Raw genomic sequence first — 56,765 nt, 5'->3', positions numbered from 1 at the left:
GTGCATAGACGGCGCTCTTTTCGATGGTCCGACCGCGCTCGCGGCGTGTCGTCTCGACGATCTCGAACGCCGAACGGTCCGACAAAAGGCGGCGCAGCGCTGCCGCATTCAGCCTGTGGCCGCCGCGATAGGAACGGAAGCAGCCAATGAACCGGGCGCCAGCCAGCGCCAGATCGCCCATGGCGTCCATCGTCTTGTGGCGCACGAATTCGTTGGGATAGCGCAAGCCTCCGATGTTGATCACGCGGTTGTCGTCGCCGATCACCAGGGAGTTTTCCAGCGAGGAGCCGAGCGCGTAGCCGGCTGCCCACAGCCGCTCGACGTCCTTCATGAAACCAAAGGTACGGGCCCGCGCGATATCGCGGCGAAAAATGTCGGCGTTCATGTCGGATGCAAACAGCTGACGGCCGATCGCCGGGCTTTCGAAATCGATCTCGATTTCGAAGCGCGTGCCGTCATAGGGCCTGAACTCCGCCCAGGAGGCACCGTTCTCGATGCGAACCGGCTTGACCACCCTGATGTAGCGGCGCTTGACCGGCAGCGTATCGATGCCCGCCTGGTCGATAGCCTCGACGAACGCAATGGCGCTGCCGTCGAGGATCGGAACCTCACGGCCGTCGATCTCGATGACGACATTGTCGATGCCGAGCCCGAAAACCGTGGCCATCAGATGTTCGACTGTGGCGATGTGCTCGCCTGCCGGATCGCCGAGCATGGTGCACAGATCGGTGGCGCCGACCTCGGAAACCAGCGCGCGGAACTCCCGGACTTCGCTTCCATTCGAAAGCTGGAACACGACACCCGTATCAGCGTCTGCCGGCAAGAAATGAACGGTAACGGAATTGCCGCTGTGAACACCGGTGCCGGTCAGCGTCGCACGCGATCTAAGTGTCGTCTGATAGTCGTGCAAAACAAACCCCATAGCCCATACTGCCTACGTCCGCTTCATAAGCCCAAGGGCGCGGCTCTTTGATCGGCAGGCAGGGCCACTTCCCCGAATCCCAGCAAACCGAAATTGATCGCGGCGAAGATAGTGGTCCGGCAGAAAGTCTCCAAATCACGGTTTCTTACTTTCTGTAACCGCGATCCGAACCGGATGCGGTCTCCTAACTTCTTGTTTTACAGCCGCTTTTAACATTAACAGGCAAACAATTTCTTGTCTGCCTGTTAACAACTGTTACGGACCGTTAACAGGTCAGTTGGCCTGGCGGCGCAGGAATGCCGGAATCTCCAGCTGATCGTCTTCCTGGACAGCCCTGCTCTGCGGCGTCAGCCGGCCCTGGTCGTCCAACTGGCCGCGGCGTGGCGCGTAAAGCTGCGGATCCTGGCTGGCAAGGCGGCGCACTTCGGGTGCCGCCTGGCGCAGTTTCGGCTCGCGCGGCTGCGCCGGCTGCAGCCGTGCAGGCTCTTCTTCGCGACGGGTAAGGCCGTTGGTCAGGCGCTTGAGCAGTCCCATCGGTCCGCTGTTCTCGTGGTCGGCCGGACGGCTTTTGGCTTCCACCTCGGCTTTCACCACCGGCGGAAAGTCCTCGACGCGCGGCATGCGCTGGGGCGCTGCCGGCTGAAGCACTTCACGCTGCGGCGCGGGCTGCATCGTTTGCTGAACCATTGGCTGCAGCATCGGCTGCGGCTGGGCCGGCGGCGCCTGGAAGATCTTGCTCTGCGGGCGGAAATCTTCCGCCTGGGAGGCCGGCGCGGAACGCGCCATCGCCGCCGCATTCGCCTCGGCGAGCTGGATTGCCTCGGCGACAGGATCGGCGGCGCGCGGCTCGTAGCCTCCCTGCTGGACAGGCGCCGGACGGCTTTCGGTGACCGGAGCGGCCGGGCGGCTGACCGGCTTTGGCGGAGCCGTGCGGATGGCGATCGGCGCGGCAGCGATTTCTGCCGCCGATTTGTCGATGCCGGTAGCAACCACCGAGACGCGGATGACGCCTTCGAGATCCTCGTCGAAGGTCGCACCCAGGATGATGTTGGCTTCCTGGTCGACCTCCTCGCGAATTCGGGTCGCCGCCTCGTCGACTTCGAACAGGGTCAGGTCGCGGCCGCCGGTGATCGAGATCAACAGCCCCTTGGCACCCTTCATCGAAGTCTCGTCGAGCAGCGGATTGGCGATCGCGGCTTCGGCGGCGGCCATGGCGCGCCCCTCGCCGGAAGCTTCGCCCGTCCCCATCATCGCCTTGCCCATCTCGCGCATGACCGAGCGTACGTCGGCGAAGTCGAGATTGATCAGCCCTTCCTTGACCATCAGGTCGGTGATGCAGGCGACGCCGGAATAGAGCACCTGGTCGGCCATGGCGAAAGCGTCGGCAAAGGTCGTCTTGTCATTGGCCAGCCGGAACAGGTTCTGGTTGGGGATGACGATGAGGGTATCGACGCATTTCTGCAATTCCTCGATGCCCAGATCCGCCGTCTTCATGCGGCGCTGGCCTTCGAAATGGAACGGCTTGGTGACGACGCCGACGGTGAGAATCCCCTTCTCGCGCGCCGCACGTGCAACGACCGGCGCGGCCCCCGTGCCGGTGCCGCCGCCCATGCCGGCAGTGACGAAGCACATATGGGTGTTGGAGAGATGATCGACGATCTCGTCGATGCATTCCTCCGCCGCGGCGCGTCCGACTTCCGGCTGCGACCCCGCACCCAGGCCCTCGGTGACATGCGCGCCGAGCTGGATCAGGCGATCCGCCTTGGACATGGTCAGTGCCTGCGCGTCGGTATTGGCCACCACGAATTCGACGCCGCGCAAGCCGGCGGTGATCATGTTGTTGACGGCATTGCCGCCGCCGCCGCCGACACCGAACACGGTGATACGCGGCTTCAGCTCGGTGATGTCCGGCTTTTGCAGATTGATGGTCATTGTCTCCGTCCTTTGCCTTTCCCGCCGCTTCGCCGCTGCGGCCGCCTATGGGGCTGTCCCCGCCAATTTAAAAACTGTCTCTCAACCACTGACTCATTCGATGCAGTTTTCCGCCTGTCCCGGTCATCCTGAGACCAGAAATTCCTTTCGCCGGATGGCTCTCGAAATTCGCCATCTGCGGGTAGATCAGAAGCCCGACCGGCGTCGAGAAAGCCGGCCCCTTGGCCGCCTCCGGCAAGCCCGCTACACCGAGCGGACGGCCGATGCGCACATTGCGTCCGAGAATGCGGCGCGCCGCCTCGGGCAGGCCGGAAAGCTGGCTGGCGCCGCCGGTCAGCACGACGCGCTTGCCGGCGGCGTTGCCGTAGCCGGACCTGTTCAGCCGGTCGCGCAACAGTTCGAGCGTCTCGTCGATGCGCGCCCGGATGATACGCGTCATCACCGAACGCGGGATCTGAAGCGGCACCTCACCGTCCTCGCCGATCGGCTGTATCGAGACCAAGTCGCGGTCGTCGGCACTGCCGGGCAATGCCGAGCCATGCATCACTTTCAGCCTCTCGGCGGCGTCGAGCGAAGTTGACAGGCCCTTGGCCATGTCCAGCGTGACGTGGTTGCCGCCGATGGCGATGGCGTCGCCATGAACGAACTTCCCTTCCGAAAACATCGAGATCGTCGTGGTGCCGCCGCCCATGTCGATGCAGGCTGCGCCCATCTCGAGTTCGTCGTCGACCAGTGCGGCAAGCCCGCTGGCATAGGGCGTCGCCACCATGCGCTCGACCGACAGGTGCGAACGGTTGATGCAAAGCTCCAGATTGCGCAACGGTGCCGCGTCACCCGTCAACACGTGCATGTCGACGCCGAGCTGGTCGCCGACCATGCCGCGCGGATCACGCACGCCGCGCTCGGCGTCCAGCGAAAAACCGACGGGAAGCGAATGGATCACTTCGCGTTCGGCCCGCAGCGCCTGCTTGGCGCCGGCGGCAAGCACGCGCTTGATGTCGGCCTCGTCGGCCTCATGGCCGCCAAGGTTGATGGTTGCCGAGAAGCTTTCGCTTTTCAGCCGGCCGGCCGTCATGTTGACGATCAGCGAATCGACGGTCAGCCCGGCCATGCGCTCGGCGGCATCGACGGCAAGCCGGATGGCGTGTTCGGCCCTGTCGAGATCGATGACGACACCCGATTTCACGCCTTGCGATTTCTGGTGGCCGATGCCGATCACCTGTATGCGATGCGATCGCCCGCGCAGCAGCATGCCGTCCTCGCGCGGCTTGAGCTTGGCCACCACGCAGCAGACCTTGCTCGAGCCGACATCCAGCACCGTCATGATGCCGGACCGGCGCGACGAGGCATCGCTGTTGCCGCCAAGCCAGCTCATATCTTCGTCTCCGGCTTTCGCTTCGGCATTTTCGGCTTTTCATTGAGCGCGGCCTGACGCTGCGTCGCCGCCTCCGGCGTCAACTGGACGACGAGGCGATCGGAAAGGCGCATGTCGACGGCGGCGATATCGCGCGTCAAAAGCCCGTTCTCTCGGTCCATCCTGAGCAGATCGGCGATCGCCTGGTCCTCGCCATCCTCGGGGAGCTTGACCGTGATGCCGTTTTCCAGCTTCAGGTCCCAACGCCGTTCGCCGATGCGGATGTAGCCTTTGATCCGTGCGGCAAGCTCTGGGTATTTCTTGATCCTGGCCAGGAAATCCGGCGCCTTGGCCGGGGCGCCGGTGCCGACGATCAGCGGCAGCAGCGACTGCTTGCCGCCGGAGAATGGCGCGATCACGGCGCCGGAGCGCTCGATGACCGAAAGCTCGCTGCCCTGCTGCCAGAGCGCGAAGGGCTCACGCTCCTCGATGCGCACCTCCAGCGTGTGCGGATAGACCTTGCGCACCGCCGCAACCTCGACCCAGGGCAGCGTGGCGATGCGTTCCCGCGCGGCTTCGGCATCGAAGCCGATCAGCGACGTCCAGCCATCGAGCTGCATCCTGTCGAGAATATCGATCTCGGAGGTTGCGCGGTTGCCGACGACCTTGATCTGGTCGACGGCAAAGCCGGTGCGGGCGGTGATGCCCTGGACGATAGCGTCGACATGCCCGCCGAGATAGGCGCCATAGGCACTGCCCGATACGAGCAGCGCCGCCGACAGCACGGCTGCGGAAAACGGCGGCACCTCGAAGTCGTCCTCGCCCAGACGCGCCAGCATGCGCGCCGGCCGGCGAAGCAGGCGCGGCAGCACGAAATGGTCGAACGACAACGCCACACCGAACAGCGTCGGCCCGGCCGCGCCCTTCCCCTTGCCCTGTCCCCACATCAACGCAGACACGAAGCGTCCTCCACCATCCAACTCAACAAATCGCCGAACGAGTGTCCCGCCTGCGCGGCGATCTCAGGCACCAAGGATGTCGGCGTCATGCCGGGCTGAGTGTTGACCTCGAGCCAGACAATTTCGCCGTTCTCGGAGTGTCGATCATCATAACGGAAGTCCGACCGGGAAACGCCCCGGCAGCCGATGGCTTGGTGAGCCCTGAGCGTCAGTGTCTGTATTTTTTGGTAAATATTCGGTGAAATTTTTGCAGGGCATTCGTGTTTTGATCCGCCCGCGACGTATTTTGAATCATAGTCGTAGAAGGAATGGCCGGTCGGGATGATCTCGCAGACGCCAAGCGCCACATCGCCCATCACCGCGCAGGTCAACTCCCGCCCGTGCACATAGCGCTCCGCCATGACGGTATCGCCATACTTCCAGTCGGACGAACCGATGACCTGCGGCGGATGCGACTGCCCTTCGTGCACGATGACGACACCGAAGCTCGACCCCTCATTGACCGGCTTGACGACGTAGGGCGGCTTCATCGGGTGCTTGTTCTGGATGGCGAAGCGATTGACCACCTTCGATTCGGCGACCGGTATGCCGACAGACTTGGCGATCTTCTTGGCTTGCTCCTTGTTCATGGCAAGCGCGGAGGCGAGCACGCCGGAATGGGTGTAGGGGATGGCAAGATATTCGAGGATGCCCTGGATGGTGCCGTCCTCGCCGAAAGGACCATGCAGCGCATTGAAGACGACATCAGGCTTGAGCTCGGCCAGCACCGACCCAACATCGCGCGAGACGTCGACGCGAGTGACCTGGTAGCCTTCCGTCTCGAGCGCATCAGCACAGGCTTTCCCCGAAGACAAGGACACGGGCCGCTCGGACGAGAATCCACCCAGAAGGACGGCCACGTGCTTGCTTTTCATTTCCCGTCATTCCCTCTCACGGCGGGCCCTTTCACGGCGGGTCTGCATCTCACGCCCCGGAAAGGGCCATACACTCAAACGCTCGGAGCAGCCCCTGCTCTGACGATTTCTGCACCATCGAGTCCCCAAGCCTCCCGGCAGGCAGCCCCTGACGGAAAAACGCTGGTGACGCGTCGAAACGACTCAAATCAGGAAACGCTTCAGGGCAGAGAATCAGAGAGTTGAATCGCTGGCAAGTCCTTACGATTCCGCGAGATTCACTTTCCGCAAAAACGGCTGCGAAAACTGTGTTGTTGAGACCTTACAGCAACTGTCCGAGGAATTCCTGGACCTCGTGCCCTGGCCGAAACTTGCCGATGCGCTTGATTTCCCAATGCAGCCGGATGCCCGACCTTTCGAGCACGCGCGCGCGCACCGTCTCGCCAAGATATTCAAGGTCGTAGCCGGTCGCGGTTCCCGTGTTGATCATGAAGTTGCAATGCATCGGCGACATCTGCGCACCGCCGATCATCAGCCCCCGACAGCCCGCTCTGTCGATCTCCTTCCAGGCCGAGGTGCCCTCCGGATTCTGGAAGGTCGAGCCGCCGGTCTTTTCGCGGATCGGCTGCACGGTCTCGCGATGATGCTGGACGGCGTCCATTGCCGCCTTGATCGCGGCCTTGTCTGCCAAAACGCCTTCGAACACCGCTGATGTGAAGATCAGCCCGGCAGGTGCTGCCGAATGGCGATAGGCGTAGCCCATATCGGCGTTGCTCAGCGTATGCACATTGCCCTTGCGGTCGAGCGCCCGCACCTCGACAACGCGCTCGCGCGTCTCGACGCCATTGGCGCCGGCATTCATGCTCAGCGCACCGCCGATGGCGCCCGGAATGCCGTGGTAGAACTCAAAGCCGCCTATGCCAGCCTGATAGGCGACAGCGGCAAGGCGTTTGTCGGGCGTGGCCGCGCCCGCCTTGATCGTGGTCGGCGCAATCACTTCGGCTTCGCCAAAGCCCTTGGCCGAAAGCCGGATGACGAAGCCCGCAATACCGCCGTCACGGACAAGCAGGTTCGAGCCGATACCGACGGTGGTCAGTGGTATCTCTTCGGGCACTGCTCCCAGGAACGCAGCGAGATCGTCTTCGTCGGCCGGCTGGAACAGCGCGTCGGCCAGCCCGCCGGCGCGGAACCAGGTGATCTTGTCCATCTCGGCATTGGGCGTGATGCGGCCGCGCAGGCCGGCAAGCCGGCCGCCAAGCTTGTCGATCAATGCCTGGCCACGCATCATGAGGCAGTACCGCCGAGTTCCCTGGGCAGCGCGTAGGCCCATTGGGTGATGTTGCCGGCACCGAGGAAGACGATGAAATCGCCTGGTTTGGCCAGGTCGCGGATAACCGGCGCAATCGCCGCGGGGCCTTCGATGTAGCGCGCGTCGCGATGGCCGCCGGAGCGGATGCGCGACACCAATGCCTCGGACGTCACCCCGTCGATCGGCTCTTCGCCTGCCGCATAGACCGGCGCCACCATCACCGTGTCGGCATCATTGAAGCAGACGGAAAACTCGTCGAACAGGTCGTGAAGCCGGGTAAAGCGGTGTGGCTGGGCAATCGCGATGACGCGGCCCTTGGTGGCATCGCGCGCCGCCTTGAGAACCGCCGTGATCTCGACCGGATGGTGGCCGTAATCATCGAACACATCGACGCCGTCCCACGAACCGGTACGGGTGAAGCGCCGCTTGACGCCGGCGAAGGACGACAGGCCCTTCCTGATCGCCTCGGCCGAAAGGCCGAGCTCATGCGCGACGGCGATTGCCGCCGTCGCATTGGCGACGTTGTGACGGCCGGGCATCGGCAGGCGCAGGCCTGATATCGTCGACTGGCCGCCGCTCTTGCGGTCGCGGATCACCACGTCGAATTCCGAGATCGGGCCATCCATGCGGTGATTGATGAAACGCACGTCGGCCTGTGCGTTCTCGCCATAGGTGATGACGCGCCGGTCCTCGATGCGGCTGACCAGCGCCTGCACCTCGGGATGGTCGGTGCACATGACGCCGAAGCCGTAGAACGGCACGTTTTCGACGAACTGGCGAAAGGCCTCGCGCACCTTGTCGAAGGAGCCGTAATGGTCGAGATGTTCGGGATCGATGTTGGTGACGACGGCAATCTCGGCCGGCAGCTTCAGGAACGTGCCGTCGCTCTCATCGGCCTCCACCACCATCCATTCGCCATCGCCCATGCGGGCGTTGGTGCCGTAGGCATTGATGATGCCGCCATTGATCACGGTCGGATCGAGCCCGCCGGCCTCGAGCAGCGTCGCCACCATCGAGGTCGTCGTCGTCTTGCCATGCGTGCCGCCGATGGCCACCGCCTGCCGGAAGCGCATCAGTTCCGCCAGCATCTCGGCGCGACGGACGATGGGAAGCAGTTTCTCGCGTGCCGCCTTCAGCTCGGGATTGGATTTCTTGATCGCCGTCGAGACGACGACCACTTCGGCATCGCCGATATTGTCGGCATGATGACCGACAAAGCACTCGATGCCCTTGTCGCGCAGCCGCTGCACATTGGCGCTGTCGGCCTGGTCGGACCCTTGCACCTGGTAGCCGAGATTATGCAGCACCTCGGCGATGCCGCTCATGCCGATACCGCCGATGCCGATGAAATGCACGAGGCCGATCGTCTGCGGCATCTTCATGCGTGCGTCTCCTTCCTGAATTCCGATACGCTTTTCTTCGACGCAATAGCCTCTGTCAGATCGGCGAGCAACCGTGCCGCGTCCGGTTTTCCGGCCGATTTCGCCGCCGCTGCCATTGTGGTCAGCCGCTCCGGATCGTCCATCAGCGCTCCGACCAGCGCGGCGATGCGCTCGGGCGAAAGCGTCGATTGCGGATGCACTTCGGCGCCGCCTGCCGCGGCCAATGCCGCGGCATTGGCGGCCTGGTCGTGGTCGAGCGCATGCGGATAGGGCACCAGCAGCGCCGGCCGGCCGATCACCGCGATTTCCGATACGGTCGATGCGCCGGACCGCGACATCACCAGATGCGCCGCAGCCATGCGCGCCGCCATGTCGGTGAAGAAGGGCGACACCTCAGCCTCGACGCCAAGGGCGGCATAGGCCGCCTTCACCCGCTCGACATCGTCGGCACGCGCCTGCTGGGTGATATCAAGCCGCTTGCGTTGTGCATCGGAAAGCTGTCGAACCGCCGCCGGCACCGCATCGGAAAAGAACTGTGCGCCCTGACTGCCGCCGAACACCAGGAAGCGGAACCGCTGCTCCCCGGTCGACGCCGCATAGGGCGTCTTTGCCGCCTCCAGCACTTGCGGCCTGACCGGATTGCCGGTCATCACCGTCTTGGCGCCTGCAGCGCTTGAATTTTCTGGCAAAAACCCGCCGGCGATGGCATCGACACGGCCGGCGAGCGCCCGGTTGGCGCGCCCCATCACCGCGTTCTGCTCGTGGATCAGCGTCGGCACCTTGCGCCGCGTCGCCGCATAGAGCGGCGGCAGCGTCGGATAGCCGCCGAAACCGACCACCACGGCTGGCTTGACCCGACCGATCACGGCCGATGCCTGCCGCACGCCGCCCCATATCTTCCAGAAGGCGGCGAGCACGGCGAACGGGTTTTTCGAGCCGATGGTCGCCGACTGGATCGGATGGATGCCCGCCGCCGGGAACTGGCCGGCAAAACGCTCGGCACGATCATCGGCGGCCAGATGCACCGTCCAGCCGCGCCTGATCAGCTCGTGCGCCAGCGCCTCGGCCGGGAAGAGATGCCCGCCCGTGCCGCCGGCCGCCAGAAGGATCGCGCCCCTCGACATTTCACTCCGCCGGCATGGCGCGCCGCGACGGCGCGAAGCCCAATTGCTTGCGCTTTTCCGGCCGCTTGCGCGTCAGCGCCAGCACCATGCCCATCGAGATGGCGATGGCGATCTGCGAGGAGCCGCCATAGGAGATGAACGGCAAGGTCATGCCCTTGGCCGGCATCAGCTGCAGATTGACCGCCATGTTGATGACCGACTGCAGACCGAAGACGGTGACCAGGCCGCCGACCGCATAGCGTGTGAAATCGTCCTGCTCCTTGAGCGCAGTGCCGAGGCCGCGCAGCACGATGAAGGCGAAGATGGTCATGATGAAGAAGCACATGATCAGTCCGAACTCCTCGCCGGCCACCGAGTAGACGAAATCGGCATGGCTGTCGGGTATCACCCGCTTGACGGTGCCCTCGCCCGGCCCGACCCCGAACCAGCCGCCATTGATCAGCGCATCGCGGCCCATATCGACCTGGAACGTGTCGCCCTCGCCGGTCATGAAGCGATCGATGCGGCCGGCGACATGCGGGAACACGGTGTAGGCGGCAAACACGCCGCCGACGCCGACAGCGCCCAGCGCGATGATCCACAGCCATGGCAGCCCGGCCATGAAGAACATCACCCCCCAGGTGCCGAGCACCAGCATGGTCTGGCCGAAATCGGGCTGCGCCACCAGCAGCGAGATGACGAGGGCCAGCAGCAGCATGGCGAACAGATTGCCTGGAATGTCGGGCTGGCGCTTGTGTTCGGCAAACAGCCAGGCGCAGATGACGACGAAGGCAGGCTTCAGGAATTCCGACGGCTGCAGCGACACTCCGGCGAGCGACACCCAGCGACGCGCGCCCTTCACCTCGACGCCGATGTAGAGCACCGCCACCATCAGCACCAGCGTGATGCACAGCATCGCCAGGGCCATGCGCCTGATCTGCCGCGATTCCAGGAAAGAGACGGCCAGCATCACGCCAAGTGCGGGAATGGTGAAGATGATCTGCCTCGTGGCGAAGTGGAAACTGTCCAGGCCGATGCGCTGGGCCACCGCCGGGCTTGCCGCGAAGGACAGCACGATGCCGAGCCCCATCAGCGACAGGAACGCGGCCAGGAACCAGCGATCGATCGTCCACCACCAGGTGGCAACCGGGCTTTTGTCGAGACGGCTTTGCATTATCGTGCCCCTCCGATGAGCTTCACGCCATCAATAGTGCACGCAGCTTGCCTGAAGGCTTCGCCGCGCACTTCGAAATTCTTGAACTGGTCGAAACTGGCGCAGGCCGGCGAAAGCAGCACCACCACCTCGCCATTGCCATCGTCCCTGGCCGCGTCGCTTGCCGCATGCTCGACTGCTGCGGCCAGCGTGCCGGAGATCTCGTAGGGCACCGCCTCGCCGAGCGTCGCCGAGAAGGCTGGTGCGGCCTCGCCGATCAGATAGGCCTTGGCGATGCGCGGAAAGAGGTCGCGCAACGGCTCGATGCCACCCTCTTTCGGCAGCCCGCCGGCGATCCAGTAGATGCGCGGAAAGCTGGACAATGCGGGCGCTGCCGCATCGGCATTGGTCGCCTTGGAATCGTTGATGAACAGCACATGGCCCATGCGGCCGACCTGCTCCATACGGTGCGCCAGCCCGGGAAAGCTCTCCAGCCCCGACTGGATCTCGCCCAGCTCGAGCCCGACCTTGAGGCAGGCGGCGAGAGCGGCTAGCGCATTCTGCGCATTGTGCTGGCCGCGCAGCGAGCCGATGCCTTCGAGAAAGGCGACCCGGCTGTAACGGCCGTGCACCGCCTCCATCAGATCGGTGCCGTCGGCGAAATAGCCGTCGGTCAGCGGCAGGCGCTTCGAAATGCGGATGACGTGCCGGCCTGCCCGCTCCAGCCGGTCGGCGAGCTGGGCGCACCAGGAATCGTCGACGCCGACGATGGCCGTTTCGCTGCCGGCCGCCAGCCGCTCCTTGATCGCGGCGTAGTGCTGCATCGTGCCATGACGGTCGAGATGATCGGGCGTTAGGTTGAGCAGGACGCCGGCGGTCGGATTGATCGAGGGCGCCAGGTCTATCTGGTAGGACGAGCATTCCACGACATAGTGCCGCCCCGGTTCCGGCGGATCGAGGGTCATCACCGCGCGGCCGATATTGCCGCCCATCTGCGTGTCGCGTCCGGCCGATTTCAGGATATGCGCCGTCAGCGCCGTGGTCGTCGATTTGCCGTTGGTGCCGGTTATGGCGATGAAGGGTGCAGCCGGCGCCAGCAAGGTCCGCTGCCGGCAGAACAGCTCGATGTCGCCAATGATCTCGACGCCTGAAGCGCGCGCCAGTTCCACTGTCCAGTGCGGCTTCGGATGCGTCAGCGGCACGCCGGGCGACAGCACGAAGGCCGAGAACTTCGCCCAGTCGGCGCCACGCAGGTCGCCGGTTCCGATACCGACGGCCGCGGCATTGGCGACACTGCCGGGATTGTCGTCCCAGGCGAGCACCTCCGCCCCGCCCTCGATCAACGCGCGCGCAGTGGCGATCCCCGAGCCGCCGAGCCCGAAGAGCGAAACGCGCTTGCCTGCGAAGGACGCGGCGGGGATCAAGCGGCCTCCTATCGGAGCTTGAGGGTCGACAAGCCGACCAGCGCCAGGATTACGGCGATGATCCAGAAGCGGATCACCACCTGGCTTTCGGTCCAGCCGAGCTTTTCGAAATGATGGTGGATCGGCGCCATCAGGAACACCCGCTTGCCGGTCATCTTGAAGTAGCCGACCTGGATGATGACCGACAGGATCTCGACGACGAACAGGCCGCCGACGATGACCAGCACGATTTCGTGCTTGGTGGCAACCGCAACCGTGCCGATCAGCCCGCCAAGCGCCAGCGAGCCGGTATCGCCCATGAAGATCGCCGCCGGCGGTGCGTTGAACCACAGGAAGCCGAGGCCGGCGCCGATCACTGCGCCGAGGACCACCGCCAATTCACCGGTGCCGGGCACGAAATGGATCTGCAGATACTCGGCGAACACCGCATTGCCGGACAGGTAGGCGATGACGCCGAAGGACGCCGCCGCGATCATGATCGGCACGATCGCCAGGCCGTCGAGGCCATCGGTCAGGTTCACCGCGTTGCCGGCGCCGACGATGACGAAGCACGAGAACGGGATGAAGAACCAGCCGAGATTGATGAGGAACTCCTTGGCGAAGGGGAAGGTCAGCGACGACGAGAACGGCGCCTGGCCGTTGTGCATGATCACCCAGGCGGCGATGCCGGCGATGACGAATTCAAGCCCCAGCCGCGCCTTGCCGGAAAAGCCGAGATGCGATTGCTTCGTCACCTTGAGATAATCGTCGTAGAACCCGATCGAGCCGAAACCCAGGGTCACCAGCAGCACCACCCAGACATAGATGCTGGACAGGTTCGCCCACAGCAGCGACGAGCCGATGATGCCGCACAGGATCATCAGCCCGCCCATGGTCGGCGTGCCGGCTTTCTTGAAATGCGTCTGCGGCCCGTCGGCACGGATCGGCTGGCCCTTGCCCTGCCGCAGCCTCAGCGAATTGATGATGGCCGGGCCGAAGATGAAGACGATCAGCGCCGCGGTGATCAGCGCGCCGCCGGTGCGGAAGGTTATGTAGCGGAAGACGTTGAAGACCGAGATCTTGTCCGCGAATTCGACGAGCAGTGTGAACATGCGATTCGGTCCCCGGACCTGGCTCTAGGTCTGTTTGGCGGTTGCGGCTGCCGCCGGAAATTTGCTGAGCAGTGCGTCGACCAGTTTGGAAAACCCGATGCCTTTCGACGATTTGATCATCACCACGTCGCCCGGCTTCAGCGCCGACAGAAGCACCAGTTTCAGATCCTCTGCGCCGGCGCGATACTCTGTCTCGATCTCATCAGGCAAGATGTCAGCCAGCGCCCGCATTTGCGGGCCGGCGAGAAACACCGTGCGCGTCTCGGTGCCGATGATGAGATCGGCAAGGGCAGCGTGCAGCTTCGCCGAATGATCGCCGAGCTCGAGCATGTCGCCGAGCACCGCGATGCGCCTGCCTTCGCCTGACACCGGCGTCGCATTGAGCAGCGCCATCGCTGCGCTCATCGACGCCGGATTGGCGTTGTAGCTCTCGTCGATCAGCGTGATCGGACCTTTCGGGTGGCGCAGCACATGGCGCTTGCCGCGTCCGCGTTCGGCCGAAAGATCGGCCAGCGCCAGCGCCACCCTGGCGATGTCGGCCCCGACCAGGTGCGCGGCGCCCAGCACAGCCAGCACATTCTGCACCATGTGTCGGCCCGGCGCGCCGACCCTGGCGGTGATCTCCTGACCGCCGATCTTGGCGGTGATGACGGAATGATCGGCATGCAGCGCGCATGTCAGCAGCTTGAAGGTTGCACGGGCATTCTCGCCAAAGCCGTAGATGTGCTCGACGCCGGCGGTTCTCGCCATCTTGTCCAGAAGCTTCCAGCGCGGGTCGTCGCGGTTGAGAAGGACGGCGCCGTCCGGTTCCAGTCCTTCGAAAATCTCGGCCTTGGCCTTGGCGATCTCGTCCAGATTGCGGAAGAAGCCGAGATGTGCCGCGGCGATCAGCGTGACGATGGCGACTTGCGGCCGGACCATCCTGGCCAGTGGCCGGACCTCGTCGGGATGGTTCATGCCGATCTCGAACACGGCATAGTCGCAATCCACAGGCATCCGCGCCAGCGTCAGCGGCACGCCCCAGTGGTTGTTGAAAGACTGCGCCGATGCGTGCACCTTGCCGACCACTGACAGCACATGGCGCAGCGCTTCCTTGGTGGTGGTCTTGCCCGCCGAACCGGTCACCGCGATGATCTTGGCATTCGAGCGCGCGCGGGCGGCCAGCCCCAGCTTTTCCAGCGCGGCCAAGACGTCCTGCACGACGATCATCGGCGCCGTCAGCCGCCCGAGCGACGGCAGCTTGCCCTCGGCGACGACCAGCACGCCGGCGCCGGCCTTGATGGCGGCGGTCGCGAAATCATGGCCGTCCATCGCCTCGCCCTTGATCGCGAAGAAAGCATCGCCCGGCTCAAGGCTGCGGCTGTCGATCGAGATGCCGCTGATACCCTCCGGCATCGGACCGAGCGGTCGTCCGCCCATGGCGGCGACGAGATCCTCTGAGGTCCACAGGAAGCTCATGCGGCGTGCTCCTGGAGCGCGGCGCGGACTTCCTCATGGTCGGAAAAATGCAGCGTTTCGGCGCCGACGGTCTGGCCTTCCTCATGCCCCTTGCCGGCCACGATCAGCGTATCGCCGGCATGGAGCATGGCGACTGCCTGGTGGATCGCCTTGCGCCGGTCACCGATCTCGATGGCGCCGGGTGCAGCGGCAAGAATCGTGGCACGGATCGTTTCGGGCACTTCCGAGCGCGGATTGTCGTCGGTGACGATGACGACATCGGCGAGCCGCGTGGCGATCTCGCCCATGATCGGACGCTTGCCACGGTCGCGGTCGCCGCCGCAGCCGAACACGACGATGACGCGGCCGGTGGTGAACGGCCGGACCGAAGCCAACACGTTTTCCAGCGCGTCCGGCTTGTGCGCGTAATCGACATAGACGGGCGCACCGTTGGCAGCGGTGCCAACAAGGTCCAGCCGGCCCGGGGCGCCCTTCAATTTCTCCAACGCCATCAGGGCTTTGGCGGCAGGTGTTCCAGTAGAAATGGCGAGGCCCGCCGAAACCAGGGCATTGGCGATCTGGAAATCGCCGGCCAGCGGCAGATCGATCTCGTAGAGAACGCCATCGACTTCCACCTCGGCACGCTGGCGGTGGCGCTCGTGCTCGACCCGCTTCAGTGTCAGGAACCCGCCGTGGCGGCCGACCGTCAGCACATCAAGTCCCGCGGCCCTTGCCGCCTGGATCGTCGGCTCCGACCAGGGATCGTCGGCAAAGATGACGGCCGGCGCGCCCTTCGGCAGCAGCGCGTCGAACAGGCGCAGCTTGGCGCGATGATAGTCCTCGACTGTCGGATGATAGTCCAAATGATCGCGGCCGAGATTGGTGAACCCGCCGGCTGCGAGTTTCACGCCGTCAAGCCGGCGCTGATCGAGACCATGGCTGGAGGCCTCCATCGATGCGTGGGTGACGCCGGCATCCGCCAGTTCGCGCAGCAGCCTGTGCAGGTCGACCGGGTCGGGGGTGGTCAGCGAGCCGTACTCGTTGCGGCCCGGCGCCACCACGCCGGTCGTGCCGATCGAAGCAGCGGCAAAGCCTGACTGCTCCCAGATCTGCCTGGTGAAAGCCGCAACCGATGTCTTGCCGCTGGTTCCGGTCACCGCGACCATGGTTTGCGGCTGCCTGCCGAAGTAGCGGGCCGCACTCAGCGCCAGCGCAAGGCGCGGATCGTCGACGGCGAAAACCGGAACCGGCAGTCCGGTGACGGCGCCGCTGCCCTTGCCGGTCACGATCGCTGCGGCGCCGCGCTTGGCGGCATCGGCGGAATAGGCCGCGCCATCGGTCTTGGTGCCAGCGAGCGCGAAGAAGACCACGCCCGGTCCTACCTGGCGGGAATCCGAAGAAATCCCGGTAACCTCCGTATCGAAGGACGCTGTCCCCTCGACAGGCAGGATACCGGCTAGGTCTTTCAGCTTCATCGAACCCCGTTCATAGCAACAAAATAGCGCGCAGTTGCCGGCGCGCCCTCAGAATCACTGATAGGAAACCAGCGTTGCGCCATTTTCATGGCTGAAATCTGGCTTCACGCCAAGCATGGAAGCCGAACGTCGGATAATGTTTGCAGCCATGGCGCCAGCATTCGAGGCGGCCGTCGCACCCATGCCGGGTTTTTCCGGCTTCGGTTCGTCGGCGATGGTAAGCACGATGTATTGCGGATCATCCATCGGGAAAGCCGCGACGAAGGCGTTGAAGTTCTTGTCCTTTGAGTAGCGGCCGTTGACAACCTTCTCGGCCGTTCCCGTCTTGCCGCCGACGCGATAACCTGGAACCCTGGCGTTCCTGCCTGAGCCTTTCTCGGCATTGAGTGCATAGAGATAGCGCATGTTCTCGGAGGTCTTGTCGCTGACGACTTTCTTGGCCACCGACATCGCCTGTTCCTGCGCCCGTCTCAGGAATGTCGGCTGGATCAGATAGCCGCCGTTCATCAGCGCGGCACAGCCGACCGCCGTCTGCAGCGGCGTCGTCGACACACCGTGACCAAAGGCGATGGTGATCGAATGGACCTGTTTCCAGACCTTTGGCTCGGTCGGGCGGGCGACCTCAGGCAGTTCCGTCTGCATTCTCTCGAGGATGCCCAGGCGATGCAGGAATTCGCGGTGCCCCTCGATGCCGACCGCTTCGGCTTCCTTGGCCGAACCGATGTTGGACGAATAGATAAACACTTCGGGCACCGACAGCACCCGGGACTTGCCATGAAAATCATGGATGGTCTGGCGGCCGATCCTGATCGGGCGCGTAGCGTCGAAACGGCTTTCCAGCGTCACTTTGCCGGAATCGAGCGCCATGGCGGTGGTAAAGCTCTTCAAGGTCGAGCCCATCTCGTAGAGCCCGGCCGACATGCGGTTCAAGCGGTCCTTGTCGTGCGCATTATAGGGGTTGTTCGGATCGAAGTCCGGAACCGAGGCCATCGCGACCACTTCGCCGGTCTTGACGTTGAGAACGACGGCCCCCGCCGCGATTGCGCGGTATTTTTCCATGCCGGTAGCGACCTCGTCACGCACGATATGCTGGACGCGCAGGTCGATCGAAAGCTGCACCGGCTTCAGATCCTTGGCCACCGCTAGGCCGGACGCCTGAAGATCGCTCAGCCCCTGTTCGTCGATGTATTTCTCCATGCCGGAGATGCCCTGGTTGTCGATGTTGGTGAGGCCGACAATGTAGGACGAGGTTTCGCCGGCCGGGTAGAAGCGGCGCTTTTCGGTGCGGAAGCCGATGCCGGGAATGCCGAGCTGCAGAATCTCCGATTGTTGCTTGGGCGTCAGTTGCCGCTGCAGCCAGACGAAGCCGGCGCCGCTCTTCAGCTTGTGATAGGTCTGCTCGTAGTCGATTTCGGGAAGCACCGTCGCCAGTTTTTCGATCGCCTCGTCGGCGTCGACAATGCGGCGCGGTTCGGCAAACAGCGACGCCGTCTTGATGTCGGTCGCCAGAACTTCGCCGTTGCGGTCGACGATGTCGGGCCGCGACGCCGTCACCCGGCTCTGCGGACCGCCGGACAGGTCGGGGTTCTGGAAACCGAGATAGACCAGCCGCCCGGTGATGGTCAGATAGATGCCCAAAAACACCGCCATCGTCATCACGACGCGGGTCCTGCCCTTGCCGCCGGTCGCCTTGCGGGCGCCTTCGACCACAATCGATCCGTCGTCGCCGGACTTGGCGCGGCGCGTCAGCAGACTGGTGATCACTGGAAGTCTGGCGATCATTGGACGATGCCTCCGGTGACCACGGGGTCGTTGCCCATTGGTTCCTTGCTGGAACTGTCGGCCATGCCGCCCAGCCGCTCGGACGAAAGGTCCTCGATGGTGAGGGGTTTTGCCGGCAGATCGTCCAGCCCGATGATCTGGCGGGCGCTGACCGGCTCGAGCTCGAGTTGCGATTTATAGGTCTCGGCCAGCTTTTGCAGGCGCGACGGTTGGGTAAGCAGGCTCCAGTCCGCCTTGAGGAGATCGATCGTATCCTCCTCGTAGCGGATCTGCGCCTGGATCTTGTGCACCGCCGCCAATTGTTCCTCGGCCTCGCGCTTGGTCTTGAAGGTCAAGGCCGCGGCCGAAACCATGACGGCGATAAGGACTATGTCGCTGGTACGAAACACGTGCTCACCTCTCTCCCGGCCGCTCGGCACCGGGAAGTTTTGGATCAGGAAGTTTTGGAAGCCCGAAAATCGAAAAATCGCCGGCGCGCGCCGGCGCGTCGGTGCGGATCGCCGCGCGCAGCCTTGCCGAGCGCGCCCGCGGATTGGCCGATATCTCGGCCTCACCGGGCGTCACGCCGCTGCCCACCTTTTTGAAGGTGGCGCTGCGCGCCTGCGCCTCGGGCAGGTGCCGCGATCCGGTCGCCGCATCGGCGCGATCGGCGATGAAGCGCTTGACGATGCGGTCTTCCAGGGAATGGAACGTCACCACGGCCAGCCGTCCGCCCGGTTTCAGCACGCGTTCAGCCGCAAACAGCGCTTTGGCCAGTTCGCCGAGTTCGTCATTGACGAAAATGCGCAGCGCCTGGAAGACGCGGGTCGCTGGATGGATCTTGTCCTTCGGCGCGCGGCCGATATGCGTCTCAATGGCGTCTGCAAGGTCGAGCGTGCGCTCGAACGGATGTTTTTCGCGACGGCTTTCAATCATGCGGGCGATGCGGCCGGCATGGCGCTCTTCGCCAAGAAACCCGAAGATGCGGGCAAGATCGCCCACCTTGAAAGAGTTGACGACATCGGCGGCGCTGAGGCCAGCCTGCGCCATGCGCATATCGAGCGGTCCGTCGGCACGAAACGAAAAACCGCGCTCCGCCTGATCGATCTGCATGGAGGAGATGCCAATGTCGAGCACGACGCCGTCAGCGCTTTCGACATGCTCGTCCAATGTCGAGAACGGCGCCTGGACGAGCCGGAGCCTGCCGCCCGATTGTTGCTCGAGAACACGACCGGCAGCAATCGCATCCGGATCGCGGTCGATCGCGACAACCGAGGCGCCCCTCGCCAGAATGGCTTTGGTGTAGCCGCCGGCGCCGAATGTGCCATCGACGACCACCTCGCCCGTCTTGGGCGAAAGCGCCTCCAGCACTTCGGCAAGGAGGACCGGAATGTGACGGGCTGGTCCGCCAACGGCGTGAGGGTCATCGCCGTAGCCCGCCATCATTCCGGCCGCTCCCCAGGCTTCGTCCCCTGCCGAAGCTGCAAAAGCCGGGCGCGTGCTTCCGCCCCATAGGCGGTGAGCCGTCCAGGTTCCCAGATCTGAAAGAAATTGCCGCGGCCGACAAAAGCCACTTCCGCGGCAATGCAGGTATGCTCGCGGATGAAATCGGTCATCGAGATGCGGCCGTCCTGATCGAGCTTGAGAAAGGTTCCATCGCCATGGCAGAAGAACGACATGTCGTCCGAGGTCTGCCGGAAGGGGTCTTCCTGCGCGATGCGCTGCTCGTAGCGGTCGAGCAGGTCGAGCCCGCCGACATCCATCGCCGGACGGTCCAGGCAGCGCAGCGCATAGAGTTCCGAATAACCGCGCTTCTGCACAACCGCACGGAAATGCGCTGGAACGGACACCCGCCCCTTCGCATCGATCCTGTTCACCGCGCTTGACAGAAACCGGTCCATTACGCGTTACGGCCGCTTGCGCCGCCGCACCCCTCTGCATCTTCCCGCCCGCGCCGCCGCAGCGCGGTCCCTGCCCAAAACTCACTTCGTTCCAGATGGCAAAAACAGGCGAACGCGCAGCCGCCGCGGCTGCCCGATTGGCGTACGCTTCACCCTGACGCGGAACGAAGGCTTGAATATCTGAATGGGATATCATGGGGCACTATGGGCGTCAACGGGAACAGGCTTCACAAAACGCGCGCCACAACCGATGAGGGCAGCTTTGACGGCACTCCCGTGTTTATGCTCCATTAAGCCTAACGAAGCGTTTAGAGCCGATTGGCCAAACCGGAGGCGGCTTGCCGAGGAGGGCCACCACGCATAGCGTTGGCCTATCTTTTCTCGGTCAGAAACAGGTTCTTTTCTCGGTCAGAAGGTTGAAAATACATGTCCGAAACAGCCAAGTCGCGCGCGGCCACCCTCGCCCATTTGCGTGGCGTCAAGCTCGCCAAGGGCGACCCGGTCTCGCTGCCGCTGACAATGACGACCACTTTCCATCTGCCCGGCAATCCGGCCGGCGTCAGCCAGTACGGGCGCTACGACAATCCGACATGGGAGGCGGTGGAAGACATGCTCGGCCATCTCGAGGACGCGCCGTCCGTAGCGTTCCCGTCGGGCATGGCGGCGATCGCGGCGGTCTTCTTCGCGCTGCTCAAGGCCGGCGATCGCATCCTGTTGCCGTCCGATGGTTACTACACGCCGCGTCTGCTTGCCGAGCGCTTCCTCAAACCTTTCGACCTCCCGTTCGACACACGACCGACCAAGTCCTTTGTGGACGGCGGTTTTTCCGGCTACCGGCTGGTGTTCGTCGAGACCCCATCCAATCCTGGGCTGGACATTTGCGACCTGGCCGGCGTGGCGCGCCTTGCGCACGAGGCCGGCGCGCTGGTCGTCGCCGACAACACCACGATGACGCCTTACGGTCAGCGCCCGCTCGACCTCGGCGCCGATATCGTCGTTGCTGCTGACACAAAAGCGCCCAATGGCCATTCCGACGCGCTGTTCGGCCATGTCGCCAGCCGTGACGCCGGGATCATCACCGCCATCCGCGAGTGGCGCAAACTGTCGGGCTCGATCCCAGGACCATTCGAAGCCTGGCTGGTCCATCGAGGCCTCGAGACGCTGGAAGTCCGCTTCGAGCGCATGTGCACATCGGCCGAGCTGATCGCCCGACGCCTGACAAATCATCGGGCCGTGAAATCCGTCCGCTTTCCTGGACTGGAGGATGACCCTTCGCACAATCTGGCGACCACCCAGATGCAGCGTTTCGGCTTCCTTGTCGGCCTCGACCTGGGCAGTGAAGCCAGGGCCGAAGCGTTCATCGGCGCCTGCGCCCTGATCCAGCCGGCGACCTCCTTCGGCGGCGTCCACTCTTCGGCCGAGCGGCGCGCCCGCTGGGGTGATGCGGTGCCGCCCGGCTTTGTTCGCCTGTCGGTCGGCTGCGAGCCGGTGGAAGCGCTTTGGCAGGCGATCGAGGCGTCGCTGGACGGCGTCGACGGTTGACCGAACCGATCACGAAGCCAGATCGTCGGCTTCGATATTGCGCCGGCCATGCAGCACACGCAGGATCTCGACTGCATCCTCGCCGACACGGTACAAGGTGAGGTATTCGCCGACGACCAGATGCCGGATGCCGGGCGCAATGTCTTCGCGCGGTGCGCCCGAGAAAGGATAAGTCGTCAGTTGCTGCCAGCGCGCTTCGATCCGGTCGAGCAGCCGGTCCGCTGCAGCCTCGTCGCCTCGCGCGATATGAAGCCAGATCGCGATCAAATCCTCTTCTGCATTTGCAGTTCGGACGATGGGCAGCAAATTCATGCTGCGTTATCGGATTTCAATCGCCTACGTGCTTCGGCCTTGATTTCATCGATCGACGCAAATCGTCCCGGTCCGCTGTCGATCCCCTCCTGCACCAGTTTGCGCAACTCCTCGACCGTGTAGCCGTGCAAGTCACGGCGGTCCTTCCATTGCCTGAGTGCGTCGCGGATCACCTCACTCGCCGAAGCATATTCGCCGGCGGCGACCACATCGTCGACCGCCGCCGCCAATTCCGGCGAGAGCGTAATGCTGCGCTTGTCGACCTGACCCATGATGCGCTCCTGATACTGCCTGTACTAATGCATGTCGCGCAAAAGTGTGCAGCGGTTCTGCGATAACGACATGCATAAACAACAACCTAAAGCGCGTCGCGAGAGGACGGTCGAACGCGACGCGCTTTAGGAAAGTACGATTTAATCGCACCAGTTTCAAGAAACGCTTGCTCCATGCACAGCCCAGTAAAAGCTGATTCAGTCAATGAAGCGCCTGAACCAGCAAGCGCGCCCGAAGACGCAACCTGCTGATATCAGGGAGTTTCCCCCCAAGAATCTGGACGAAAACGTAGAATCTGGACGAAAATTGCCAGCTGGCCTGTAAGCCGGGTTCTGTATGGCCCTCGCCCCTTGCGGCGCGAGAACGTGGCGGCCATTCATCTTGGGCGCATGTTGCCATGTGCCTCACGCAACCTACCCGGGCGGTGAGCCGGAAACAGCCCTCGAGGGTTTCCCCTCGCACCGCCCCTATTCGGTCTTGCTCCCGGTGGGGTTTACCGTGCCGCTCCTGTTGCCAGTCGCGCGGTGGGCTCTTACCCCACCCTTTCACCCTTACCACGACGGATCGTGGCGGTTTGCTTTCTGTGGCACTTTCCCTAGGGTCGCCCCCGCCGGCCATTAACCGGCACCGTGTCTCCATGGAGCCCGGACTTTCCTCACCCGCAGCCTTTCGGCTTCGCGGGTGCGGCCGCCCGGCCAGCTGGCAAGGCGTATAAAGGGATTCACATTCGAAAACGCAAACAAAAAAGCAGGTCCCAGTCTATTACGATCTATTACGCCGGCGCTCCAAGCGCGGCCAGCTGCACTTTGACCTTGCCGCAATAGGCCGCGGAAATCGGGTTCATCCGCTTGGCGCCATGGCCGGCATTGTACTTCAGGATCGTGCCGCAGGTCGTGCCGTCGCCGAGGTTGCGCGCCATGGCGAGGTATTTCATGCCGTATTTGATGTTGGTCTCGGGATCGTGGAGACCCTTGATCGAGCCGCTGTAACCCATCATCCGCGCCGTCGACGGCTTGATCTGCATCAGGCCGATCTCACCGGCGCGGCCGACCTGGTTCGGCTGAAACCTGCTCTCGATCATGATGACGGCCTTGGCGAGCGAGACCGGCACACCATTGCTGGCCGCATGACGCTCGATGATCGTCGAATACTGGCCGCTCTCGCCAGCGGCCGCCGGCTTCGGCGCCGCCGCCCGGCTTTGCCGGCCGATCGACGCCGTCGTCGCCTGGTCGATGCGGGTCCTGTTGCGCTTCACATGCCGCTTGGAGACTGACTTCTTTGCAACGGCTGCCTTCTTTGCAACGACTGCCTTCTTTGCAACGACTGCCTTCTTTGCAGAGACCTTTTCCGCCTTTGCGGATGCTGGCTTTTTCGCTTTCACCACAGCAACTTTTTTCGCCTTTGCGGAGGCTGTTTCTCCGGCATCTTGCCCGGCTTTCGGCGTGGCAGTCTTTTCGGACGCGGTCATGAAACCCTGGTCGGCCCGCTGGCTCAAAGGCGCGCCATTGGCCGCACCGATGGCAAAAGTCATTACGCCGGCAGCAACAGCTGCCGTTAAAACGGTCAATTTCTGCATGGGATCCTGTTCTGTTTGAACCGCGCGAAGAACTTCACGCAGCTACGCCAATCAACGTCGGAACATTTGGGAGGCTGTAGGTCCGACAACTTGCACGGATCGCCTTTGACGGTCGAATTGGCGGCAAAAAAGGCGGGGCAAGTCACTTTAAATGACAGGCTGTAACTTACAGCCAGGAAAAGACTACTTGGACGGAACTGCCCTCACCGAGCCAAGCAGCCGTTCCAGCGTGCGAATTGTCGATCCGTCGGCCACGCCATCCACTTTGCGTTGCCGGAAATGCCTCTGGAAAGCCTCGACCACGATTTCGGTTTGCCGGTCGAAAGCGCCTGATATCTCCACGCCATAACCGTAGAGCGCCAGCATCGACTGCAGCGCCTCGACCTCGGCAGATGCGTCGCCGGCCTTCAGCACCGCGCCGCGCCTGACGGATGCCGCTTCGACAAGATGGCCGACACCGGCCTCGAACAGGGCCTTCCAGGGGAATCTCTCGCCCGGGTCGATCTTGCGTCCTGGCGCCACGTCGGAATGCGCGAGCACCCGTTGAGCCGGGATGGAATGGCGCTGAACAATCCCCTTGCACAGGCCGATCAGGGCATCGATCTGCCGTTTCGGAAAATTCCGGTAGCCCAGCGAATGTCCCGGATTGACGATCTCGATGCCGACCGAACAGGAGTTGATGTCGCTACGTCCGAACCAGGAACTCTTGCCGGCATGCCAGGCACGGTCGCTTTCCCTGACCATCTGGACGATGCGACCGTCCTCATGGACGAGGTAGTGCGACGAAACCTCGCTGGCTGGATCGCACAGCCAGGCTTCGGCGCCGGCGCCGGTCTCCATGCCGGTGTAGTGCAGCACGATCATGTCGACTGTCTCGCGTCGTGGACCGAAATTCGGCGATACCCTGACCTCGGCGCTCGGCTCGTCGGGCAGGAAGCCGCTCATGCGTGCCGCAGGCCCCGTTCGATCATCTCATAGGCCGCGTTGATCGCCGCTATCCTGCTGGTTGCGATCTTGATGAATTCCTGCGGCAGGCCGCGTGCGATCAGCCGGTCGGGATGGTTGTCCGAAACCAGCTTGCGGTAACGCTTCCTGACCTCCTCGAAGGTTTTTCCCCGCTCGATGCCGAGCACGACATAGGGATCGGCCGCACCCAGATCGACGTGCCGGGCCAGAATGCTCTGGTAATGCGCCTCCTCGATCCGGAAGATCTCGGCGATGCGATGCAGGAACTGACCTTCGCGCTCGTGGACCAGCCCGTCGGCCTTGGCGATATGGAACAGCCCGTCGAGAATGTCCTCCAGCATCGCGCAGTTCGAATGGCCGGAGCCGCAAAGCTGCGCCATGCGCGCGGCATAGGTCTCGAAGCCGGCGATGTCGCGCTTGGCCAGATCGTAGAGCCGCGCCACATTGCGCGTCTGCTCCTTCGGCACTTCGAATATCTGCTGGAAGGCGCGCACCTCGTCCTGGGTGACGATGCCGTCGGCCTTGGCCATCTTGGCCGACAGCGCGATCATCGCCACCGAGAAGGCGACGCGCCGGCGCAGGTCGGGGTCGCCGGAGAAAACCGTGCGCACAGCCTCGACCACGTCGGCGACGCCGGACGAGGTTGAGGACGAAACGCGGGTGATGAAGTCGCCGAGGCGATCCCAAATCGACATGGGCACCTATTAGGGCTAACTGGCCGCCGCTATCAAGCCCACCGCTATCAAGCTGAAGACAATGCCGCAGGGCCGGCCCAGCCGATTTCGCGCCCTCCTGAGCAGGCGGCCTCCCTGAGCAGCTGGCGCAACCGTCGATCATGGAAATTAGCAGGCAGCAACGGCCATGGCGCGCGAAACTGCAAGCCTTCGTCACCTCGCCATTTCGGCCCCTTCTGCTGGTGCCAAAAAGTGACAGGCGAAACCGAGCTTGCGGCGGCTGCCCGCAAGAAGACTGTCCTGAAGTCAGAAGGCCGGCAGGATGCCGGCCTTCCGTTCATCACATAAGAATTACTGCGCCGGCGCAGATGGCTGTGCCGGAGCCGGCTCGGCCGGCTTGGTCGCGTCGGGAGCCGGCTGCATCGGCTGTTCGTTCGCCGGCGGATTGGTGCTCTGCGTGGTGGTAGCGTCCCCGCCCGTGCCGCTGTCGCTGCAAGCCGCAACGCCAAGCAGGGCAAGCGCCGAAACCGACGCAAGAATGAGTTTCTTCATGACATCTCTCCTCTAATCACGCCCCCGCTACCGGTGACGATCGAGGACAGAATGCACCAAATGCCCCATGGGTTTCATAACGTTGCATTTCCGTATGTAACATCATCTGCTTTTGCGTTGCCGGCGAAGCCATGGCGAATTAACACCAGACCATGGCGAATTAGCACATTTGAATCAATAAAATGCCCGGGAGAGCTGCCGTGACCGTCAAATGGGATTTCTGGATCGACCGCGGCGGCACCTTCACCGATGTCATCGGCCGGGACCCGCAAGGCGGGCTGCACCCGCGCAAGCTGCTATCCGAAAATCCCGAAGCCTATGCCGACGCCGCCATCCAGGGCATTCGCGATCTGCTCGGGCTAAAATCCGGCGCGCCGATCCCATCCGGCCTGATCGGCGACATCAAGATGGGCACCACCGTTGCCACCAACGCGCTTCTGGAGCGCAAGGGCGACCGTGTGCTGCTGCTCATCACCAGGGGATTTCGCGACGCGCTGAGGATCGCCTATCAGGCGCGGCCCGATATCTTCGCCAAGCAGATCATCCTTCCCGAACAGCTCAACGAGCGCGTCATCGAGGTCGACGAGCGCGTGCGCGCCGACGGCCGCGTTGAAAGGCTGCTCGACATCGCCGCCATGCGCCCGGCCATCGAACAAGCCAGGGCCGACGGCATCGACGCGGTGGCGATCGTGTTCATGCATGCCTGGAAATATCCCGACCACGAAAAGGCGGTTGCAAAAGTCTGCAGGAAACTGGGGTTTTCGCAGATCTCGGTCAGTCATGAGATCTCGCCGCTCATCAAGCTGGTCGGCCGCGGCGACACCACCGTGGTCGACGCCTATCTGTCGCCGATTCTGGCAAGGTATGTGCAGAAGGTGGCGCAAGAGCTGGGCGTCCTCTCCCCCCGCGAGGGGGAGATGGCTGCGCAGCCAGAGAGTGTCATCTCAGAAGGCACCGCCAGAGCGTCGAACCCAGTCGAACCGACCCCTCCCGGCGGCTTCACCGCCACCCTCCCCTCGAGGGGGAGGGAATCCCCTCGCCTGATGTTCATGATGTCATCCGGCGGCCTTACCGCCGCCGATATGTTCCAGGGCAAGGACGCGTTGCTGTCCGGTCCGGCCGGCGGCGTCGTCGGCATGGTCGAGACAGCAAAGCTCGCCGGTTTCGACAAGGTCATCGGCTTCGACATGGGCGGCACCTCAACCGACGTCGCCCATTATGACGGCGACTATGAGCGCGCCTTCGACACCGAGGTTGCCGGCGTGCGCATCCGCGCGCCGATGATGCGCATTCACACCGTCGCCGCCGGCGGCGGCTCCATCCTGCACTACGAGGCCGGCCGTTTTCGCGCCGGGCCGGATTCGGCCGGCGCCAATCCCGGCCCGGGCGCCTACCGACGCGGCGGCCCGCTGGCCGTCACCGACGCCAATGTCATGCTGGGCAAGCTGCAGCCCGGCTTCTTCCCGGCCATTTTTGGACCCGGCCAGGACGAGCCGCTCGACGTGCAAACCGTGCGCGAGAAATTCGCCGCACTCGCCGCCGAAATCGGCGACGGCCGCGCGCCGGAGGCGGTCGCCGAAGGGTTCGTCACCATCGCCGTCGAAAACATGGCCAACGCCATCAAGAAGATTTCCGTGCAGCGCGGCTACGACGTCACCGAGTATCTCCTGAACTGTTTTGGCGGCGCCGGCGGCCAGCACGCCTGCCTCGTTGCCGACGCACTCGGCATGGAGGCGGTGCTGATCCATCCCTTCTCCGGCCTGCTGTCGGCCTATGGCATTGGATTGTCCTCGATTTTTTCGTCGCGCCAGCAGGCGCTGCTGAAACCGCTGGCGGAAGTGTCCAGGCCGGCAATCGACGAGCTCATCGCGATGCTGCGCAAAGCCGTCATCGACGAACTTGCCGCGCAAGGCATTGCCGAGGACGCCGTCGCCTCGAAACCGGTGCTGCAGATCCGCTACGACGGCACCGACACCGCGCTGCCGGTGAATTTCGGGCACGGTTCGATCGCACGGGCCAAGGCGGATTTCGAAGCCGCCCACAAGGCGCAGTTCGGCTTCGTCTATGACGACAAGCCGATGATCGTGGAATCGGTCGGCGTCGAAGGAATCGACAGCGGCGACGCCGGCCGTGAGGAAAGTGATTCAATCCTTGAGGACATCGCCGCAAGCCCTTCGGAAAATCGGCAAATCTTCATCGACAGCACCTGGCAAGACGCCGGCATTTTCCGCCGCGAGGCGCTCAAACCGGGGCACAAACTAGGCGGCCCGGCCCTGGTCATCGAACCGAACCAGACCATCGTCGTCGAGCCGGGCTGGCAGGCCGAAATCACCGCCAGGAACCACGTGCTCCTGCGTCGCATCGAGAAAAAGCGCCGGCTGGCGGCGCTCGGCACCGAGGCCGATCCGGTCATGCTGGAGGTGTTCAACAACCTGTTCATGTCGATCGCCGAACAGATGGGCGTGACGCTGCAAAACACCGCCTATTCGGTCAACATCAAGGAACGGCTGGATTTCTCCTGTGCCGTCTTCGACCGCAATGGCGCGCTGGTCGCCAATGCGCCGCACATGCCGGTGCATCTCGGCTCCATGGACCGTTCGGTGGAAACCATCATCCGGCTCAACTCCGGCGACATTCACCCCGGCGACGTCTTTGCACTGAATGCGCCTTATAATGGCGGCACACATCTGCCCGACATCACCGTGGTGACGCCGGTCTTTGAGGATAGGCGCCCAACCTCCCCCCATGTGGGGGAGATGTCGGCGAAGCCGACAGAGGGGGGCGCTGTCCCGCCAACGCCTCCAATTGGCGAGCCGGCATACCGCGAAGCTGAGCGCTCGACGTTGCCCCCCTCTGCCCTGCCCTCTTTGTCACCACTTGGCATCTCCCCCACAAGGGGGGAGATCGGCCAATCGCCAAAGATCCTCTTCTACGTCGCCTCGCGCGGCCATCATGCCGATATCGGCGGCACCGCACCCGGCTCGATGACGCCGCTCGCCACCACCGTCGACGAGGAAGGCGTGCTGTTCGACAATTTCCGCATCGTCGATCGCGGCCGCTTCCGCGAGAAGGAGCTGGAGACACTGCTCACCGACCACCCCTACCCGGCACGCAACCCGCACCAGAACATCGCCGACCTCAAGGCGCAGATTGCCGCCAATGAAAAGGGCGTGGCCGAGTTGCGCGAGATGGTCGCGCATTTCGGCCTTGGCGTCGTCGAAGCCTATATGGGCCATGTCCAGGACAATGCCGCCGAAAGCGTGCGCCGCGTGCTGGAGCGGCTGCCCGACAGCTCCGTATACGAGTATCCGACCGACACCGGCCAAATCATCAAGGTGAAGATATCGGTCGACCGGCAAAAGCGTGAGGCGACCGTCGACTTCACCGGCACATCGCCGGTCATGAAGAACAACTTCAACGCCCCCGAGCCGGTCGCCCGCGCAGCCGTGCTCTATGCGTTCCGCGTCATGGTCGAGGACATGATCCCGATGAATGCCGGGTGTCTGAGACCGATCAACATCATCATTCCCGAGGGTTGCATGCTGAAGCCGACCTACCCGGCCGCGGTCGTCGCCGGCAATGTCGAGACCTCGCAGCACGTCACCAATGCGCTGTTCGGCGCCATGGGCGCGATGGCCAATGCGCAAGGCACGATGAACAATCTCACCTTCGGCAACAAAAAGTACCAGTATTACGAGACGATCTGCTCCGGCTCGCCGGCAGGCCGGATGAACAGCGGTCGTGGCTTTGCCGGCACCTCCGGCGTCCACACCCACATGACCAATTCGCGCCTGACCGACCCGGAAGTGCTGGAGTTGCGGTTCCCCGTCCTGCTCGAGGATTTCCACATCCGCGAAGGCTCCGGCGGCAAAGGCAAATGGAATGCCGGGGACGGCACCGAACGCACCATCCGCTTCCTCGAAAAGATGGAATGCGCGATCCTGTCCTCACATCGCAACCGCCCGCCGCAAGGCCTGGACGGCGGCGGCGATGGCGAGGTCGGCTCGACCAAGGTCCGTCGCAAGGATGGCCGCATCGAAGTTCTGAAGGCTTGCGACCAGACGCTGCTCGAGGCCGGCGAGGCCGTCATCGTGACGACGCCGACGCCGGGCGGATTTGGCAAGGCCTGAACTCGCCTCAACAGACTGTCACCGGCCTGTCATCCACCTGCGCTACCCGCTTGCGGCAAAGCAAACGGGGAATCGCCTTGCCATGACCGACATTTCCGGAGAACTGGTTTTTCGCCGCGGCAAGCAAGTTGGCAAGGCCGTCTACCAGAACCGCCCGCTGTCGAAGGCCGGCCTCTCAGAACGGCTCTTCGCCTTGCTGTTTTCCGGCCTCGTCTATCCGCAGATCTGGGAAGACCCCGACGTCGACATGGAGGCGATGCAGCTTGGCCAGGGCCACCGCGTCGTCACCATCGCCTCGGGCGGCTGTAACATCCTTGCCTATCTCACCCGCTCACCGGAACGGATAGACGCCGTCGATCTCAACGCCGCCCATATCGCGCTGAACCGCATGAAGCTCGAAGCGGTGCGCCATCTGCCGTCGCAGGGTGACCTGTTCCGTTTCTTCGGCGTTGCCGAGACCCGTCACAATTCGCAAGCCTACGACCGTTTCATCGCGCCGCATCTCGACCCGGTCAGCCGTCATTACTGGGAACATCGCAACTGGCGCCGGCGTCGCCGCATCGCCGTCTTCGACAGCAATTTTTACCAGACCGGGCTGCTCGGCCTGTTCATTGCCATGGGCCATCGCACCGCCAAATTCTTCGGCGTCGATCCGGCCGGCATCATGGAAGCCAAAAGCCTCGTCGACCAGCGCCGCTTCTTCGACGAGGAACTGGCGCCGGTTTTCGAAAAACCGCTGCTGAAATGGGCAACATCGCGAAAAGCCTCGCTGTTCGGCCTCGGCATTCCGCCGGCGCAGTACGATTCGCTGATCACCTCGGGCGACGGCACCATGGCCAGCGTGCTGAAGGCCCGGCTGGAAAAGCTCGCCTGCGATTTTCCGCTGGAGAACAACTATTTCGCCTGGCAGGCTTTTGCCCGCCGCTACCCCAATCCCGGCGAGGCGGCGCTGCCTGCCTATCTCGAAAAACGCAACTACCAAGCGATCCGCAACAATGTCGACCGCGTCGCCATCCACCATGCCAATCTGATCGAGTTCCTTGCCGGCAAGGATGCCGGTTCGGTCGACCGCTTCGTCCTGCTCGACGCGCAGGACTGGATGACCGACGACCAGCTCAATGCGCTGTGGGCCGAGGTCACCCGCACCGCGTCGATCGATGCTCGCGTCATCTTCCGCACTGCGGCCGAACCCAGCCTGTTGCCCGGCCGGGTCTCGAAGTCGCTGCTCGACGAGTGGAGCTATGCGGACGAGGCCTCGCGCGAATTCTCGGCCCGCGACCGTTCGGCCATCTATGGCGGCTTCCACCTCTATGTGAAGCAAGCCGCATGAGCGCGACCGACCTGCCGGCCAGGCACGGCGAGCTGCCGGCCGGGCACGGCGAACCGCCGGCCGGGCACGGCGAACTGATGGACGGCGTCTACCGCTGGCAGCGCCACGTCTACGACCTGACCCGCAAATACTACCTGCTCGGCCGCGACCGGCTGATCGCGGGGCTGAATGTGACCGCCGGCGGCACCGTGCTCGAGCTTGGCTGCGGCACCGGCCGCAACATCGTCCTCGCCGCCCGACTTTATCCCGACGCCCGCTTCTTCGGTCTCGATATTTCAGCCGAGATGCTGGAAACGGCCACCGCTGCCATTGCCCGCGAAGGTCTCTCCGGCCGCGCCAAGCTGGCGCGCGGCGACGCCACTGATTTCGACGCGAAGGCGCTATTTTCCGTCGAAAGCTTTGACCGCATTTTTGTCTCCTATTCGCTGTCGATGATCCCCGGCTGGGAGAAGACGATTTGCGCGGCACTTGCAGCCCTGTCACCCGGCGGTTCGCTGCACGTCGTCGATTTCGGCCAGCAGGAAGCCCTGCCCCGCTGGTTCCGCACGCTGCTGCGCGGCTGGCTGAGAAAATTCCACGTCGAGCCGCGTGAGGCCCTGCGGGACGTCCTGCAATCGGAATCTGCAAGACGCGGCGCAACCCTTCGGTTTAGAACGCTTTATCGCGGTTACGCGTGGCTGGCCGTCACCAAGATCGCCATTTAGTTTTTTGGCTCTTGACTGAGCCCTCTGGACGGTCGCTGCCGACCGACCTGCAGCCGCCAATCTCCAACGTCTGCAATTAGCCGTAAGCCCCCTGCGCCTTCGTCATCCCAGGGCGAGCAAGGAGCGAAGCGACGGCGCAGACCCTGGGATCCATTCCGTGACATCACCCGAAGGATGCAGCGGCTCAGAACGAAAACGGTAGCGATCCTTCGCGCCCCCCTCTGTCCTGCCGGACATCTCCCCCACTTGGGGGGAGATCAGATGTCGCGTCCGGCTTCCCCAATCTTCAACGTTGAAAGAAGGGTGAGGCGCGCGAGCTGCCAATCTCCCTCCTTGTGGGGGAGATGTCCGGCAGGACAGAGGGGGGCGCCTCGCTCCGCGATCGAAGGTTCTGCACCGCAGCAGCGCTCCAAGGTCACGGAATCCCAAGATCGGTCGCATCGCTTCGCTCCTCGCCCGACGAGCGGGCGCGTGTTGATCGTGGAAGGCCTTTGGCGACGGCTGCATAGACGCTGCGGCGAGCGACCGCCACATTCCTCTAATCCAGCGCCTTCACCAGTGCTGCCAGCATGGTCTGCGGCCGGTAGCCGAGCTTGGCCGGCGTCAGGCCGAGCCGCACCACCACTAACTGCTCCGACGGGATGATGGAGACCGTCTGCCCGTCATGGCCTTCCATCCAATAGCTATCCCCAGGCAGGCCCGCAGCGGTGCCGGCGCCCGGGCTCTCCTCGTCGCCCGGACCCTCGATCCACACCTGGCCCCTGCCATAGACTTTCGAGGCGGGTGCGGCTTCCCGCATCCAGGCGACGAAGCCCGCAGGCAGGATCTCCTGGCCGTTCCAGACACCGTCCTGCAGCAGGAACTGGCCGAAGCGCGCCCAGTCGCGGGCGGTGGCGTAGAGATAGGACGAGCCGGCGAAGGTGCCGTGCTCGTCGGTCTCCAGTACCGCGCTCTGCATGCCGAGTGGGTCGAACAGTGCAATCCTTGGCCACGCCAGCGCCTTGTTCTTGTCGCCGATCGCATCCTGCCAAAGCCGCGACAGCATCGCTGCCGTGCCGCTTGAATAGGAAAATACCTTGCCCACCTCGCCGGTCAGCGGCTTGGATCCGGCAAAGCCCGCCATATCAGGCTCGAGATAGAGCATCCGCGTCACGTCGGTGACGTCGCCATAATCCGTTTTCCAGGGTCCGAACAGGCCCTGGTTGGTCATCACCATCTTGCCGTCCTTCACCACCGCGCCGACGATCGCGGCATTGACCGTCTTGGTCATCGACCAGCCAAGCAACGGCGTCTTTTCGGTAAAACCTGCGCCATAACGCTCGGCGATGACGCGGCCGTTTTTGACCACCACCACCGCCCGCATACCGGCGCCGGTCATCGCAGGATCGTCGAGGATTTTCGCGATCTCGGGGTTTTGCGATGCGTCGACCTTGTCGCCCTCCGGCCAGAGCGCGTCGAGCCGCGGCGCCGGTGTCAGCGCCGGCCCGGCGACTGCTTTGGCCCGGGCGATGTCGCCGCCCGGAACCGCGGTGCAGCCAAGCCCGTCTCGAACGACGGCGACGCTCTTGCCGAACACGCCGAATAGCCCGGCCCAAACCGTGCCCTGTTCCTTGTCGACGGACATCCTCATCAGCCGCAGCAGTGGATGGCCCGGCGCCTGCACGTCGACTGCGAGCACCTCATCGGCATCGCGTCCGGCGATGAAGACATTCGAGCAGACGATCTTGGCCGTATAACCCGAGCCGACTCGGATCAGTTCCGGCGGCGCGATGTAAAGCCAGGCGGCGAGTGCTGCGACCGCCAATACGGCCAGCCCGAGCAGCCACTTCACCAGCCTCAGAGCAATCTGCATTTTCCGATTCCCCCGGACGCTCATCTATGCCATCGATTTGCCGTCATTGCTTCGGCAAAATCGCGGTTCTGGTCGAGCGCTGTCAACGGAATATCAACCATGATCAGCGATATACCAGGGATAGGAGAGCGGTCCTGTGGGGCGATCGCTTGGGGGCACGGTCGAGGGACCACCTGCAGCAACAACCCATCAGCGGCCGGCTGAAACCGGTTCAGGAGTAGCGATGCGCCGTTTCGCGGCTTTCATCTTGCTGACGCTGCTGGGCGCCTGCTCGACCGTCGACGATCTTGCGCCTCCCTCATCGAGCGCCCCGAGCGTTGCGGTGCGCGCACCCCGTTTTGACGACTCCGACCCGCATGAGTGGGACAGCGGCGCCCCTTGGAGCTATGCCGTTCACGGCACCGACGTCTCCAAATACCAGACCTCGGTTGATTGGCCGGCGGCCAGGGCCAGCGGCATTTCCTTCGTTTTCATCAAGGCGACGGAAGGCGGCGATCGCTTCGACGCATATTTCAACGAGCATTGGAGCCGCACGAAAGCCGCCGGAATCCCGCGCGCCGCCTATCATTTCTACTATTTCTGCACACCGGCCGCGACGCAGGCGCGCTGGTTCATCCAGAACGTGCCCAGAGACCGCTCGGCAATGCCGCCGGTTCTCGACATGGAATGGAACCCGCAATCGCCGACCTGCAAGCTGCGTCCCAATGCGGCCACGGTGCGCAGCGAGATGAGCACTTTCCTCGAAATCGTCGAAAAGCACTATGGCAAGAAGCCGATCATCTACACCTCGATCGATTTCTTCGATGACAACGGCCTGTCGGCCTTCCGCGGCTATCCCTACTGGCTGCGTTCGGTGGCCGGCCACCCGCGCAAGAGATACGGCAGCCACCCGTTCACCTTCTGGCAGTACACCGGAACCGGTATTGTGCCGGGCATCTCAGGGAAGGCCGATATCAACGTGTTCAACGGCTCGGAAGCCTCCTGGAACAAATGGCTGCGGCAGAACACCCGTTGACAGCGGGCCTGCAGCCTGCTTTTCGACACAGCCAATGAAGGACGCCTGCAACCGCCGGTAATCTTCTCGGGAGGATGGCGATGCGATTGCGCTTGGAAATTCTCGCGGCGCTGTTTCTGGCCGCCACGGCGCCGGCGGTGGCACAGCAATGTGGTGGCGATTTCCAGGCATGGAAGCAGGGCGTTGTGGCCGAGGCGAAGAATGCCGGCGTCGGCACTGCCGGACTCGAGGCGCTGGAAACCGCCGCTCTCGATGGAAAGGTGCTGGCGCGAGATCGCGCTCAAGGCGTCTTTACCCAGACCTTCATCGAGTTTTCGAACCGCATGATATCGGCCTATCGGCTGAAGCAGGGCGCGGTCATCTTAAAGGAATATGCCGACGTTTTTGCCCGCGCCGATCGCGAATTCGGCGTTCAGGCCCCGGTCATTGCCGCCTTCTGGGCGCTGGAAACCGATTTCGGCGCCGTGCAGGGCGATTTCCAAACGCTGAACGCGTTGGTCACGCTCTCTCACGACTGTCGTCGCCCGCAGCTCTTCCGGCCCCAGATCGTGCCATTGTTGACGCTGATCGATCGCGGCGTGGTCCCGGCCGACGTCACCGGCGCCTGGGCGGGCGAAATCGGCCAGACGCAGATGCTGCCTTCCGACTATCTCGGCCGAGGCGTCGACGGCGACGGCGACGAAGTGATCGACCTGCGCGGCAGCGCGCCTGATGTGATCATGACCACGGCCAACAAGATCACGTCGCGCGGCTGGAAACGCGACCAGCCCTGGATCGAGGAAGTCCGCGTGCCCGACGACTTGCCCTGGGACCAGACCGGCCGCACCAACAAGCTGCCGCTGACGCAATGGGCTCAGTGGGGTGTCACCAACCCGAACGGCACGCCGCTTGTCGACAACGGCCTGAAGGCAGGCCTCGCACTGCCTATGGGCCGCAAGGGGCCGGCCTTCCTGGTCTACGGCAATTTCGACGTCTACCTCGAATGGAACCAGTCCTTCACCTATGCACTGACCGCGGCAAATCTCGCCGCGCGGCTGGCGGGTGCGCCGCAATTCGACCCGCGCAATCCCGAACCCGGCCTCAACGGCGACCAGATGAGGGCGTTGCAGACAAAGCTCGAGGCCAGAGGCTATGACGTGGGAACGGTCGACGGCATCCTGGGCACCAACACCCGCGAAGCGATCCGCAAGGAGCAGATGCGGCTAGGCCTGCCGGTCGACGGCTGGCCGACACCGGAGCTTTTGGCGAAGCTGTAGCAGGTTAGTGAATAGCAGTGAGTAGTGAATGGTGAATGGTGAATGGTGGTGAGTGGAACTAGGTACTCACTACTGACTACTGACTACTGACTACTTACTACTTACTACTGACTACTGACTTATTCACTATTCACTATTCACTATTCACTATTCACTATTCACCATTCACCATTCACTAATCCGTAATCGCCTGGCAAGCAGGAAGTCGATAAGCACTCGCAAGGCCGGCGGAACCTGCCGGGAGCTTGTATGATATAGGTAAAAGCCCGGAAATCTCGGCGACCAGGCTTCGAGAAAACGGATAAGCTTGCCGGTTTCGATCCACGGCCGAACCTGGTAATCCAGCATGTAAACCACGCCGATCCCATCCAGGGCTGCCCTGATCATCAGTTCCGTGTCGTTGACCGTCAGACCGCCGTTCACGGCTATTTCGAAAGCGCGCTGGCCTCGCGCGAACTCCCATCGATAGATGTTGCCGCCACCGGGCCACTGGAAATTGATGCATTGGTGATGGTGCAGATCGGCGGGATGACGGGGCATGGGGTGATCCTCGAGATAGCTGGGCGCCGCCACCGCAGCCATCTCCAGTTCGTCGCTGAGTTTCACCGCCACCATGTCCTTATGCAGCCGCTCACCAAGCCTGATTCCGGCATCGAATCGTCCCTCGACAATGTCAGTCAGTGTGTCGTCGACGATGATGGTGAGGGCAATGTCGGGATAGGCCCGGCGGAAATCGCCGAGCATTGGAGCGATGAAACGCATGGCGGCGATGCGTGGAACGTTGATGCGCAACGAGCCTGCCGGTCGATCGCGCGATGCATGTGCGTCGGCGACAGCCCCTTCGAGTTCACTGAATGCCGGAGCGAGGCGGGCAAACAGCGTTTCGCCTGCAGTGGTCGGCGACACGCTGCGTGTCGTGCGGTTGAGCAGCCGGACACCGACACGCTCCTCCAGCCCGCGTATCGTCTGGCTAAGCGCCGGCGGCGAAATCCTGAGCCTGGCCGCGGCGCGGACAAAGCTGCCTTCCTCGACGATCGTCGCGAACGCCTTCAGCTCGGAAAACTCGGTCCCTCGCATTATGTACCTCAGACTTAACAAGGCTGTTCGATAATAGACTATTATCTGAGCAATAGCATGCCCCTAACTTCGACATGGAACCGACGCTCGATTTGGAGCGGCCGTAGCCAGACGAGAAAAGGACAGCAGCTATGTATCATTCGCTTGATGGCAAAACCGCGCTCGTGACCGGCAGTTCGCGCGGCATCGGCCGCGCCATCGCCGAGGGGCTCGCGGCAAACGGCGCGGCCGTGGTCGTCAATTATGTCGGCAACGAGATAGCCGCCCAGGAAGCCGTTGCCGCCATCCGCGAGAATGGCGGCAAGGCCGTCGCCATTCGGGCCGATATCTCCATTGCTTCCGACATTCGCCGGCTGTTCGATGAAACCGAGAAGCAGATGGGCGCGATTGACATCGTCGTCGCCAATGTCGGCGTCGCCGTCATAAAGCCGTTCGTCGAGGCCACCGAAGCCGACTTCGACCAAGTCTTCGGCGCCAATGCCAAAGGCACCTTCTTCACGCTTCAGGAAGCGGCGCGCCGCGTGCGCGACGGTGGCCGCATCATCGCGGTTTCCACCGGTGGAACCAAGATGTTCTTCACCCAGACCGCCCTTTATCTCGGCAGCAAAGGAGCCGTCGAGCAGTTCGTCCGCGTCCTCTCGCGCGAACTCGGACCGCGCTCCGTCACCGTGAATGCGCTTTCGCCGGGCTTTACCGACACCGACCTGCTTCCGCAGCGGGACCGGGCCGTGGCTGCCGGCATGTCGCCCTTCGGCAGGATCGGAGCGCCGCGCGATGTTGCCGATGTCGCGGTTTTCCTGGCCTCCGACGAGGCCCGCTGGCTGACCGGCGAGAACATCCAGGCCGGCGGCGGCGTTGCTTAGTGAGTAGTGAGTAGTGAGTAGTGAGTAGTGAGTAGTGAATGGTGAATGGTGAATGGAATTAGATATTCATTACTGACTACTGACTACTCACTATTCACTATTCACTATTCACCATTCACCATTCACTAATCCGCCATCGTCTCCAGGCTGGCAAACCCCTGCGGCGCGTCACCTTCATCGAACGGCGTCGTCACCTCGACAAAGGTGTCGGGATAGAAGCCGTTGAACCGTGTCCTCAGCGACAGCGAATAGGCGCCGATATGGCCGATCTCGATCCAGTCGCCGGTATCGACCGTCTCCGGCAGCCAGAACGGCCGCGACAGGATGTCGACGGAATCGCAGGTTGCGCCGCAGACCTTGAACGGCACGATGGTCTTCTCCTCGCCGTTGCGCGAGCGGATCGCCGGGTCTGGAATGAAGCGCGCCGGCAGCGTGATCTTGCCGGTCCATGAATCCGACAGCGACGCCCAGATGCCGTCATTGATGTAGAGCCGCTTGCCCTTGCGCAGCAGCACACGCACGATCAGCGACAGGCAGCGCGCCACGATCACCCGGCCCGGCTCCGCCACCAGCGGCATCTGGTCGAACTGGTATTCCTTGAGGTCGCCCGACAGCCGCGACATGATCTGGCCGAGCGACGGCATCTCGATCTGCTTGCGGTTGGGATCATGGCCGTATTCGGCGGGAAAACCACCGCCGACGTCGAGGCCGGCGATGTCGAAGCTGACGCGGTTGCGCACCCAGTCGGCCGAGGCCAGCGCGCGCTCATAGGTGTCGGGATCCTCGATCTGACTGCCGACATGAAAGCATAGCCCGACCTTGTAGCCGGTCCGGTTCAGCCGTTCGGCCAGTTCGACCGCATTGGCCGGTCCTGCGCCAAACTTCTTCGACAGTTCGTAGGCGGCCGATCCTTTCGTCTGGATGCGCACGAACACGGTGATCGCACCCGGATCGATGTCGAGCGCCCGCACCACGCGGGTCAGCTTGGTGATCTCGTCCTCGTGGTCGAGCGAGATGACCCGGATGCCATATTTCTCCAGCGCCAGCTTGATGTCCGACTGTGCCTTGACCGGATGCATGTAGAGCATCTCGGCGTCCAGCGAGACCGCGCGCACGGCGGCGAACTCGCCGGGCGAGGCCACGTCGAAAGCGCCGACGCCGGCCTCGACCAGCGCCTTCAGCACGATCTGCTCGCCGTTGGTCTTGACCGCATAGGCGGTCTTGCCGGGAAACATGCCCATGAACTGCCTGGCGTCCGCCTTCAGCACCTGCGGGCGGAAGCAATAGATCGGATCGTCCGGGCGAAGCGCCAGCGCCGCTTCGCGCGCATTTTCGAATTGCTGCATGGACGAATCCCTTGGCTTAGACTGCGCACAATTAATCCAACCTATGCGGGAATGAAAACAATTCTGTGTCTCGCACCCCTGACGCTGCGGCGCTACGGCAGATGATGGAATGCTAGTCCACTGATCTGGTTTCGGGTGGCCCTTGCCGTCGAACAGAATATGGCCTGAACAGACGCCTGTTTGACTTGGCATTCAGAACCATCCGGGAGGATTCTCCATGGCGATCACAACCACGACGGCAATGCGCGGGCCTATGGTCTTGAAAGACTGGGCGCAGCTTCTGCTGCTCGGTGCGATCTGGGGTGGCTCGTTCTTCTTTGCCCGCATTGCGGTTGTCGAGATTCCGCCGCTGGTGCTGGTGCTGTTTCGCGTCGCCATCGCGGCGCTGGCGCTGCATCTCTATCTCGGCCTGCGCGGTCCGTCCTTCCGAATCGCCTTGCCGCATGCCGACCTGTTCTTTCTGCTGGCGCTCGTCAACAACGTCATACCGTTCTCGCTGATCTTCGCCGGCCAGACCGAGCTTGGCGCCGGTGTCGCCTCGGTGCTCAATTCGACGACGCCGTTCTGGACGTTGATCCTCGCCAACGCGCTGACATCAGACGAAAAGCTCTCCTGGAACAAGCTTGCCGGGATCGCGCTCGGCATCGTCGGCACGGCGGTGATGATCGGTCCCGGCCTGCTTGCCGGGCTGGGCGGTCCGGTCTGGGCGAAATTCGCGCTGGTCGGCGCCTCGCTGTCCTATGCGGTGGCCCTGATGATCGCCCGCCGCTTCAAGGGTGTGCCGTCACCGGTCATCGCCACTGGACAATTGACTGCTTCGACCATCATCATGATCCCGATCGTGCTGCTTGGCCACGGCACTGCCAACCTGTTTTCGGCCTCGCCGCCGGTCTGGGCGGCGGTGTTGGCGCTGGCCCTGCTGTCCACCGCCTTCGCCTACATCCTCTATTTCAACCTCGTCGCCTCGGCCGGCGCCACCAACGCCTCGCTGGTCACGCTCATCGTGCCGGCCAGCGCGATCCTGCTCGGCTTTCTGTTCCTGGGCGAACGGCTCGAATTGTTCGAGCTCGGCGGCATGGCGCTGATCGCGCTTGGCCTCGTCACCATCGACGGCCGCCTGTTCGGCCGACGCTGATGCATGTCACCAAAGCGCGCCCAGGCGCGACACGCTTGAGAGCTTCGTATCCAATCGAACGACGCTCCAATTCGTCGAATCTTCGCATCGACCCGAAATCGATCCCGACTTTCGGCGACGGTAGCGCTGCCATACCCATTCTTGCCCCAGCTCCGTCACATTTTGTACACAGGGCCGAAGCGGGATTTTGCCGAAGAGTTTCAATGCCTAACGGCAAATGGCCTGTCGCAAATTCCACATTGTCGTCGCATTGCAGCATAGTTTCCGCTTGCCTGTGGCAGAAATGCCCCTAGACTCTGGCCATAGCTCTTTAAGAGGAGGCTATGACATGGGGCTTACCAGGCCAATCAACGCATTGATGATTTGTGCTGCATTTGCATTCATCGGGGCGCTGATTATGGGCTTTCTTCCGTAGACCCGCCGAGCAACGGAAGCAGCACAAAATAGTCCAAGTCATTGAAAAGGCCGGGTTTTTTACCCGGCCTTTTTGCATCCCGGATTTGACAGAGACTTACGCCGCGGCGGACCCCGCGGCTTCAGCCTCATGCGAGCGGATGCCGATCATGTGGCAGACGGCGAAGACCAGATCGGCGCGGTTCATGGTGTAGAAATGAAAATCGCCGACGCCGCGCTCGACAAGGTCCAGCACCTGCTCGGCCGCCACCGCGGACGCCACCAGCGCATGCGTCTGCGGGTCCGTCTGCAGCCCGTCGAAGCGCTCGGCCATCCACGCCGGCACCAGCGCACCGCAACGCGCCGAGAAATTGGCGACCTGGGTAAAATTGTGGACCGGCAATATGCCCGGCACGATCGGTATGTAGATGCCCGCCCGCCGCGCCCGCTCGACATAGCGCTCGTAGAGGTCGTTGTCGAAGAAGAACTGGGTGATCGCCCGCGTCGCGCCATTGTCGACCTTGCGCTTCAGCATATCGATATCGGTGGCGAAATCCGGGCTCTCCGGATGCTTTTCCGGATAGGCGGAGACCGAGATGTCGAAATCGCCGACACCTTTCAGCGCCCCCACCAGTTCGGCGCCGTTGGCATAGCCGTCCGGATGCGGACGATAGGCGGCGCCGACGCCCTCGGCCGGATCGCCGCGCAGGGCGACGAAGCGGGTGACACCCATGTCGGCGAATTCCTGGATGACTTCATCGACCTCGTGACGCGCCGCATCGACGCACGTCATGTGCGCCGCCGGCGTCAGCGTCGTTTCGTTGAGGATGCGCTTGACCGTGCGCGCCGTGCGCTCGCGGGTCGAGCCGCCGGCGCCATAGGTGACGGAGACGAATTTCGGCTTGAGCGGCTGCAGGCGGGTGACGGTGTCCCACAGCCTTGCTTCCATCTCGTCGCTCTTCGGCGGGAAGAACTCGAACGAAACCCTGATCTTGTCGCCAATGTCAGGGCGGCGGGAAAAGCGGAACTGGTTCATCAGGCGGTTTCCCCTATCGGAAAGGCATTGGCCGGTTGTGCGTGGTTGGAAGGATCGGCGATCAGCATGCGCTGGTCACGGCCGAGCCACAGTTTTACGGTGAGCCTGGGTTCGTTGCCGGCGCGCGGCTCGAATTCCTGGCTCTCCTCGAGGTCGAGCCCGGCCTCGGAAAACCACTCGGTGATCTGCCGGTCGGCAAAGCCGAGCCGCACATGCGCGTGGGCGTCGCGCAGGAATTCCAGCGAATGCGGAGCGAAATCCACGATCACCAGCCGGCCTGCCGGACGCAGCAGCCTAGCTGCCTCGCGGATCGCGCGGGCAGGATCGTCGAGATAGTGCAGCACCTGGTGGATGGTGACGAGATCGAAGGCGTCGCGCTCGACCGGCGGCGCAAAAATGTCGCCCTGACGCACCTGCGCATTCGAAATGCCGGCCTTGTCGAGATTGGCGCGCGCCACCGTCAGCATCTCGCGCGACATGTCGATGCCGATGCCGCGCCGGTAGAGCGGCGAAAAGATCTCGAGCAGCCGCCCGGTCCCAGTGCCGAGGTCGAGCATCGACTGGAACGGCCGCTTGCCGACGAGCTTGAGCAGCGCTGCCTCCACGGCGCGGTCCGGCACATGCAGCGAGCGGATGTGATCCCAGCTTGCGGCATTTGCGGAGAAATATTCGGCGGCGCGATCCTGCCGCTTGCGCTTGACCGCCGCCAACCGCTCGAGGTCACGCTCGACCTGCGGATCGGCACCCCGGATACCGGAGACCAGCCTGAGCACGAAACCCCGCGCCGCATCCGAATCCGACAGCCGGAAGAAGGCCCAGGAGCCCTCCTGATAGCGGCCGATCAGCCCCGCCTCCAGTAAAAGCTTCAGGTGGCGCGAGACGCGCGGCTGCGACTGGCCGAGGATTTCGGTGAGATCGGAAACGGTGAGGTCGCCGCGCGACAGCAACGCCAGGATGCGCAACCGGCTGGATTCGGCCGCCGCCTTCAATGTATCTACCATGGTGTCGAGCGCGACATGCATGCGAGCATTCTCTTTGAAAAAGATATAAACATATGTTTATGTCGATTTTGGTTGGCTTGCAAGCGCTATGTCGCTCCCGGACAAGAAAATGACGCATGCGGTGCGGATCGCCAACAGCCGGATGCATGATCGGGGTGGAAAACCATGTTCGAAACGCGCAGCGGCGAAAAGCTTCTGGAAACTGATCCCGCCGATATGCCGCCCGACGGCCATGTCGTCTTCATCGGCCGCATCGCCTCGCCCTGGACCACGCGGGAAACTTGCCCCAAGAACATGAAGGCCGCGCGGGAAACGGGGCGGCCGGCGGTTCTGACGATCGAGCTGCCTTATCGCGATGGCCTGCTCGGGCTTGAACGCGCCAGCCACGTCATCATCCTGTCCTGGCTGCACCACGCACCGCGGACCTTGATTGTTCAGAGACCCCGCCATGCGGCTGAACCGAAAGGCGTTTTTTCGCTGCGCTCCCCGGCCCGGCCGAACCCGGTCGGGTTGCATATCGCAAAACTCGTCGCCCTCGACATCGAAACGGGCCGTATCGATCTCGATGCCATCGACGTGCTCGACGGCACGCCGGTGATCGACATCAAGCCTTATTTCGCTTCGACCGATGCCTTTGCCGACGCGACCATCGCCGGACGGGACGAGCAATGAGCGCGCCGACCGGTCGCCGCCGCGCCATCGCCAAGGCGCTGACAGCGCTTTTGCCGCTGGCGCCCTATGCCGACATGGAGAAGATCCGCGCCGACGCCGGCGCGGTGCATATGAAGAGCTTGCCGCCGAGCATTGCCGTGTGGCTGGCAACCATCGCTCATATCCGCCATATGCACACCGACTACGAAAAGCTGCTGGCCGAAGGCTATGACCGCGATTCGGCGCGCTTCTTCGTCATGGAACAGACCAACAGGGTGCTGACCCGCTGGCGCGCCACCCGTCTGCTCGAGGATGAGGATGAGGAATAACCAGATACCCCGACGACTCATCCGCAACCCCGGCCTGTGTCTTGTGCCAACCGCCGCAGCGCTCTATCGCGTTCGACGAAGACGACCTGACGGAGAACGTGATGAGCAACTTGATCGATCCGCACACCAAACCACTGCCCTCGCTCTCCGCCCATCACATAGACCCGCACTCCTACCCCGATGGTATTGCCTTCCTGGACGGGCAGTATCTGCCGATGTCGCAAGCCAAGATCTCGGTGCTGGATTGGGGCTAGCTGCATTCCGACGCCACCTACGACACGGTGCATGTTTGGGACGGTCGTTTCTTCCGCCTCGATCTGCATCTCGATCGCTTCTTCGGCGGGCTGGAAAAACTGCGCATGACGGTCCCGTTCGACCGCGATGGCGTGGCCGAAATCCTCCACAACTGCGTGGCGCTGTCGGGTCATCGCGCCGCTTATGTCGAGATGCTGTGCACGCGCGGCGCCTCGCTGACCTTCAGCCGCGACCCGCGCGACGCGATCAACCGCTTCATGGCGTTCGCCGTTCCCTTCGGCTCGGTTGCCAATGCTGAGCAATTGCAGCGCGGCCTGCATGTGGCGATCAGCGACAAGGTGCGCATCCCACCAGCCTCGATCGATCCGACAATCAAGAACTACCACTGGCTCGACCTGGTGCGAGGCCTCTACGACGCCTATGACCGCGGCGCCGAGACCGCACTGCTCCTCGATTTCAACGGCAATGTCGCGGAAGGCCCCGGCTTCAACGTCTTTTGCGTGGATGACGGCAAACTGTTGACGCCGGCTGTCGGCGTGCTGCCAGGTATCACCCGCCGCACCGTCTTCGATCTCTGCGCGGAGGCAGGGCTTGCCGTTGCCGCGGCCGATGTCAGCGTCGCTGCGCTGCGTCAGTCCGATGAGGTCTTCATCACCTCGACCGCCGGCGGCATCATGCCGGTAACGATGATCGACGGTGTTCCGGTCGCGGACCGCAAGGTCGGTGCGATTACCAGGCGCCTCATGGCGATCTATTGGCAAAAGCACGGTGATCCGGCCTGGTGCAGCTCGGTGCACTATCCCTGACCATCCCTGGCCTCAGGCCCGGTAAATCCACTGCTCGGGCACACGCACCGAAATCGCCTCGCCGTCCGTGATGCGGCCTGGTTTTTCCACCCAGGCGACAAGGCCGCGCAACCGCTTTGCCGCCTTCGGGAACAACAGCGCGCCGGCTTCACGGTCGGCCATTCCGGCATTTTCGGCGACCGATCGCCCGGCGATGCGGCAAGGTCCGTTCTGCGCGTCAACCTTGACGGTGACGCCGCCTTTAAAGAACAGCAGCGTGCCGGACGGCAGCATCGAGAGATGCGGCAGGCCTTCGATCAACAGATTGGCGCCGATCCACTCCGGCTTGATCTCGGCGATGGCCATCCGCCCTGCCACGATCGCCAGCTCGTCCGCGGCCACGATCGACAGCTGGCGCTCGTTGCGCATCTCGGTGCCGCGTGGATACCAGGGCTCGCGCCCGCCGGAGCGCCGCGTCGCGCCAGCGTGGAAATCGCCGTCGATGCCGTCGAAGCCAAGCCGCAATTCATCCACCGCGCGTGTCTCGAAATGATCCGATGGCGCGACGTAAAGCCCGGCCACCCGCGCGGCCAGCTTCCGCGCCAGGATGATTTCGACCGGGTTGTCGGTCTCGGGGAAGAGGTCCAGCACAGGCTTCGCTCCTTGCGTGATGCCAAGCAATTAGCCGCAGTGAGCTCATTAGGTCCAGTCGAAAGCGCTGATGCTCCAATCAAGCAGCCTGATGCGATTACACCTGCGCCTTCCAATGCCGGTGCCGTTCGCGCCAATCAGAGCATGCGCAACAGCGCCCCGCTGATCGAATAGCCGGCGCCGAAGGCGCAGAGCAGGCCATAGTCGCCGGCGTTCATGTCGGCATGGTTTTCAGCCGGGGCGACGACCGCACCGGCGCCGGCGGTGGTCGGAAATCAGGTGGGGAAAAACAAATACCGTTGGTGCAATGGCCAGCCCCAAAGTTGAAGAACCCCCGAAGTAAAAGTACCGTGCGCCAATTAACTTGGGCGGATGGGCCTCTGATGGGTGTTTTGAACAAAGAAATACCACTCGGCTCCTACACGGTCTCAATTGAGAGCGTGAGGAAGATTTATAGAGGATGCGCTGGAGTTGACTCCGCCGGGTCAAAGGAGGCTCCGGAGATCACGAGGTTCTATGGCTTCCTGATCACCAACACCCTTGTCGCGCCGATCCACGAGAAGGCCATGCCGGTGATCCTGGCGACGCAAGAGGAAACGGAAACGCGGCTCAATGCGCCGTGGTCGGAGGCGAAGCCGCTACAGGGCACGGCACCGGACGACGTCCCATGATTGTCGAGAAGCCCGCAACGCAGATCAAGGTTGCGCAAGGGCCGAACAACGCAAACCGGACAATTTCTGCTGCTTTAGGCGCGGCAATGGAGATGAGAGTGTGCACGATACAGACTTTGTTGGTTATAGCGGCTTTGCTGATCTCACAAATCGCCAGTGCGGCGGAGGGGGTACCTTTTCCCGATTTGGATACCGAGGGCTACTGCACTGCTTTGGTGTCAAAGATGCTCGTCAAGACGGAACAGCAGGTCGAAAGGGACAAGTGCCTCTTGGAAGAGAGAGCACTGAGGGCCAGACTGGAACCCTTCTGGTACCTTGTTACACGCGCCGAAAGCGACAGATTGAAGAAAGACTACTTAACGGAGGGTCGCTTCCAAACCTACCTGAATGCCAGCTCATTTGTTGCCTCCGCGTTAGGAAAGGCTTGCCTGGATGGTCGCGTATTCTGTAGCCCTGATGAGCCACCGGCGACCACCGCACTTTCGGTGTTTAGAAGCGACTACTACTGTTATTTAGGAAGTAGTGACGCGAAATCAGATAAATTTCGAAACTGCTCTGCCGCTGAAAAAAAGCGCAAGGAGCAACTGGCCAAGTACTGGACAAAAATTCCAGGGGTGAAAAAAGACCGGTGCATTGGCTGGGCGTTCCGCCGGGATTTCCCGCCCTTCCAAGTATTATCGAACTGCGTTGCCGAGGACATCGGGAAGGAATGCCTCAAGCAAACTCGCAAATGTCGTCCCGGTTAGGGAGCCTACTGATGCGATTATACCTGCGCCCTCTAACGCAATGCTGGTGCTGTTCGCGCCAAAGTAGATCAGAGCATGCGCAACAGCGCCCCGCCGATCGAATAGCCGGCGCCGAAGGCGCAGAGCAGGCCATAGTCGCCGGCGTTCATGTCGGCGTGGTTTTCCGCCAAGGCGACGACTGCACCGGCGCCGGCAGTGTTGCCGAGGCGCTCAAGCACCATCGGCGCGCGGTCATGGTCGACCTCGTGGCCGAACGACAGCTTCAGGATCATGGCGTTCATCCGGGCATTGGCCTGATGCAGCCAGAAGCGCCGGATCGCTTGCGGCGTCAGCCCATGCTCGGCCAGGAACTCGACGATGAACTTGTGCCCGGCGACGGTGACTTCCTTGAACACCTTGTTGCCGACCTGCTTGATCAGGTTGCCTTCCAGGTTGATCATATACGGATCGTCCTGGGTGGTGCGCGTGTAGTAGCCAAGATTGGTGCGGATGTTGTTGGACATCTGCGTCCAGGTCCGGGTGTCGAGCACCTCGAAGCGTCCCGGCCGCTTGTCGCCCTGGGCAAGCCCCTCGACGACCATCGAGACCGAAGCGTCGCCGAAGATGAAATGCGTCTGCCTGTCGCGGAAGTTGAGATGGCCGGTGATGATCTCGGGCGTCGTCACCAGCACGCGCCTGTGTGCGCCTGCCCGCACCAGATTGACCGCAATATGCAACGCCGCCGCCGCCGACGAGCAGCCAAGGCCCATGTCGAAGCCGGCGCCCTTCGTGCCCATCGCCTGCTGCATCTCGATGGCGATCGCCGGATAGGGCCGCTGGTGATGCGAGGCCGAGCAGATCACCAGGTCGACATCAGGTGGCTCCAGGCCGGCATGGTCGAGCGCCTTCCTGGCCGATGCGATACCGAACTCGGCTTCCAGCGACAGCGCGTCGTCCGGCCGCGCCGGAATGCGCGGCGCCATGCGGGTCGGGTCGAGAATGCCTTCCCGCTCGATCACATGGCGCGTCTGCACGCCCGAAGCATGGACGATGAAGGCGCTGTCCGATTTCTGCAGCAGCGTCTCGCCCGAAGCCTGGCGGCGGACATTCTCCATCTCGACCCAGGCATTGAAGCTGTCGACCAATTCCTCATTGGTGATCGAAGGCTCGGGGATTTCAACGCCGATGCCGCTGATGATGACGCGATGCATTTTCAGTTCGTCCCATGCGCAGGCGCTGCGGCTTGATGTGGGCGCCGCGAGAGTTCGGCGCAACATGATTCGCATCAAGCTAGTTTAAGCCGGCTTAAATCAAGGGCCTGAGGCAAAAGACCACAACCTTGCGTGGCTGAGATGCGCATTGTGGCGAAACCGAATCAAGCGCAGCCAGGCAGTGCGTCTCGGTGTGGCCAATCGTTTCTAGGCAGCGCGCCGTGCTACGATGAAAAGGCGCGGGAAACGCAGCAGCACCTTGCCGTTCGCCGTCTTCGGATAGGCTTCGGTTATCCCAGCGGTGTAGCGCGTGAGAAAAAACCGTCGCTCGTCCGCGTCGAGCGGATCGAGGAACGGCTTCAGCCCCGTCGACTTCAGCCACTCGACGATCGCCCCGGCATCGGCCAACGGATGATTGTAGGCAGTGTGCCAGATGTCGAGCCGGTCGGAGAACGGCGACAGAAGATCGTAGTAGAACGACACCGGCGGCAGCAGTCTGCGCGCAGCACCCTCGAGCTTTTCGGCAAACGGCATTTCGGCCGCCGTCTCGCGCATCAGCCGGTGCGAGGGCTCGCCCATATTGTCGGGCATCTGCACGGCAAGCGCGCCGCCGGGCGCCAAAAATCCCATCAGCCGCTGGAAGATCGCCGGATGCTCGGGCAGCCATTGGAACACCGCATTGGCGAAGATCACGTCGACCGGCTCTTCGGGCTGCCACGCCGCCGCATCCGCCAGTTCGAAGGCCACTTCCGGCAGACGTGCCCTCGCCTTCTCGATCATGTCGGGCGAGCTGTCCAAACCGCCGACCTCAGCGCCCGGCCAGCGCTCGACCAGCAATTGCGTCGAATTGCCCGGCCCGCAGCCGATGTCGATCACCCGGCGCGGCACCGCCACCGGCACCTGCGCGACGAGATCGCGCGCCGGCCGCGTGCGCTCGTCCTCGAATTTGAGATATTGGGCGGCGGACCAGTCGGGTTTTGCTTTTGCGACTGTATTCACCGATGGACGTCACAGCTGTCGCTTGCATCGTCCAATCCCAGTCGTTCCTTGACTTCGGCCAGAGAAAGCCAGTCACCTTTATCATCGTTAAGACGTTCGAGGGCGATCAGTCCGTCCTCCAAATCCTGAATTTGCTCGACAATGGCGGCAACGACCACGTCGTGTTTTGTCCGGCAAGTTTTCCTTGCCACGATCTCAAGGCGCTTTTCCAGCGCGGTAGGAAGCTCGACATTAAGCATGTTTGTCCCCTTCCGGTGATTCTACGAGCAGCCTGGGAGGCTTGCAACCAATCCGTTGCTACCGCGTCAGCCGCTTGTACGTCATGCGGTGCGGGTTGACGGCGTCGGGGCCGAGGCGGCGGATCTTGTCCTGCTCGTAATCCTCGAAATTGCCCTCGAACCACTCGACATGGCTGTCGCCTTCGAAGGCAAGGATGTGCGTCGCCAGCCGGTCGAGGAACATGCGGTCGTGCGAGATGATGACGGCGCAGCCGGCGAAGTTTTCCAGCGCGTCTTCGAGCGCCGCCAGCGTTTCGGTATCGAGATCGTTGGTCGGTTCGTCGAGCAGCAGCACATTGCCGCCGGTCTTCAGCATCTTGGCCAGATGGACGCGGTTGCGCTGGCCGCCGGACAGATTGCCGACCTTCTGCTGCTGATCGCCGCCGCGGAAATTGAACGAGGCGCAATAGGCGCGGGTGTTGGCCTCGAACTTGCCGAGCTTGACCACTTCGGCGCCACCCGAGATTTCTTCCCACACGGTCTTGGTCGGGTCGAGCGCATCGCGGCTCTGGTCGACGTAACCGAGCTTGACCGTCTCGCCGACGCGGATCGTGCCGGCATCCGGCTTTTCCTGGCCGGTGATCATGCGGAACAGCGTCGTCTTGCCGGCGCCGTTCGGGCCGATGACGCCGACGATGCCGCCGGGCGGCAGCTTGAATTCGAGGTCGTCGATCAGCAGCGTGTCGCCAAAGCCCTTCGACAGGTCCTCGACCTCGATCACCACATTGCCGAGCCGCTCGCCATGCGGAATGACGATCTGGGTGTCGCTCGGACGCCGCTTGTCGGCCGCATCCAGCAGATCCTGGAACGCCTGGATGCGCGCTTTCGACTTGGTCTGCCGTGCCTTCGGGCTGGACTGGATCCACTCGCGCTCGCGGCCGATCGCCCGCTGGCGCGCATCGTCCTCGCGGCCCTCCTGCTTGAGCCGCTTGGCCTTGGCTTCGAGATATTTGGTGTAGTTGCCCTCATAGGGAATGCCGCGGCCGCGGTCGAGCTCGAGGATCCAGCCGGTGACATTGTCGAGGAAGTAGCGATCGTGGGTGATGATCATCACCGCGCCCGGATAGGCGCGTAGATGCTTTTCCAGCCACGCCGTCGTCTCGGCGTCGAGATGGTTGGTCGGCTCGTCGAGCAGCAGAAGGTCGGGCTGGCGCAGCAGCAGTTGGCACAGTGCCACGCGGCGGCGCTCGCCGCCCGACAGCTTGGTGACGTCGGCTTCCTTGGGCGGGCAGCCCAGCGCTTCCATCGCCATCTCGACCTGCTGTTCGAGATCCCACAGGTTGAGCCGGTCCATCTCGTCCTGGAGCTTGGCCGACTCGTCGGCCGTCTCGTCGGAATAGTTCATCATCAATTCGTTGTAGCGTTCGATGATCGCGGTCTTGGCGGCGACGCCTTCCATGACGTTCTCGAACACGGTCTTGCTCGCATCGAGCGCCGGCTCCTGCGCCAGGTAACCGACGGTGGCGCCTTCGGCCAGCCACGCCTCGCCGCTCCACTCCTTGTCGATGCCGGCCATGATCTTGAGGATGGTCGACTTGCCGGCGCCGTTCGGCCCGAGGATGCCGATCTTGGCGTCCGGGTAGAAGGAGAGGTGGATATTCTCGAGCACCTTCTTGGTGCCGTAGGCCTTGTTGAGGCCGGCCATGTGATAGATGAACTGGCGTGCCACGCGCGCTTTCCCTGAAAAGTCGACTGGAATGTCGGATTGAATGGAAGTTGCGCGCTATGTAGGCGATGCCGCGCCGAACGGCAAACTGTTTTGGCATTTCGGATTTGTCTTCCGGCCGAGACGGGCGCGATCGGCATCGGCGCATAGGCATCCAGTGTCACTGGAACTCGATCGGATCGATGATGCCTTTCGGACAGCCGGCATTGTTCGTCGGCACTGAGGCCAGCAGCAGCTCACTGAGCGAAGAGTTCGGACCGATTGGGCCGGTCAGGCCGAGCGTCAGTTCGCCGATCAGCCGCCTGCCGCTCGAAGGATCGTTCACGCAGGAGACGCGAACCCGCTCGCCGGCGCCGGGACCAAAGGCACTGTCGAAGGCGGCGCGGATCTGGCCAGAGGTCAGATCCCGGCCAATGTTTTGCGTGAAAAGATCACGCACTGGTGAAGCATTCGCCGCGCGCGTCAAGTTCAGCGCATCGGAAAAATACGCCTGCTGGCTCTTGCCGTAACAGGTGCCATGCTTGATCCATTCATGCCTGTCGAGAGCGGATGCGGTGCCTGGCATCACCCGATCGAGCTCCGACCGCGTGTTCGGCTCGAGCTCGACCGGCGGCAGGTCCTGCCAGCGCGCCGGATTGTCGTTCGCCTTGTCGGCCGCTGCCACCTGGCAATAGAAATTCCCGTTCGGCTGCGGCCACAGCCCATGCAAGGTGAAATGCGTCGCCTCAAAACCGGCCGCGGTCTGCGCCTTGTATTCGGTCTTGCCGGGCCTGGTTTCGCAAAACGCCGGCTGCCAGCTCAGCGCGAGGACATATTCGGGCTTTCGCGAAGCCGGCTCAGCAGGCTTCTCCTGGTCGGCCGGCACCGGTGCTGCCGGTTCCGTGGACGCGCTGCCCCCCGAAACATGGCCGCAATCGACCTTCACCCAGCGGCGCTCCGGATCGGCCCCGGGCACGCGGATCAGATAGTGGGTGGGAGCATCCTTGTTGCCAGCCAGAAGCTCGTAGCTCTGTCCCGCATCGATCGCGATATTGCCGGGGTTCCTGCCGCTCCTGATGGCCTGGGTGGCTGGACAGGTGGCGTCGGCGATGAAGGAGCCGCTCATCTTGACCTCGGCCCGCGCAGCACCCGTCAGCGACGCGGCGACAAGCGCCGATCCAAAAACAAGACCTGTCAGCGTACGCATGGGTACTCTCCGGTTGAATAATGCTGGGCAACAGATGCCGCCCTCTCTCGGTAGCAAATTCTCCATGTCAGAATTGCGATACCCGCGTTGCGACGCAAGAACAGCGCTGCAAAACACCGCGAACGGATTGACGCAAAACCGGCGTCGGCGCACACAAACGTTCGCAGGCGCTAAAGACGCGTTGGAGACGAAGCGACAATGTCATTCAGCCAGCAGCGCGTGCTGCGATCGCCGACCGGCGCCGAGCTCAACCTTTACGTGAAACGCGCCGAGGGCCGCCCGCGTGCGGTCGTCCAGATCAATCACGGACTGGCCGAACATGCGGCGCGCTATGTCCGCTTCGCTACCTTTCTGGGCGAGTGCGGCTTCCACGTCTATGCCCATGACCATCGCGGCCATGGCGCCACCAAGGCGCCGGACGCTCCGCTCGGCACATTCGCCAAAGTGGATGGCGGCGCCAAGGTCATCGCCGATGTCGCCGCCGTGCACGACCTGATCGCCGGCGACCATCCCGGCCTGCCCGTCATCGTCTTTGGCCATTCCATGGGCGGCCTCGTCGCGCTGAATTTCATGCTTCATCATTCGAACCGGCTGCACGCCGCCGCCATCTGGAACGCCAATTTCTCCGCCGGGCTCGCCGGCCGTGTAGCGCAAGTGATCCTGGCCTGGGAAAAATTCCGGCTCGGCTCCGACGTGCCGTCTCGCATGCTGCCGAGACTGACCTTCCAGGCCTGGGGCAAGGCCGTCCCTGATCACCGGACGCCGTTCGACTGGCTGTCGCGCGACGCGGCCGAAGTCGACAAATACATCGCCGATCCGCTGTGCGGCTGGGATGCGTCGGTGTCGATGTGGCGCGACCTGTTCGGCTTTGTCTTCGACGGCGCCGACGACACCAAATTTTCCGGCATCCGCAAGACCCTGCCGATCTGCCTGGTCGGCGGCGAAAAGGATCCCGCCACCGGCGGTGGCAAGGCGGTCAGCCATCTCGCTGGGCGCCTGCACAGGATGGGCTTTTCGAATCTCGTTTCAAAGGTTTACGCCGAGACCCGCCACGAAAGCCTGAACGAGGTGAATCGAAATATCATCATGGACGATTTCGCCGCATGGGCCGACAGCGTGCTGAAACAAGCCTGACCGAGATAGGCACGGTCCGGTTGGCCCATTGCAAGAACCGTGACTTCGGCACGCGGGATTGATAGTGCATGTTGCCCAAAAGTGCGCAGCGGTTTTGGGATAACGACATGCATAAAAAGAAAACCAGAGCCTGCGCTTTCGATCAATCACGGTGATCCATGACCGAGCCTCCGCTGAAAGGCATCCGCGTAATCGAACTCGCCCGCATCCTGGCCGGGCCGTGGGCGGGGCAATTGCTTGCCGATCTCGGCGCCGACGTGATCAAGGTCGAGAGCCCTGATGGCGGCGACGATACCCGCAAATGGGGTCCGCCCTTCGTCATGAGCCATGACGGCGAAAACCTCTCGGCCGCCTACTACCATTCCTGCAATCGCGGCAAGCGCTCCATCGCCGTCGATTTCTCGACGCCCGAAGGCGCCGAGACAGTGCGCCGGCTGGCTGCGACATCGGACGTGCTGATCGAAAACTTCAAGCTCGGCGGCCTGAAGAAATACGGCCTCGACCATGACAGCTTGCGCAAAATCAACCCGCGGTTGATCTATTGCTCGATCACCGGCTTCGGCCAGGACGGGCCGTATGCGCCACGCGCCGGCTATGACTTCATCATCCAGGGCATGGCCGGCATGATGTCGATCACCGGCGAGGCCGGCCGCGAGCCGCAAAAGGCCGGTGTCGCCATTTCAGACATTTTCACCGGCCTCTATTCGGTGATCGCCATCCAGGCCGCACTTCGCCATGCCGAGAAGACCGGCGAAGGCCAGCATATCGACATGGCGCTCTACGACAGCCAGATCTCGGCGCTCGGCAACCAGAACCTCAACTATCTGGTCTCGGGAAAATCGCCGGTGCAGATGGGCAATGCGCATATGAACATCGCGCCCTACGAGGTGGTGCCGGTCAAGGACGGCCACATCATCCTGGCCATCGGCAATGACGGCCAGTTCGCCAAATTCTGCGCGGCTGTCGGGTTGGACAAGCTGCCATCCGGCCCCGATTTCGCCACCAATCCCGCCCGGGTCGCCAACCGGGCGACGCTGCGCGAGCACATAATCGAGGCGCTGAAAACCTTCGATCGCGATCCGCTGCTGGCCAGGCTGGAGGCGGCAGGCGTGCCTGCCAGCCCGATCAACACGATCGGCGAGATGTTCGCCGACCCGCAGACCATCGCGCGCGGCATGCGGCTCGACCTCGACGACGGCCATGGCAATCTGTTGCCCTCGGTGCGCGCGCCGATGGTCATGTCGGGCACGCCGCTGGTCTATGAGCGGCCCTCGCCGCGTCTCGGCGAACACACCGAAGAAATCCTTGCCGAACTGGAGAGGTCAGGAAAATGAAGACCGGCGGACAACTGATTGTCGATGCGCTCGAAGCCAACGGAACGGACCGTATCTATTGCGTGCCCGGCGAATCCTACCTTGCGGTACTCGACGCGCTGCACGACTCGCCGATCCGCACCATCGTCTGCCGCCAGGAAGGCGGCGCCGCGATGATGGCCGACTGCCATGGCCGCCTGACCGGCAAGCCAGGCATCTGCTTCGTCACCCGCGGCCCCGGCGCCACCAACGCCTCGGCCGGCATCCACATCGCCATGCAGGATTCGGTGCCCGTCATCCTGTTCATCGGCCAGGTCGCCAGCCACGCCAAGCAGCGCGAGGCTTTTCAAGAGGTCGACTACGTCAGGTTCTTCGGCGACATCGCCAAATGGGTGGTCGAGATCGACGACGCCGCGCGCATTCCCGAATTCGTCACCCGCGCCTTCGCGGTGGCGACATCCGGCCGTCCCGGCCCGGTCGTCATCTCGCTGCCGGAAGACATGCTGACCAGCCTTGCCGAGGCGCCGGCAGCCCTGCCCTACACGCCGGTCGAAACGCGGCCGGGCGTGGCCGAGCTCGATGCTCTGGAAAAGCTTCTCAACAAGGCAAAGCGCCCCTTCGTCATCCTCGGTGGCACGCGCTGGGATGCGGAGGCCGTCGCGCGGATGCGGACGATCGCCGAAGCCTGGTCGCTGCCGGTCGGCTGTTCCTTCCGCCGCCAGATGCTGTTCGATCATCTCCACCCGAACTATGCCGGCGATGTCGGCATCGGCATCAACCCGAAGCTGGCGACCGCCATCAAGCAGGCCGACCTCGTGCTGCTGATCGGCGGCCGCATGGGCGAGATGCCGTCCTCCGACTACACGCTACTGAAGAGCCCCTATCCGGACCAGTTGCTGGTCCATGTCCATGCCGACGCCAGCGAACTCGGCCGCGTTTACCGGCCGACGCTGGCGATCAACGCCTCGCCGTCCGCCTTCGTCGAAGCCTTTGCCGGGCGCAAGCCGGCCGCCTCGCCGGTCTGGGCGGATGAAACACCGAAGCTGCACGCCTCCTATCTCGACTGGTCGACACCGCCCGAAAGCGGCCCCGGCGCCGTCCAGATGGGGCCAATCATGAACTATCTCGAAAAAATGCTGCCCGACGACGCGATCCTCACCAACGGCGCCGGCAACTACGCCACCTGGGTGCACCGCTTCCACCGTTCCCGGCGCTTTGCCACGCAGGCGGCACCCACCTCCGGCTCGATGGGCTACGGCACGCCGGCAGCGGTCGCTGCCAAGGAACTGTTTCCCGAGCGCGACGTGATCGCCTTTGCCGGCGACGGCTGCTTCCTGATGAACGGCCAGGAATTCGCCACCGCCGCGCAGTACGATCTGCCGATCATCGTCGTCGTCGTCAACAATGGCATCTACGGCACCATCCGCATGCATCAGGAACGCGAATATCCCGGCCGCGTCGTCGCCACCGACCTGAAGAATCCCGACTTCGCGGCGCTCGCCCGCGCCTATGGCGGCCATGGCGAAACCGTCGAGAAGACGGCCGACTTCGCGCCGGCCTTCGAACGCGCCCGTGCCAGCGGCAAGCCGTCGATCGTCGAGATCAGGCTCGACCCCGAGGCGATCACGCCGACCCGGACGATGACCCAGATACGGGACAGGTCGTGAGCGCCAGAGGCATAGGCCGAGTTGCTTCGCGCCCCCTCTGCCCCCCTCTGCCCTGCCGGGCATCTCCCCCTCAAGGGCAAGGCTTTCGCTCTACGATGTACCCCCACCCCTAACC

The 56,765-nt window shown here is 63.2% G+C and carries 52 protein-coding genes, 1 other RNA gene and 1 pseudogene (1 of these 54 running past the window's edge); 18 read left to right on the top strand and 36 right to left on the bottom strand.

Features of this window, described 5'->3' with window-relative positions:
• The 17 genes from lpxC to mraZ form a co-directional block, all read right to left on the bottom strand.
• Nucleotides 1-922 carry the 5' portion of a UDP-3-O-acyl-N-acetylglucosamine deacetylase gene (gene lpxC / locus AC0L18_RS20675; protein WP_473493964.1) on the bottom strand. It extends 26 nt beyond the left edge of the window, so the window shows 922 of its 948 coding nt (coding positions 1-922); it begins with the start codon at nt 920-922; its stop codon lies beyond the left edge, outside the window.
• Nucleotides 923-1,195: 273 nt separating this feature from the next.
• Entirely contained in the window at nt 1,196-2,854 is a 1,659-nt protein-coding gene (gene ftsZ / locus AC0L18_RS20670) for a cell division protein FtsZ (protein ID WP_473493963.1), read from the bottom strand.
• Nucleotides 2,855-2,921: 67 nt separating this feature from the next.
• A complete protein-coding gene (ftsA, locus tag AC0L18_RS20665; RefSeq protein ID WP_023798744.1) occupies nt 2,922-4,229 on the bottom strand; it encodes a cell division protein FtsA in 1,308 nt (435 codons plus the stop codon).
• Nucleotides 4,226-5,167 (bottom strand): cell division protein FtsQ/DivIB, encoded by a 942-nt coding sequence (locus AC0L18_RS20660; protein WP_473493962.1) that lies wholly within the window; start codon nt 5,165-5,167, stop codon nt 4,226-4,228. Before AC0L18_RS20660 ends, ftsA begins: the two co-directional genes overlap by 4 nt.
• Nucleotides 5,155-6,081, bottom strand: coding sequence for a D-alanine--D-alanine ligase (locus AC0L18_RS20655; RefSeq protein ID WP_091594156.1), 927 nt, complete (start codon nt 6,079-6,081; stop codon nt 5,155-5,157). The genes AC0L18_RS20660 and AC0L18_RS20655 overlap by 13 nt, the downstream gene beginning before the upstream one ends.
• Nucleotides 6,082-6,382: 301 nt before the next feature.
• Nucleotides 6,383-7,348, bottom strand: a complete 966-nt coding sequence (gene murB / locus AC0L18_RS20650) for a UDP-N-acetylmuramate dehydrogenase (RefSeq protein ID WP_473493961.1) — start codon at nt 7,346-7,348, stop codon at nt 6,383-6,385.
• Nucleotides 7,345-8,751: a UDP-N-acetylmuramate--L-alanine ligase gene (gene murC / locus AC0L18_RS20645; RefSeq protein ID WP_473493960.1), complete on the bottom strand. Its 1,407-nt coding sequence runs from the start codon at nt 8,749-8,751 to the stop codon at nt 7,345-7,347. Before murC ends, murB begins: the two co-directional genes overlap by 4 nt.
• A complete protein-coding gene (gene murG / locus AC0L18_RS20640) occupies nt 8,748-9,875 on the bottom strand; it encodes an undecaprenyldiphospho-muramoylpentapeptide beta-N-acetylglucosaminyltransferase (RefSeq protein ID WP_473493959.1) in 1,128 nt (375 codons plus the stop codon). The genes murC and murG overlap by 4 nt, the downstream gene beginning before the upstream one ends.
• 1 nt (nt 9,876) lies before the next feature.
• Nucleotides 9,877-11,028: a putative lipid II flippase FtsW gene (ftsW, locus tag AC0L18_RS20635; RefSeq protein WP_091594150.1), complete on the bottom strand. Its 1,152-nt coding sequence runs from the start codon at nt 11,026-11,028 to the stop codon at nt 9,877-9,879.
• The gene (gene murD / locus AC0L18_RS20630; protein ID WP_473493958.1) at nt 11,028-12,431 is read right to left on the bottom strand and encodes a UDP-N-acetylmuramoyl-L-alanine--D-glutamate ligase; all 1,404 of its coding nucleotides are present in this window, start codon (nt 12,429-12,431) and stop codon (nt 11,028-11,030) included. The genes ftsW and murD overlap by 1 nt, the downstream gene beginning before the upstream one ends.
• 8 nt (nt 12,432-12,439) lie before the next feature.
• Nucleotides 12,440-13,522, bottom strand: a complete 1,083-nt coding sequence (gene mraY, locus AC0L18_RS20625; RefSeq protein WP_023798736.1) for a phospho-N-acetylmuramoyl-pentapeptide-transferase — start codon at nt 13,520-13,522, stop codon at nt 12,440-12,442.
• A 24-nt stretch (nt 13,523-13,546) separates the two neighbouring features.
• Nucleotides 13,547-14,980: a UDP-N-acetylmuramoylalanyl-D-glutamyl-2,6-diaminopimelate--D-alanyl-D-alanine ligase gene (locus AC0L18_RS20620; RefSeq protein ID WP_473493957.1), complete on the bottom strand. Its 1,434-nt coding sequence runs from the start codon at nt 14,978-14,980 to the stop codon at nt 13,547-13,549.
• Complete coding sequence (locus tag AC0L18_RS20615; RefSeq protein WP_473493956.1) at nt 14,977-16,434, bottom strand: UDP-N-acetylmuramoyl-L-alanyl-D-glutamate--2,6-diaminopimelate ligase; 1,458 nt, start codon at nt 16,432-16,434, stop codon at nt 14,977-14,979. The genes AC0L18_RS20620 and AC0L18_RS20615 overlap by 4 nt, the downstream gene beginning before the upstream one ends.
• A 54-nt stretch (nt 16,435-16,488) precedes the next feature.
• Nucleotides 16,489-18,216 carry a peptidoglycan D,D-transpeptidase FtsI family protein gene (locus AC0L18_RS20610; protein ID WP_473493955.1) on the bottom strand — a complete coding sequence of 576 codons (1,728 nt, stop codon included), beginning with the start codon at nt 18,214-18,216 and terminating at the stop codon, nt 16,489-16,491.
• Nucleotides 18,213-18,605, bottom strand: coding sequence for a cell division protein FtsL (gene ftsL / locus AC0L18_RS20605; RefSeq protein WP_023798732.1), 393 nt, complete (start codon nt 18,603-18,605; stop codon nt 18,213-18,215). The genes AC0L18_RS20610 and ftsL overlap by 4 nt, the downstream gene beginning before the upstream one ends.
• Before the next feature lie 4 nt (nt 18,606-18,609).
• Entirely contained in the window at nt 18,610-19,641 is a 1,032-nt protein-coding gene (gene rsmH, locus AC0L18_RS20600) for a 16S rRNA (cytosine(1402)-N(4))-methyltransferase RsmH (RefSeq protein WP_473493954.1), read from the bottom strand.
• Nucleotides 19,638-20,096 carry a division/cell wall cluster transcriptional repressor MraZ gene (mraZ, locus tag AC0L18_RS20595; protein ID WP_473493953.1) on the bottom strand — a complete coding sequence of 153 codons (459 nt, stop codon included), beginning with the start codon at nt 20,094-20,096 and terminating at the stop codon, nt 19,638-19,640. Before mraZ ends, rsmH begins: the two co-directional genes overlap by 4 nt.
• 426 nt (nt 20,097-20,522) lie before the next feature.
• On the opposite strand from mraZ, the gene AC0L18_RS20590 reads away from it, so the two are divergent.
• Nucleotides 20,523-21,638: a cystathionine gamma-lyase gene (locus AC0L18_RS20590; protein WP_473493952.1), complete on the top strand. Its 1,116-nt coding sequence runs from the start codon at nt 20,523-20,525 to the stop codon at nt 21,636-21,638.
• Nucleotides 21,639-21,647: 9 nt separating this feature from the next.
• Here AC0L18_RS20590 and AC0L18_RS20585 read toward each other — a convergent pair whose 3' ends face one another.
• The 4 genes from AC0L18_RS20585 to AC0L18_RS20570 all read right to left on the bottom strand — a co-directional run bounded on the left by AC0L18_RS20585 (nt 21,648) and on the right by AC0L18_RS20570 (nt 23,478).
• Entirely contained in the window at nt 21,648-21,950 is a 303-nt protein-coding gene (locus AC0L18_RS20585) for a type II toxin-antitoxin system RelE/ParE family toxin (RefSeq protein ID WP_473493951.1), read from the bottom strand.
• The gene (locus AC0L18_RS20580; protein ID WP_123151966.1) at nt 21,947-22,222 is read right to left on the bottom strand and encodes a type II toxin-antitoxin system ParD family antitoxin; all 276 of its coding nucleotides are present in this window, start codon (nt 22,220-22,222) and stop codon (nt 21,947-21,949) included. Before AC0L18_RS20580 ends, AC0L18_RS20585 begins: the two co-directional genes overlap by 4 nt.
• A gap of 306 nt (nt 22,223-22,528) precedes the next feature.
• Nucleotides 22,529-22,926: RNase P RNA component class A (gene rnpB / locus AC0L18_RS20575), an RNA gene on the bottom strand.
• 69 nt (nt 22,927-22,995) lie between these two features.
• Complete coding sequence (locus tag AC0L18_RS20570; protein WP_473493950.1) at nt 22,996-23,478, bottom strand: lytic transglycosylase domain-containing protein; 483 nt, start codon at nt 23,476-23,478, stop codon at nt 22,996-22,998.
• 7 nt (nt 23,479-23,485) lie between these two features.
• Here AC0L18_RS20570 and AC0L18_RS20565 point away from each other — a divergent pair, with 7 nt between their 5' ends.
• Nucleotides 23,486-23,818 carry a hypothetical protein gene (locus AC0L18_RS20565; RefSeq protein WP_473493949.1) on the top strand — a complete coding sequence of 111 codons (333 nt, stop codon included), beginning with the start codon at nt 23,486-23,488 and terminating at the stop codon, nt 23,816-23,818.
• Nucleotides 23,819-23,982: 164 nt separating this feature from the next.
• Here the strand turns inward: AC0L18_RS20565 and AC0L18_RS20560 are convergent, their stop codons facing one another.
• From AC0L18_RS20560 to AC0L18_RS20550, 3 genes are all read right to left on the bottom strand, one after another.
• Nucleotides 23,983-24,744 (bottom strand): N-acetylmuramoyl-L-alanine amidase, encoded by a 762-nt coding sequence (locus AC0L18_RS20560; RefSeq protein ID WP_473493948.1) that lies wholly within the window; start codon nt 24,742-24,744, stop codon nt 23,983-23,985.
• Nucleotides 24,741-25,460, bottom strand: a complete 720-nt coding sequence (locus tag AC0L18_RS20555; protein ID WP_023798724.1) for a J domain-containing protein — start codon at nt 25,458-25,460, stop codon at nt 24,741-24,743. The genes AC0L18_RS20560 and AC0L18_RS20555 overlap by 4 nt, the downstream gene beginning before the upstream one ends.
• Before the next feature lie 330 nt (nt 25,461-25,790).
• Nucleotides 25,791-25,991 carry a hypothetical protein gene (locus AC0L18_RS20550; RefSeq protein ID WP_023798723.1) on the bottom strand — a complete coding sequence of 67 codons (201 nt, stop codon included), beginning with the start codon at nt 25,989-25,991 and terminating at the stop codon, nt 25,791-25,793.
• A gap of 200 nt (nt 25,992-26,191) precedes the next feature.
• Here AC0L18_RS20550 and AC0L18_RS20545 point away from each other — a divergent pair, with 200 nt between their 5' ends.
• The 3 genes from AC0L18_RS20545 to AC0L18_RS20535 all read left to right on the top strand — a co-directional run bounded on the left by AC0L18_RS20545 (nt 26,192) and on the right by AC0L18_RS20535 (nt 32,155).
• The gene (locus AC0L18_RS20545; RefSeq protein ID WP_473493947.1) at nt 26,192-30,121 is read left to right on the top strand and encodes a hydantoinase B/oxoprolinase family protein; all 3,930 of its coding nucleotides are present in this window, start codon (nt 26,192-26,194) and stop codon (nt 30,119-30,121) included.
• An 82-nt stretch (nt 30,122-30,203) separates the two neighbouring features.
• Nucleotides 30,204-31,451, top strand: a complete 1,248-nt coding sequence (locus AC0L18_RS20540; protein WP_473493946.1) for a BtaA family protein — start codon at nt 30,204-30,206, stop codon at nt 31,449-31,451.
• The gene (locus AC0L18_RS20535; RefSeq protein WP_473493945.1) at nt 31,448-32,155 is read left to right on the top strand and encodes a class I SAM-dependent methyltransferase; all 708 of its coding nucleotides are present in this window, start codon (nt 31,448-31,450) and stop codon (nt 32,153-32,155) included. Before AC0L18_RS20540 ends, AC0L18_RS20535 begins: the two co-directional genes overlap by 4 nt.
• 538 nt (nt 32,156-32,693) lie before the next feature.
• On the opposite strand, the gene AC0L18_RS20530 is transcribed toward AC0L18_RS20535, so the two are convergent.
• The gene (locus AC0L18_RS20530) at nt 32,694-34,007 is read right to left on the bottom strand and encodes a serine hydrolase domain-containing protein (protein ID WP_473493944.1); all 1,314 of its coding nucleotides are present in this window, start codon (nt 34,005-34,007) and stop codon (nt 32,694-32,696) included.
• A 223-nt stretch (nt 34,008-34,230) separates the two neighbouring features.
• On the opposite strand from AC0L18_RS20530, the gene AC0L18_RS20525 reads away from it, so the two are divergent.
• The gene (locus AC0L18_RS20525; RefSeq protein WP_473493943.1) at nt 34,231-35,022 is read left to right on the top strand and encodes a glycoside hydrolase family 25 protein; all 792 of its coding nucleotides are present in this window, start codon (nt 34,231-34,233) and stop codon (nt 35,020-35,022) included.
• A gap of 80 nt (nt 35,023-35,102) precedes the next feature.
• Nucleotides 35,103-36,278, top strand: a complete 1,176-nt coding sequence (locus AC0L18_RS20520) for a lytic murein transglycosylase (RefSeq protein WP_473493942.1) — start codon at nt 35,103-35,105, stop codon at nt 36,276-36,278.
• 165 nt (nt 36,279-36,443) lie between these two features.
• Here the strand turns inward: AC0L18_RS20520 and AC0L18_RS20515 are convergent, their stop codons facing one another.
• Nucleotides 36,444-37,355 (bottom strand): LysR family transcriptional regulator, encoded by a 912-nt coding sequence (locus tag AC0L18_RS20515; RefSeq protein WP_473493941.1) that lies wholly within the window; start codon nt 37,353-37,355, stop codon nt 36,444-36,446.
• Between the two features lie 131 nt (nt 37,356-37,486).
• Here AC0L18_RS20515 and AC0L18_RS20510 point away from each other — a divergent pair, with 131 nt between their 5' ends.
• A complete protein-coding gene (locus tag AC0L18_RS20510; RefSeq protein ID WP_473493940.1) occupies nt 37,487-38,218 on the top strand; it encodes an SDR family oxidoreductase in 732 nt (243 codons plus the stop codon).
• 125 nt (nt 38,219-38,343) lie between these two features.
• Here AC0L18_RS20510 and AC0L18_RS20505 read toward each other — a convergent pair whose 3' ends face one another.
• Entirely contained in the window at nt 38,344-39,564 is a 1,221-nt protein-coding gene (locus tag AC0L18_RS20505; RefSeq protein WP_473493939.1) for an alanine racemase, read from the bottom strand.
• 217 nt (nt 39,565-39,781) lie between these two features.
• On the opposite strand from AC0L18_RS20505, the gene AC0L18_RS20500 reads away from it, so the two are divergent.
• Nucleotides 39,782-40,699, top strand: coding sequence for a DMT family transporter (locus AC0L18_RS20500; protein WP_473493938.1), 918 nt, complete (start codon nt 39,782-39,784; stop codon nt 40,697-40,699).
• 511 nt (nt 40,700-41,210) lie between these two features.
• Here AC0L18_RS20500 and metF read toward each other — a convergent pair.
• Together metF and AC0L18_RS20490 are read right to left on the bottom strand one after the other, a co-directional pair.
• On the bottom strand, nt 41,211-42,128 hold the full coding sequence (gene metF / locus AC0L18_RS20495; protein WP_023798712.1) for a methylenetetrahydrofolate reductase [NAD(P)H]: 918 nt from the start codon (nt 42,126-42,128) through the stop codon (nt 41,211-41,213).
• Nucleotides 42,128-43,150, bottom strand: coding sequence for an ArsR/SmtB family transcription factor (locus tag AC0L18_RS20490; RefSeq protein WP_473493937.1), 1,023 nt, complete (start codon nt 43,148-43,150; stop codon nt 42,128-42,130). Before AC0L18_RS20490 ends, metF begins: the two co-directional genes overlap by 1 nt.
• A 144-nt stretch (nt 43,151-43,294) precedes the next feature.
• On the opposite strand from AC0L18_RS20490, the gene tsaA reads away from it, so the two are divergent.
• The 4 genes from tsaA (at nt 43,295) to AC0L18_RS20470 (ending at nt 45,170) form a co-directional block, all read left to right on the top strand.
• Nucleotides 43,295-43,801, top strand: a complete 507-nt coding sequence (tsaA, locus tag AC0L18_RS20485) for a tRNA (N6-threonylcarbamoyladenosine(37)-N6)-methyltransferase TrmO (protein ID WP_473493936.1) — start codon at nt 43,295-43,297, stop codon at nt 43,799-43,801.
• The gene (locus AC0L18_RS20480; RefSeq protein WP_473493935.1) at nt 43,798-44,109 is read left to right on the top strand and encodes a DUF2293 domain-containing protein; all 312 of its coding nucleotides are present in this window, start codon (nt 43,798-43,800) and stop codon (nt 44,107-44,109) included. The genes tsaA and AC0L18_RS20480 overlap by 4 nt, the downstream gene beginning before the upstream one ends.
• 101 nt (nt 44,110-44,210) lie before the next feature.
• Complete coding sequence (locus AC0L18_RS20475) at nt 44,211-44,363, top strand: hypothetical protein (protein ID WP_473493934.1); 153 nt, start codon at nt 44,211-44,213, stop codon at nt 44,361-44,363.
• On the top strand, nt 44,364-45,170 hold the full coding sequence (locus AC0L18_RS20470) for an aminotransferase class IV (RefSeq protein ID WP_473493995.1): 807 nt from the start codon (nt 44,364-44,366) through the stop codon (nt 45,168-45,170). It abuts the gene before it with no gap.
• A gap of 12 nt (nt 45,171-45,182) precedes the next feature.
• On the opposite strand, the gene AC0L18_RS20465 is transcribed toward AC0L18_RS20470, so the two are convergent.
• Together AC0L18_RS20465 and AC0L18_RS20460 are read right to left on the bottom strand one after the other, a co-directional pair.
• Nucleotides 45,183-45,800 (bottom strand): MOSC domain-containing protein, encoded by a 618-nt coding sequence (locus AC0L18_RS20465; protein WP_473493933.1) that lies wholly within the window; start codon nt 45,798-45,800, stop codon nt 45,183-45,185.
• A 137-nt stretch (nt 45,801-45,937) separates the two neighbouring features.
• A pseudogene (locus AC0L18_RS20460) lies at nt 45,938-46,066 on the bottom strand (beta-ketoacyl-ACP synthase III); the annotation flags it as partial.
• Nucleotides 46,067-46,183: 117 nt separating this feature from the next.
• Between AC0L18_RS20460 and AC0L18_RS20455 the strand changes: the two are divergent.
• Together AC0L18_RS20455 and AC0L18_RS20450 are read left to right on the top strand one after the other, a co-directional pair.
• On the top strand, nt 46,184-46,471 hold the full coding sequence (locus tag AC0L18_RS20455) for a hypothetical protein (protein WP_473493932.1): 288 nt from the start codon (nt 46,184-46,186) through the stop codon (nt 46,469-46,471).
• Complete coding sequence (locus tag AC0L18_RS20450) at nt 46,468-47,217, top strand: hypothetical protein (RefSeq protein WP_473493931.1); 750 nt, start codon at nt 46,468-46,470, stop codon at nt 47,215-47,217. The genes AC0L18_RS20455 and AC0L18_RS20450 overlap by 4 nt, the downstream gene beginning before the upstream one ends.
• Before the next feature lie 68 nt (nt 47,218-47,285).
• On the opposite strand, the gene AC0L18_RS20445 is transcribed toward AC0L18_RS20450, so the two are convergent.
• The 5 genes from AC0L18_RS20445 to AC0L18_RS20425 all read right to left on the bottom strand — a co-directional run bounded on the left by AC0L18_RS20445 (nt 47,286) and on the right by AC0L18_RS20425 (nt 52,536).
• Nucleotides 47,286-48,407, bottom strand: a complete 1,122-nt coding sequence (locus AC0L18_RS20445; protein WP_023798706.1) for a beta-ketoacyl-ACP synthase III — start codon at nt 48,405-48,407, stop codon at nt 47,286-47,288.
• A gap of 207 nt (nt 48,408-48,614) precedes the next feature.
• Nucleotides 48,615-49,406: a trans-aconitate 2-methyltransferase gene (gene tam / locus AC0L18_RS20440; RefSeq protein WP_473493930.1), complete on the bottom strand. Its 792-nt coding sequence runs from the start codon at nt 49,404-49,406 to the stop codon at nt 48,615-48,617.
• On the bottom strand, nt 49,403-49,645 hold the full coding sequence (relB, locus tag AC0L18_RS20435) for a type II toxin-antitoxin system RelB family antitoxin (RefSeq protein ID WP_473493929.1): 243 nt from the start codon (nt 49,643-49,645) through the stop codon (nt 49,403-49,405). The genes tam and relB overlap by 4 nt, the downstream gene beginning before the upstream one ends.
• Before the next feature lie 58 nt (nt 49,646-49,703).
• Complete coding sequence (gene ettA, locus AC0L18_RS20430; RefSeq protein ID WP_027153822.1) at nt 49,704-51,353, bottom strand: energy-dependent translational throttle protein EttA; 1,650 nt, start codon at nt 51,351-51,353, stop codon at nt 49,704-49,706.
• Between the two features lie 157 nt (nt 51,354-51,510).
• Complete coding sequence (locus AC0L18_RS20425; RefSeq protein WP_473493928.1) at nt 51,511-52,536, bottom strand: ribonuclease T2 family protein; 1,026 nt, start codon at nt 52,534-52,536, stop codon at nt 51,511-51,513.
• A 198-nt stretch (nt 52,537-52,734) separates the two neighbouring features.
• Between AC0L18_RS20425 and AC0L18_RS20420 the strand changes: the two genes are divergently transcribed.
• The 3 genes from AC0L18_RS20420 (at nt 52,735) to AC0L18_RS20410 (ending at nt 56,650) form a co-directional block, all read left to right on the top strand.
• On the top strand, nt 52,735-53,670 hold the full coding sequence (locus tag AC0L18_RS20420; protein ID WP_473493927.1) for an alpha/beta fold hydrolase: 936 nt from the start codon (nt 52,735-52,737) through the stop codon (nt 53,668-53,670).
• A gap of 158 nt (nt 53,671-53,828) precedes the next feature.
• Entirely contained in the window at nt 53,829-55,004 is a 1,176-nt protein-coding gene (locus AC0L18_RS20415; RefSeq protein ID WP_473493926.1) for a CaiB/BaiF CoA transferase family protein, read from the top strand.
• Nucleotides 55,001-56,650 carry a thiamine pyrophosphate-binding protein gene (locus tag AC0L18_RS20410; RefSeq protein ID WP_473493925.1) on the top strand — a complete coding sequence of 550 codons (1,650 nt, stop codon included), beginning with the start codon at nt 55,001-55,003 and terminating at the stop codon, nt 56,648-56,650. Before AC0L18_RS20415 ends, AC0L18_RS20410 begins: the two co-directional genes overlap by 4 nt.
• Nucleotides 56,651-56,765: the final 115 nt, after the last annotated feature.

This window comes from Mesorhizobium sp. WSM4819, assembly GCF_055811215.1.
This window is presented reverse-complemented; position numbering and strand designations above follow the sequence as displayed.

Bases quoted from the DNA above. Each gene is read 5' to 3' on its own strand.
- ftsZ (WP_473493963.1), bottom strand. From the start codon at position 2,854: ATGACCATCAATCTGCAAAAGCCGGACATCACCGAGCTGAAGCCGCGT.
- ftsA (WP_023798744.1), bottom strand. From the start codon at position 4,229: ATGAGCTGGCTTGGCGGCAACAGCGATGCCTCGTCGCGCCGGTCCGGC.
- AC0L18_RS20655 (WP_091594156.1), bottom strand. From the start codon at position 6,081: ATGAAAAGCAAGCACGTGGCCGTCCTTCTGGGTGGATTCTCGTCCGAG.
- murB (WP_473493961.1), bottom strand. From the start codon at position 7,348: ATGATGCGTGGCCAGGCATTGATCGACAAGCTTGGCGGCCGGCTTGCC.
- murC (WP_473493960.1), bottom strand. From the start codon at position 8,751: ATGAAGATGCCGCAGACGATCGGCCTCGTGCATTTCATCGGCATCGGC.
- murG (WP_473493959.1), bottom strand. From the start codon at position 9,875: ATGTCGAGGGGCGCGATCCTTCTGGCGGCCGGCGGCACGGGCGGGCAT.
- ftsW (WP_091594150.1), bottom strand. From the start codon at position 11,028: ATGCAAAGCCGTCTCGACAAAAGCCCGGTTGCCACCTGGTGGTGGACG.
- mraY (WP_023798736.1), bottom strand. From the start codon at position 13,522: ATGTTCACACTGCTCGTCGAATTCGCGGACAAGATCTCGGTCTTCAAC.
- AC0L18_RS20620 (WP_473493957.1), bottom strand. From the start codon at position 14,980: ATGAGCTTCCTGTGGACCTCAGAGGATCTCGTCGCCGCCATGGGCGGA.
- AC0L18_RS20615 (WP_473493956.1), bottom strand. From the start codon at position 16,434: ATGAAGCTGAAAGACCTAGCCGGTATCCTGCCTGTCGAGGGGACAGCG.
- AC0L18_RS20610 (WP_473493955.1), bottom strand. From the start codon at position 18,216: ATGATCGCCAGACTTCCAGTGATCACCAGTCTGCTGACGCGCCGCGCC.
- rsmH (WP_473493954.1), bottom strand. From the start codon at position 19,641: ATGATGGCGGGCTACGGCGATGACCCTCACGCCGTTGGCGGACCAGCC.
- mraZ (WP_473493953.1), bottom strand. From the start codon at position 20,096: ATGGACCGGTTTCTGTCAAGCGCGGTGAACAGGATCGATGCGAAGGGG.
- AC0L18_RS20590 (WP_473493952.1), top strand. From the start codon at position 20,523: ATGTCCGAAACAGCCAAGTCGCGCGCGGCCACCCTCGCCCATTTGCGT.
- AC0L18_RS20585 (WP_473493951.1), bottom strand. From the start codon at position 21,950: ATGAATTTGCTGCCCATCGTCCGAACTGCAAATGCAGAAGAGGATTTG.
- AC0L18_RS20580 (WP_123151966.1), bottom strand. From the start codon at position 22,222: ATGGGTCAGGTCGACAAGCGCAGCATTACGCTCTCGCCGGAATTGGCG.
- AC0L18_RS20560 (WP_473493948.1), bottom strand. From the start codon at position 24,744: ATGAGCGGCTTCCTGCCCGACGAGCCGAGCGCCGAGGTCAGGGTATCG.
- AC0L18_RS20555 (WP_023798724.1), bottom strand. From the start codon at position 25,460: ATGTCGATTTGGGATCGCCTCGGCGACTTCATCACCCGCGTTTCGTCC.
- AC0L18_RS20550 (WP_023798723.1), bottom strand. From the start codon at position 25,991: ATGAAGAAACTCATTCTTGCGTCGGTTTCGGCGCTTGCCCTGCTTGGC.
- AC0L18_RS20540 (WP_473493946.1), top strand. From the start codon at position 30,204: ATGACCGACATTTCCGGAGAACTGGTTTTTCGCCGCGGCAAGCAAGTT.
- AC0L18_RS20535 (WP_473493945.1), top strand. From the start codon at position 31,448: ATGAGCGCGACCGACCTGCCGGCCAGGCACGGCGAGCTGCCGGCCGGG.
- AC0L18_RS20530 (WP_473493944.1), bottom strand. From the start codon at position 34,007: ATGCAGATTGCTCTGAGGCTGGTGAAGTGGCTGCTCGGGCTGGCCGTA.
- AC0L18_RS20525 (WP_473493943.1), top strand. From the start codon at position 34,231: ATGCGCCGTTTCGCGGCTTTCATCTTGCTGACGCTGCTGGGCGCCTGC.
- AC0L18_RS20520 (WP_473493942.1), top strand. From the start codon at position 35,103: ATGCGATTGCGCTTGGAAATTCTCGCGGCGCTGTTTCTGGCCGCCACG.
- AC0L18_RS20515 (WP_473493941.1), bottom strand. From the start codon at position 37,355: ATGCGAGGGACCGAGTTTTCCGAGCTGAAGGCGTTCGCGACGATCGTC.
- AC0L18_RS20510 (WP_473493940.1), top strand. From the start codon at position 37,487: ATGTATCATTCGCTTGATGGCAAAACCGCGCTCGTGACCGGCAGTTCG.
- AC0L18_RS20505 (WP_473493939.1), bottom strand. From the start codon at position 39,564: ATGCAGCAATTCGAAAATGCGCGCGAAGCGGCGCTGGCGCTTCGCCCG.
- AC0L18_RS20500 (WP_473493938.1), top strand. From the start codon at position 39,782: ATGGCGATCACAACCACGACGGCAATGCGCGGGCCTATGGTCTTGAAA.
- metF (WP_023798712.1), bottom strand. From the start codon at position 42,128: ATGAACCAGTTCCGCTTTTCCCGCCGCCCTGACATTGGCGACAAGATC.
- AC0L18_RS20490 (WP_473493937.1), bottom strand. From the start codon at position 43,150: ATGCATGTCGCGCTCGACACCATGGTAGATACATTGAAGGCGGCGGCC.
- tsaA (WP_473493936.1), top strand. From the start codon at position 43,295: ATGTTCGAAACGCGCAGCGGCGAAAAGCTTCTGGAAACTGATCCCGCC.
- AC0L18_RS20480 (WP_473493935.1), top strand. From the start codon at position 43,798: ATGAGCGCGCCGACCGGTCGCCGCCGCGCCATCGCCAAGGCGCTGACA.
- AC0L18_RS20475 (WP_473493934.1), top strand. From the start codon at position 44,211: ATGAGCAACTTGATCGATCCGCACACCAAACCACTGCCCTCGCTCTCC.
- AC0L18_RS20455 (WP_473493932.1), top strand. From the start codon at position 46,184: ATGGGTGTTTTGAACAAAGAAATACCACTCGGCTCCTACACGGTCTCA.
- AC0L18_RS20450 (WP_473493931.1), top strand. From the start codon at position 46,468: ATGATTGTCGAGAAGCCCGCAACGCAGATCAAGGTTGCGCAAGGGCCG.
- AC0L18_RS20445 (WP_023798706.1), bottom strand. From the start codon at position 48,407: ATGCATCGCGTCATCATCAGCGGCATCGGCGTTGAAATCCCCGAGCCT.
- relB (WP_473493929.1), bottom strand. From the start codon at position 49,645: ATGCTTAATGTCGAGCTTCCTACCGCGCTGGAAAAGCGCCTTGAGATC.
- AC0L18_RS20425 (WP_473493928.1), bottom strand. From the start codon at position 52,536: ATGCGTACGCTGACAGGTCTTGTTTTTGGATCGGCGCTTGTCGCCGCG.
- AC0L18_RS20420 (WP_473493927.1), top strand. From the start codon at position 52,735: ATGTCATTCAGCCAGCAGCGCGTGCTGCGATCGCCGACCGGCGCCGAG.
- AC0L18_RS20415 (WP_473493926.1), top strand. From the start codon at position 53,829: ATGACCGAGCCTCCGCTGAAAGGCATCCGCGTAATCGAACTCGCCCGC.
- AC0L18_RS20410 (WP_473493925.1), top strand. From the start codon at position 55,001: ATGAAGACCGGCGGACAACTGATTGTCGATGCGCTCGAAGCCAACGGA.